Below are 57671 nucleotides of genomic sequence, written 5' to 3' on the forward strand. Positions count from 1 at the left end.
GCTACAAGTTCTCCACGTACGCGACCTGGTGGATCCGGCAGGCCATGTCACGGGCGCTGGCCGACCAGGCCCGCACGATCCGCGTGCCCGTCCACGTGGTCGAGCTGATCAACCGGGTCGTCCGGGTCCAGCGGCGCATGCTCCAGGAGCGCGGCTACGAGCCGACGCCCGAGGAGGTCGCCGCCCACCTGGACCTGCCCCGGGAGCGGGTGAGCGAGGTCCTGCGGCTGGCCCAGGAACCGGTCTCCCTGCACGCCCCGGTGGGCGAGGAGGACGACGTGGCCCTCGGCGACCTGATCGAGGACGGCGACGCGGCGTCCCCGGTGGAGTCCGCCGCGTTCCTGCTGCTGCGCGAGCACCTGGAGGCGGTGCTGTCCACGCTCGGGGAGCGCGAGCGCAAGGTCGTCCAGCTGCGGTACGGACTGGCCGACGGGCGTCCGCGCACGCTGGAGGAGATCGGCCGCATCTTCGGCGTCACGCGCGAGCGCATCCGCCAGATCGAGTCCAAGACCCTCAACAAGCTGCGGGACCACGCCTTCGCGGACCAGCTCCGCGGCTACCTTGACTGACTGACTGACTGACTGACTGACTGACTGACTGACTGACTGACGGCTCCCGCCCCCTCCCGGCGCACGGAGGGGGCGGAGAAGACCGCGTCAGTCGACCTCGGCCACCGCCTGCGCGAACTGCGCCTGGTAGAGCCGCGCGTAGGCGCCGCCCGCCGCCAGCAGCTCCGCGTGCGCGCCCTGCTCCACGATGGCCCCGTTCTCCATCACCAGGATGGTGTCCGCGTCCCGGATCGTGGAGAGCCGGTGCGCGATCACGAACGACGTCCGCCCGTGCGCGAGTTTCGCCATCGCCTTCTGGATGAGCACCTCGGTCCGGGTGTCCACCGAACTCGTCGCCTCGTCCAGGACGAGGATCACCGGGTCGGACAGGAACGCCCGGGCGATCGTGATGAGCTGCTTCTCGCCCGCGCTCACCCCGGACCCCTCGTCGTCGATGACGGTGTCGTACCCCTCGGGCAGCGTCCGGACGAACCGGTCCGCGTGGGCCGCGCGCGCCGCCTCCTCGATCTCGCCCCGGGTGACCTCGCGCGAGGCGCCGTACGCGATGTTCTCCGCGATCGTCCCGCCGAACAGCCAGGTGTCCTGGAGCACCATGCCGATGGCGGCCCGCAGTTCGTCCCGGGTCATCTTCGCGATGTCGACCCCGTCGAGAGTGATCCGCCCGCCGGTGACCTCGTAGAACCGCATGAGGAGGTTCACCAGCGTCGTCTTGCCCGCTCCCGTCGGTCCGACGATCGCGACCGTGTGACCGGGCTCCGCCTTCAGGGACAGGTCCTCGATGAGCGGCTTGTCGGGCTCGTACCGGAACGACACGTGCTCCAGGGCGACGCGTCCGCGCACCTCGGCGGGCTTCTCGGCCGCGACCGGGTCGGCGCCCTGCTCCTCCGCGTCGAGGAGCTCGAAGACCCGCTCGGCGGACGCCACGCCGGACTGCACCAGGTTCGCCATCGACGCGACCTGCGTCAGCGGCATCGAGAACTGGCGCGAGTACTGGATGAAGGCCTGCACGTCACCGATCGACAGGGACCCCGACGCGACCCGCAGACCACCGACGACCGCCACCAGCACGTAGTTCAGGTTCGACACGAACATCATCAGCGGCTGCATGATCCCGCTGTTGAACTGCGCCTTGAACCCGGCCTCGTACAGCTTCTCGTTCTGCTCGGCGAACTGCGCCGCCGACTCCTCCTGCCGCCCGAACACCTTCACCAGCGTGTGCCCGGTGTACATCTCCTCGATGTGGGCGTTGAGCTTGCCGGTGGTGCGCCACTGCTGCACGAAGTGCGGCTGCGACCGCTTGCCGACGCGGGTGGCGACGACGAACGACAGCGGCACGGTGACCAGCGCGACCAGCGCCAGCAGCGGCGACACCCAGAACATCATCGCCAGCACGCCGACGATGGTCAGCAGGGAGTTGATGAGCTGGCCCATCGACTGCTGGAGGGTCTGCCCGATGTTGTCGATGTCGTTGGTGGCCCGGCTGAGCACCTCACCGCGCTGCCGCTGGTCGAAGTACGCGAGCGGCAGCCGCGACAGCTTGGTCTGCACGTCCTCGCGCAGCCGGTACACGGTCCGGTTGACCGCCCGGTTCACCAGGCGCGTCGCCACCGCCATCAGCAGGCCGGCCAGCACGAACACCACGAGCGCGAGCCCGAGCACCCTGCCGACCGCGTCGAAGTCGATGCCCTGGCCCGGCGTGAAGTCGGTGCCGGAGAGCATGTCGGCCATGCCGCCGTCACCGCGCTCGCGCATGGACGCCAGCACCTCGGCCTTGGAGGAGCCCGCGGGCAGCTCGCGCCCGATGATGCCGGCGAAGACCAGGTCGGTGGCCCGCCCCAGGATCTTCGGCCCGACCACCGACAGGCCCACGCTCAGGACGACGGCGGCCAGCATCGCGTACATCGTGCCGCGCTCGGGCCGGAAGTGGGACAGCAGCCTCCGGCCCGACCCCTTGAAGTCCATCGAGCGCTGATCGGGGCCGCCCCCGGCCATCATCCGTCCCATGGGACCGGCCATCAGGCAGCCTCCGCTTCCGTCAGCTGGGAGAGCACGATCTCCCGGTAGGTCTCGTTGTCCGCCATCAGCTCGTGGTGCCGCCCGGTCCCGACGACCCGGCCCTCGTCGAGGACGACGATCCGATCGGCGTCCCGGATGGTCGACACCCGCTGGGCGACGATCACCACGGTCGCCTCCGCCGTCTCCTGGGCCAGGGCCGCCCGCAGCGCCGCGTCCGTCGCGTAGTCGAGGGCCGAGAAGGAGTCGTCGAACAGGTAGATCTCCGGGCGCTGCACCAGCGTCCGCGCGATCGCGAGCCGCTGCCGCTGCCCGCCGGAGACGTTCGTGCCGCCCTGCGCGACGGGGGAGTCCAGGCCGTTCTCCAGCCGCTCCACGAAGTCCCTGGCCTGCGCCACCTCCAGCGCGTGCCACAGTTCCTCGTCGGTCGCGTCCGGATTGCCGTACCGCAGGTTCGAGGCGACGGTGCCCGCGAACAGATACGGCTTCTGCGGGACGAGTCCCACGGTCCTGGCGAGCAGCTCCGGGTCGAGGGTCCGTACGTCCGCGCCGTCCACCAGGACGTTCCCGTCCGTGGCGTCGAACAGCCGGGGCACGAGCCCGAGCAGCGTGGACTTGCCGCTGCCGGTCGACCCGATCACGGCGGTCACCTCGCCCGGCCGCGCCACCATGTCGACGGACCTCAGCACCGGCTCCTCGGCGCCCGGGTAGCGGAACCCGGCGCCGCGGATCTCCAGGTGCCCGTGCCGCCGCAGCTCCAGGACCGGCGCCTTCGGGGGCACGACACTGCTGTCCGTCTCCAGGACGTCCTGGATGCGCTCGGCGCAGACCTCCGCGCGCGGCACCATCATGAACATGAAGGTGGCCATCATCACGGACATCACGATCTGCATCAGATAGGCGAGGAACGCGGTCAGGTCGCCGATCTGCATCTCGCCGCTGTCGATCCGGTGGGCGCCGAACCAGACCACGGCGATCGAGGACAGGTTCACCACCGTCATCACGATCGGGAACATCAGGGCCAGCAGCCGCCCGGTGCCCAGCGACACCTCGGTCAGCTCGCCGTTGGCCCCGCGGAAGCGGTCCTTCTCGTAGCCGTCCCGGACGAACGCGCGGATCACGCGGTTGCCGGTGATCTGCTCGCGCAGCACCCGGTTCACCGTGTCCAGGCGGACCTGCATGAGCCGGAACAGCGGCCGCAGCCGCCGCACGATCAGCGTGACGCAGATGCCGAGGACGGGCACCACCGCGACGAGCACCGCGGACAGCGGCACGTCGAGTCCGAGCGCGAGGACGATGCCGCCCACGCACATGATCGGCGCCGACGCCATCAGGGTGAACGCCATCAGGGCGAGCATCTGCACCTGCTGGACGTCATTGGTGGTGCGGGTGATCAGCGAGGGCGCGCCGAAGTGGCCCACCTCACGCGCGGAGAACGACTGCACCCGGTCGAAGACGGCCGCCCGGATGTCCCGGCCGAGCGCCGAGGCGGTCCGGGCGCCGAAGTACACGGCGCCGATGTTGCAGACGACCTGGACCAGCGAGATGCCGATCATCAGGGCGCCGAAGGACAGGATGTAGCCCGTGTCGCCCTTCACGACACCGTTGTCGATGATGTCCGCGTTCAGCGTGGGGAGGTAGAGCGTGGCGCTGGTCTGCAGGAACTGCAGCAACAGCAGCAGCGCGATGGGCTTGCGGTACGGACTGAGGTGGGTCCGCAGAAGTCGTATGAGCACGCGGGGTCTCTCGGTGTCGTCGACGGAAGGATCGGGCGGTGCACCCACCCCCTATCGTCGGGCACTCCACCCGTGTTACCTCAACTGATTAACCCAAGAGCGGTCCAAGGACGGACGAGATCCCCCGCCCGCACGGGCGCTTCCGCCGGTCCGGGGAACCGGCGCGGCGCCGCCCCGGCCGGCGCCGCTCACACCCGGAACGCCCCGGGATGCGTCTGTTCCCGTACGGACACGTACTGCTGGCGTACCGCCTGGCCCACGGCCAGCTCCTCGCCGGGCTCCAGAACCTGTGCGGCGGCACCCCGCCAGACGGGGGGCAGCCGGGGGTCGAGGGTGCCCTGCGAGGCGCCGAGCGCCCAGGCCGCCTGCCGGGCCGCGCCGAGCGCCGCGTAGTCGGCGGGCTGCGGCACCACGACCTGCGCGCCGAACAGCGAGGGCGCCGCGGCCTGGACGGCGGGCAGCTCGGCGGCGGCGCCCAGCAGGAACACCCGCTGGACGTCGACACCCCGGCCGCGCAGCACGTCCAGGGCGTCCGCGAGCCCGCAGAGCATGCCCTCGAAGGCGGCCCGCGCCAGGTGCTCGGGCTTCATCGACTCCCGCCTGAGCCCGGCCAGCGTGCCCGCCGTGTACGGCAGGCTCGGCGTCCGCTCGCCCTCCAGGTACGGCAGCAGGACGAGGCCGTGCGCTCCCGGCGTCGACTTCATCGCGAGGTCGGACAGGCTCTCCAGGTCCGGCAGCCCGAGGAGTTCGGCCGCGCCGCGCAGGGCCCGTACGGCGTTGAGGGTGGTGACGACCGGCAGGTGCATCCCGGTGGCGTCCGCCAGCGAGGTGATCATCCCGGAGGAGTCGACCAGCGCCTCGGGATGCACGGCCATCACGGAACCGGAGGCCCCGAGCGACACCACGGCGTCCCCGAGCCCGATCCCCAGGCCGAAGGCCGCCGCCATGGTCTCGCCGGTCCCGGCGGAGATCAGCAGCCCTTCCGGGGTGGTGCCGGCGGCCTCCGACGGGCCGAGCACCTCGGGCAGCACGGCCTGGTGCCCGAGCGCCAGCTCGATCAGGTCCGGCCGGTAGGCGCCGGTGGCCGCCGACCAGTAGCCGGTGCCGGAGGCCCCGCCCCGGTCGGTGGTCCGCCGCGCGGGCCGCCCGAGCAGCTGCCACACGAGCCAGTCGTGCGCCTGGAGCAGCGCCGCGGTGCGCAGCGCCGACTCCGGTTCCGTCCGGCTCAGCCAGCGCAGCTTGGTGACCGGCTGCGCCGCCTGCGGTACGCATCCCACGGCCTGCGCCCACGCCTCGCGCCCGCCGAGCGCGTCGATCAGGTCCGCCGCGGCGACCTGGGCCCGCTTGTCCCCGCCGACCAGCGCGGGCCGCACCGTGTTGCCCTGCGCGTCCAGCGGGACGAGCCCGTTCTGCTGCGCGGAGACACCGATGGCCTGGACGCCTTCGAGGAGCCCGCCGCTCGCGGCCTCGCCCAGGGACAGCAGCCAGGCCTGCGGGTCGACGTCGGAGGGGCGGCCGCCGCCCTCGGCGCTCTCGACCGGATGCGGGGCATAGCCCTGCCGGAGCACGGCACCCGTGTCGGTGTCGCAGACGACGATACGAGTGAAATCGGGCGAACTGTCCAACCCGGCGACTATCCCCATGCCGGAAATTCTGCCGTACGAAGAGGGGTGGGCGCGCCGGGCGTGCGCCGGTCGGGGCACCCGGACACGCGCGACCGCCGGTGGACGGGTGTCCGCCGGCGGCCGTGGTGCGTGTGACCTCAGGTGTTCGTGGTGCCCCAGTCGTCCTCGCCGGGGCCGGCGTTCCGCTCCCGCAGGGACCGCACGCGGTCCGCCACGGAGTCGGGTACGCGGTCGCCCACCTTCTCGCTGACCACGTGGTACGCCTTGCCCGCGATCTGCCGCCCCTGCTGGGCGGCACTCTCGGCGGTGTTGCGCACCGCCGGGTTCTGCGCCACCTGTCGGGCGCTCTTCCTCAACTGCTCGTAGCGCTCACGACCGGCCCTCGTGCCCAGGACGTAACCCAGAGCCAGTCCGGTGATGAACATGAGCCGGTAGCGCATGGCAGCCACCCTTCCCTTGCGTCGGCATCGGTCGCAGCGGAGTACCGATTGGCGGAGCACCCCCCTGCTTGCGCTAATGTATGTGTCGCAGCGAACGCGCGCCCCCTGGCGAATACCCAGGTAGGTGCGTTCGATGCAACGAGACATTCCTCCGTAGCTCAATTGGCAGAGCAGCCGGCTGTTAACCGGCAGGTTACTGGTTCGAGTCCAGTCGGGGGAGCTCGGTCTCCTGTAGCTCAATTGGCAGAGCAGCCGGCTGTTAACCGGCAGGTTACTGGTTCGAGTCCAGTCGGGAGAGCAGTGAAAAAGGACCCCTCAGGGGTCCTTTTTCATGTCCCGGGGAACCACGCGTGGCGTGCCGGGGTCCTCAAGGTCATGCGAAGCCGACCATCCGAAGCAGGAGATCGTATGAGCGGCTATGCTGCGGCAGACGGCGCGCACACATGTGCGCGACGCGCCGTAATGGGGCGGTAGCTCAGCCGGTTAGAGCAGCGGACTCATAATCCGTCGGCCGTGGGTTCGAGTCCCACCCGCCCCACCAAGGCGTCCTCCCGCAGGAACGTTTCAGCCCGGGACGGTTCCGTCAGCCCCTCGTCGGACGAGGGGCTTTCGTCGTCTTCGGGGGCCGTCCTGCCGGGCCCCGGCCCGGTGACCCTAGCGGCCCAGAGCCGCGCCGCCGTTGATGTGCAGCAGCTGCCCCGTCATGTAGGCCGCCTCGGGGGAGCTGACGTAGCGGATGGCCGCGGCGATCTCCGCGGGGCGGCCGGGTTCGCCGGTCAGGGACTCCGAGACGCGGGCCGCGACGAACTCCGGGGTCGCGCGGTCGCCGAAGAACTCCGTGTCGCCGACGAAGCCGGGCGCGACCGCGTTCGCGGTGATGCCCTCGGGGCCGAGGCGCCGGGCGAGGTCGTACGTGTACGTGTTGATCCAGCCCTTGGAGCCGCCGTAGGAGCCCGGGCCGCGCAGGGAGGCGATCGAGGAGACCTGCACGATGCGCCCGCCGGGACGGCGTACGTGGGGGAGGAGCGCCTCGGTGAGCAGGACGGCCGTCAGGACGTTGGCGTCGAAGTTGCGGCGGTAGCTGTCGGCGATGGAGGCGAGGGTGCCGTCGTGGGACGGGGCCACGTTGCCGCCCGCGTTGGCGACCACGACGTCGACGGGGGTCTCGTCCGCGGCGATGAACGCGGTCGCGGCGGCCACCTGAGCGGGATCGGAGAGATCGGCCGCGTACCAGGTCGCCGTGGACGCGCCGTGGCACTCGTTGAGCTTCTCCGCCGCCTCGCGCAGCACGTCCTCGCGGCGCCCGAGGAGCACCACCCGGTCCCCGTCCGCGGCGAACAGCTCCGCCGTCGCCAGGCCGATCCCGGTGCCTCCGCCGGACACCACCACACGTCGCTGGAACATGGCCATCGGTTTCGCCCTCGCCCTCGTGTGTCCCTGGATGTGAATGCCGGTCACATGTGCGTACCGGGCGTGACGCTACGGAGCGGGCGATGCGCCGTCAAGAGGCCGCACCCCGGCGGGTCGTGCCCGCCGGGTTCCCTTCGGGTGACGGTGCCACACGGCCGAAAGGCGTCGGTCCGCCCGCGTGTGCCGGGTCCTCGGAGACGCCCGGAGGAGGCGGCCGGCCCGTGCGGACACCCGGCGGGCAAGGGCCGCGACGCCGCTCGCGCCGCGCCCGGGCGCCGTCGCCGGCGGGCGGGACCGGAGGCCCGCGCACGGCCTCTGAGCACCTCGTTCCCCGTGCCCCGGCACCTGTCGCGGGCCGGCCGCGCGAGCACCGGAGCCGCCCGGCGGGACGGAATGCGAATCGCCAACTCCGTTAACTGGCAAGGGTATTGGGCGTCGGTGAGGGCCGTTCGGAGGGCGTGGGTCTTTCGCCGAGAGAGTACTGGTCCTCACCCGCGTTCGGCGCGACGATGACGGCTCACACCTTTCACACCACCGGGGGGCGGGCGATGGGGGACGGGACTCCCGTACCGAGCACCACCTTGAGCGCGAGTGACCTGCCCCCGCTGTTCCACGAGAGCGACCGGCAGGCGCTGAGCCGGCAGAGTGAATCCTTCCTCGCCGTCCGCGCGCAGCTGATCGTCCTGCTGCTCGCCACCTGCGCCGCCACCCTCGCGGAGCACGTCGACGACCACGCCGTCGCGGCGCTCGCCGCCGCCCTCTACGCGCTGACCATCGTCATCGGCGTCCACGCCTCCCGGCGGCGCGCGCGTGCGCACTGGCAGGCCCACCGGGCGGTCGCCGAGACCGTGAAGTCGCTCGCCTGGCAGTACATGGTGCACGGCGGCCCGTTCCGCTCCGGGCTCGCCGACCCGGACGGCATGTTCACGGAACGGCTGACCGACCGGCTGCGCGAGCTGCGGAAGGTGGGCTGGGAGGACGAGCCCTCAGCCGCCGGGCTCGGCGCCGGCCAGATCACCCCCGCCATGCGGGCGGTGCGGGCCAAGCCCTTCCCGGTGCGCCGGGACTTCTATCTGCGCGACCGGGTGCTGGAACAGCTGGTCTGGTACGGCAACAGGGCCGCCCGGGCCCGGCGGGCCGCCGCCCGCTGGTCGACCGTCACGGCCGTACTGACGCTGCTGGCGCTCTTCGCGGCGGTGCTGCGGGCGATGGGGGCGCTGGGCGACTGGGACCTCACCGGCGTGCTGAGCGCGGCGGCGGCGGTCGGCGTGGCCTGGCAGGAGGTCCGCCGGCACCGTCCCCTGACGTACGCGCACTCGCTGATAGAGCAGGACCTGGAGACCGCGCGGATCGGGATGGCGACGACGGTCACCGAGGACGGCTGGGCCGAGGCGGTCGCCGAGGCGGAACGTCTGGTGAGCCCGCAGCACACGGACTGGCTGGTGCGCTTCGGCAGTTGACGGCACGGCAGGACGCCCCGTGCGAAGGGGCCTGCGGGCTCGTTGAACTCGCCCCGTGCGAAGGGGCTTGAGGGCTCGTTCACCGCACCCCGTCCGCGACGCCTGCTAGCGGCGGACCACCCCGGGGCGCCACAGCACCCGGACGGGGACGCCGTTGCGGCGCGCGTACTCCACCACGTCGGCCGTACCGCCGAGGCCCCGCGCCGGGCGGCCGTCCCAGACGGCGACCAGGCGGTCGGCGTGGTCGACGATCCAGCGCCCGGCCGCGTAGTACGCCTCCTCGTGCGTCTTCTCCAGGGGCAGTTTCACCCGGGAGGCGCTGGCCCTCAGCAGACGCCGGTACGCCGCCCGCACCTCGTCGCCGCCGAGATGGGCCTCGTAGTCCATGCCCGGGATCACCGCGGTGACCGGGATGCCGTGGTCGAGGGCGAGTTCCGCGAACAACTGGTCGGCGCCGGCCGCGAGACTGCTCAGGGCCTCGGTGCCGCCGCTGCCGCGCAGTTCGGCTCTGATGCCGGCGCGGACGGACGGCAGTGCGGCGGCGGGGATTCCTCGGTGCCCGGTGACGCCGATCCTGGTCACGAGAACCACCTTCGCAGTCGAGGCCGTCCCTTCCACACTAGCGTCGGACACCCGGCCGGGCGACGTGCGTTCGAGGCGCACGGGCAGCTCACAGGGGCGACTGCCACGTCTTCGTCGTGCCCGCCGTGCCCGTGTCCGCCGTCCCGTCGTCGTACACCGTCAGCCGTACGCCCGGCCGGCCGTCCGCCAGCACCGCGGTCGCGTCGACCGTCACCTCCACCCGGCGGACCCCGGGGCGCCGGGACGCGGCGGCCAGCGTGCGGCGCAGGGCGGCGAGCAGTTGGCCGGCGACGGGCTCGGTGATACGGCTCTCGACGGCCCCGGTGAAGCGCGCCGACGGCTGGAACCCGAGGAGCGCGGCGGTCGCGGCCGTCTCCCGCAGGACCTTGCCGCGGAAGGTGGTGGGGGCGTCGGCGGGCGGCTGCTGCAACGCGAAGATCGCCGTACGGACCTCCTGGACGGTGGACTGGAGTTCGTCCACGGCCCGGCCCAGCATGTCGTGCACGTCCTCGCCCGCGGTACGGCGCTGGGCGGACTCCAGCATCATGCCCGTCGCGAACAGCCGCTGGACGACCAGGTCGTGCAGGTCGCGGGCGATCCGGTCGCGGTCCTCCAGGACGGCGAGCCGCTCCCGGTGCTGCCGGGCGTCGGCGAGGACGAGCGCCACCGCAGCCTGGGAGGCGAACTGGGTGGCCAGCAGCCGCTCCACCGGCGTGTACGGGCGGGCGCCGCGGTGCCGGGGCAGGGCGAGGGTGCCGATGAGCCGGCCCGCCGTCTGGAGCGGGAGCAGCATGCTCGGCCCGAACCGGTGGCGCACGTGCGTCGTCATCCGGGCGTCCGTGGCCGAGTCCTCCACGAACACCGGCTTGCCGCCCAGGAGTTGTTCGAGGACCGGGCTGCCCGGCTCGATCACCGTGCCGACGACGTCCCCGGGGTCGTCGGGCGTGGAGGCGGTGACGATCTCCATGCCGCCCTCGTCGGTGGGCTGGAGGATGACGCCCGCGGAAGCGTCCGCGAGGATCCGGGCCCGCTCCGCGACCGTCATCAGGGCGTCGGCGGCGGCCTCCCCGGTGAGCAGCGCGTTCGTGACGGCCGCCGCGCCCTCGATCCACCGCTCGCGCTGCCGGGCCGTCTCGTACAGCCGGGCGTTGCCGATCGCGATGCCGGCCTGGGTGGCCAGGACGCGCAGCAGCTGCTCGTCCTCGTCCGTGAAGGGGCCCGCGGGCTTGTCGACCAGGTAGAGGTTGCCGAACACCTCGTCGTCGACGCGGATGGAGACCCCCAGGAAGTCGTCCGTGCGGCCGACCGGGCTGCGGTCGGCCGGGGACAGGCCCGCCGTGCGGATCTCCATCAGTCCGTCGTGCTTCGGGTCGACCGTGGCGAGCGCTGCGCACCGGGCACCGGTCAGCTCCGCTGCTCCGTCGACGATGTGCTGGAGCGTGGCCCGCAGCTCCAGGTCCGTCCCGACGCTTAGCACCGCTCCCAGCAGGGAGGGGAGGCGGGGCAGGGGGTCGGTCATCGCCGTACGTCAGCCCGCCAGCGGATCCAGGACCAGGGGCTCGATCCTGCCCTCCAGCATGTAGCCGAGGCCCTGGACCGCGCACACGTCGGGACGCTCGGCGATGTGCACCGGCATGCCCGTCGCCTGCCGCAGCATCTGGTCGAGTCCGGGGAGCAGGGCGCTGCCGCCGACCATCATGATGCCGCGGTCGGCGAGGTCGGCGACCAGGTCGGGCGGGCAGTCGCGCAGCACCTTGCCGATGCCGTCGAGCACGGCGGTCAGCGGGGTCTGGATGGCGTCGCGCACGGCGGCGGTGTCGACCTGCACCGAGCGGGCGAGGCCGGTGGCGACGTCCCGCCCGTGGATCTCGGTGACCGCCGGTCCGTGCGGGGTGAGCCCGTTCCCGGAGAGGGCCAGTTGCAGCGGGCGCACGGACTGGCTCGGCAGCATCAGTTCGTGCTGGTGGCGCAGGTGCTGCACGATCGCGTGGTCGACGGCCTCGCCGCCCACCGGGATGCGCTCGGCGGTGACGATCGAGCCGAGCGACAGCACGGCGACCTGGGTGGCGGCGGCCCCGCAGACCATGACCATGGTGGCCTCGGGCTGCTCGACGGGCAGACCGCAGCCGACGGCGGCGGCGATGAGCGTGTCGACCAGCTCGACACGCCGGGCGCCCAGCCCGACGAGCGTCTCGATCGCCGCGCGCTGGGCGAGCGGGTCGGCGTCGTGCGGGGTGCAGGCGGCGGCCCGCAGCCGCGGCTTGCGGCGCAGCGCGCGGCGGACCTTGTCGCCGAGCAGCTGGCGCAGCATGCGCTGGGCCATCTCGATGTCGACGACGGTCCCGCCGGACACCGGCCGCACCACGCGGATGTAGTCGGGGGTGCGGCCCGTCATCCGCTCGGCGAACTCGCCCACCGCGATGAGGGCGCCGGTCTTCGTGTTGATGGCGGCGGCGCTCGGCTGGTCGACGACGAGCCCGGCCCCCTTCACGTACACACGGGTCCGTGCCGCCCCCAGGTCGACGGCGAAATGACAGCGGCGCAACTGATCCAGACTGCCGGTCATGGCGGTTCCTCCCGAGAGCACAGACCGTGAGACTCCGCCGGACGGCGGTCCTCCCTCGCATCGTGCGGGACCTGACGGGGCGTCGCCTGCTGGGGTGGGCCGGGCGGGGTGCGGCCGGACGGGTGGTTCGAAGGGTGCGCGGCGACGGCCTCGGCGCGGTCGCCGCGGTGGCCCTGGCGGGAAGCCGCCAGGGCAGCTTCCCGCCAGCTCCCGTCGGGGGCCCCGTGACACGGGGCCCCCGACACTCTTCGCAGCGCGTGGGCGCCACCCCGTCCCGCGACGCGTGCCGCCGGCACCGTTGGCGCGAAGAGGCAGAGAGGCTTCCATGACCAGAGGAAGAGCCGGACGCGGGGCGACGCTGCTGTCGGCCGGACTCGTGTGCGCGCTGCTGCCCCCGGGACCCGCGAGCGCCGGCACCGGGGCCGCTCCGTCCGCCGGTGCCTCCGCGCCCCGCGCCGCGGACGCCGCCCGCACCGTCACCCTGATCACCGGGGACGAGGTCACCGTCACGGACCTGGCGGGCGGCCGGAAGACCGTCACCGTCGAACGGCCCCGGGGGGCCACGGGCGCCGTGCGGACCGAGGTGGCGGACGGCGCCGTCACCGTCGTACCGGACGAGGCGCTGCCGTACCTGCGGGCGGGCACGCTCGACCGGCGGCTGTTCGACGTCACCGGGCTGATACGGCAGGGGCTGGGCGACGGCAGGACCGAAGAGCTGCCGCTGATCGTGACGTACGACGAGGACGCGCGGGCGGTGACTCCGCGCGGCGCCGAGAGGACCCGCGCGCTGCCCGCCATCCACGCGGTCGCCGTCGACGCGGGCAAGGGGCGGGGCCTGTGGCGGTCGCTGACCCGGCAGGACGGCCTCGGCAAGGTGTGGCTCGACGGACGGGTCACCGCCGACATGGCCGAGAGCAACGCCCAGATCGGCACACCGCGGGCGTGGGAGGCCGGGCTGACGGGCAAGGGCGTCACCGTCGCCGTCCTCGACACGGGCGTCGACACCGGCCACCCCGACCTGGCCGGACGCGTCGCCGCCACCCGCAGCTTCGTCGAGGGGGAGGAGATCGCCGACCGCAACGGGCACGGCACGCACGTCACGTCGACCGTCGGCGGCAGCGGCGCCGCCTCCGACGGCAGGGAGCGGGGCGTGGCACCGGACGCCACCCTCGCCGTCGGCAAGGTGCTGAGCGACCAGGGCTCCGGCAGCGAGTCGCAGATCATCGCCGGCATGGAGTGGGCGGCGCGGGACGTGGGCGCCGACGTCGTGTCGATGAGCCTCGGGTCGGCCGAAGCGAGCGACGGCACCGACCCGATGGCCGCGGCGGTGGACGCCCTCTCCGCGGAGACCGGCGCGCTCTTCGTCGTCGCCGCGGGCAACACCGGCGCCCCGTCCTCGATCGGCTCGCCGGGCTCCGCCGACGCCGCGCTGACCGTCGGCGCGGTCGACTCCGCCGACGAGGCCGCGTACTTCACCAGCGCGGGCCCCCGCTCCGGGGACAACGCGCTCAAGCCGGACCTGTCCGCGCCGGGCGTCGACATCCTCGCCGCCCGCTCCTCCCTCGCCGACGGCAGCGGTTCCTACACCTCCATGAGCGGTACGTCCATGGCGACCCCGCACGTCGCCGGCGTCGCGGCCCTCCTCGCCGAGGCGCACCCCGACTGGAGCGGCGCCCGGCTCAAGGACGCGCTGATGTCGACGTCCGCGCCGCTCGACGCGTCCGCCTACGTGCTCGGGGCGGGACGGGTGGACGTGCCGCGGGCCGTGCACGCCCGGATCACCGCCACCGGCAGCGCCGACCTGGGCTTCCACCGCTGGCCGTACGACGCGGACGAACCCGTGACGAGGACGCTCACCTACGCGAACTCCTCCGACGTGCCGGTCGAGTTGAGCCTCGCCGCGCAGGGCGCCCCCGACGGTGCGGTCACGCCGGCCGACACGGTGCTCACCGTGCCCGCGCACGGCACCGCCGCCACGACCGTCACCGGCGACGGAGCGAGGGCACCGGTCGGGAACACCTCCGGGCGGATCGTGGCCACCGCGGCCGGGAAGCCGGTCGCGCACACCGTGTTCGGGCTGGTGAAGGAGGAGGAGCGGTACACGCTCACCGTCCACGTCAAGGACCGCGACGGAGCGGCCGCGGCCGCCGACCTGACCGTGCAGCGGCTCGCCCGGGACGCGGAACCGTTCCCGGCCGCCGTCGGCGACTCCGGGACGCTGCGACTGCGGCTGGCACCCGGCACCTACGGCGTGACCTCCTTCCTCGACGTGCGCGGCGCACACGGAAGCGACTCCCTGGGGCTCGGCTTCCTCGCCGCACCCGAGATCGTCCTCGACCGCGACCGCGAGGTCACGCTGGACGGACGGACGCTGCGGGAGATCGACGCGGAGGTCGGCCGGCGCACCGAGACGCGGCAGCTCCTCATGGAGTACGACCGCGCCGCCGGTGGCTCCGACCTGTTCGGCGCCGTGCAGGTGCCCCTCGCGTACGACAGCGTCTTCGCCGCGCCCACCGAGAAGGTCACCGAGGGCACCTTCGAGTACCGGACCGTGTGGCGCCTCGGGAAGCCGCTGCTGCGGGTGAAGGGGATCGGCGAGGCCGTCGTCCAGTCCGGCGGCACCCTGACCGAGGGCCGCAGCACGCTGCCGCTCGTCGACGCCGGGACCTTCACGGGCGGTGCCCTCACCGGCGTGCGCGGCGGGGCCGTCCTCGCGCGGCTGCCCGCCGGCACCGAGCCCACCGCGCTCGCCCGGGCGGCCCAGGACGCCGGAGCCCGGGCGCTGTTCGTGACGGACGACGCGCCGGGACGGCTCACCGCCTGGTTCGGCACGGACGACAACGCGGACCGGCCGCTCCAGATCGCCGGCGTGAACAGGGCGGACGCGGCACGGCTGCGCGCGGTCCGGCGCGTCGACATGACCGGCACCCGCAACACGCCGTACGTGTACGACCTCTCCGAGGGGCACCGCGGCGCCGTCCCGCGCGGGGACCTGACGTACGCGCCGGATCGGCGTGAACTCGCCGTCCTGGACACCCGGTTCCACGCGGCGGAGCCGGTCGGCGGCGACGAGTTCCGGTACTCGCTCACCGACGCCTTCCCCGTCGGCATCGGCTTCCGGGAGCGGATCGATCATCCGGCCGAGCGGACGGACTACGTCTCCACCGGCCCCGGCCAGCGGTGGCACGAGTCGGTGACGATGGCGGACGGCGCGCTGGAGGAGCGCAGCGGCGTGCTCCGGTACCGGGGCGGGACGCGCACCCCGCTCGACTGGTTCAGGCCCGTCTGGCACCCGTGGCTCGGTACCGGGCTCGGCTGGGGCCAGCAGCGCTCCGGGAACCAGATCCGGTTCAACACCCCGGGCTGGGGCGACTCGGGCCCCGACCACACGGGCTTCGGCGACGTGTGGAGCGAGAGCAGCGGCATGACCCAGACCACCGAGGTCCACCAGGACGGCGTCCTCGTCGACCGGCGGACCGGCTCCGGCGCGTACGTTTGGGACGCGCCCGCCGACGAGCACACCTACCGGGTCGTCACCGACACCGCCCTCGACGCGGACCGCTGGCGGCTGTCGGTGAGGAGCCGCTCCGAGTGGACCGTCAGGTCGGCCGCCACCCCCGAGGACCGCTGGACCCTGCTGCCCCTGATCAACCTCGGCTACGACATCGGCACCGACCTCGCGGGCGACGTCCGCGGCGGCGGCCCGGTGCCGGTCGCCCTGTCCGCCGAGTACGTCGCCGGGGCCGCCGGCACCGGGACCGTCGGCGGCGGGAGACTCGACGTGTCCTACGACGACGGCAGGACCTGGCGGACGGTCCGCCTCTCCGGGGAGGGCACGTCCTGGCGGGGGACGCTGACCGTGCCCCGCGCCGCCCGGTACGTCTCGCTGCGCGCGTCGGCGGACGACGACCGGGGCGGCTCGGTGCGGCAGGAGATCATCCGGGCGGTGGGGGTGCGGTAGGCGGTGTCCGCGGGGTTCCGTCGTCCGTCCGGAGGGCGGGCCTCGCGGCGTCCGGTGCGTGCCGGGCGCCGCGGTACGGGCGGGACTTCGCGGACCCGGCCTAGCTCCCCGGCCCCGACCCCGTCACACCGCGGACGACCCCCAGGGCGACCAGGTCCTGGGGGCGTACCCGCAGCTGGTCGGCCGTCGCGCGCACGCTCTCCGCGGGACGCTTGAGGATCGCGGCGGCGAGCTCGGGCGCGATGACCGAGAAGTAACTGTCCGGCGCCGCCCAGGTGTTGCCGGGGGCGGCGAGGGCGAGGGCACCCCCGGAACCCCCCTCGCCGACGACGACCGTGGTGACGGGGGTGCGGGCCCCGGCGACCGCGGCGAACACGTCGGCGATCGCGGCGCCCGCGCCCTGCCGCTCGGCGTCCGCGTCGTTGGCGGCGCCGGGCGTGTCCACGAGCGTCAGGACGGGGATGCCGAGCCGGTCCGCGAGGCGGATCAGCCGGGCGGCGGTGCGGTACCCGGCGGGCCGGGTGGCCGTCCCGCACTGGGCGGCGTACGCGACGGTCCGCCCGCCGTGCTCGCCGAAGCCGCACAGCATCCCGTCGTCCGTGCCGCCGCACCGGTCGCCGCGGATCGCCGCCCGCCGGGTGAAGCAGGCGTCCAGATACGCCTCGGCGCGCGGCCGTTCGGGGGAGCGGGCACGCAGGACCGCGTCCCAGCCGGTGGCGGGGAGACCGGCGGGCGGGCCCGGGGGCGGCGGTGGCGGCGCGGGCTCATTGGACGGCGCGGTCAGCAGCGACAGGTACAGCGCCAGCGTCCCGCTCAGGTCCCCGGGCCGTACGACCGCGTCGACCGCGCCCGCCGCCAGCTGCGCCTCGGCCGTGTACGCCGCCGGGTCCGCGTCGGGCGGACGCACCCGGGAACCCGCGAACCCGACCTGGGCGCCGGGCAGCGCGAGCGTCACGTCGGCGCCCGCGCCGAGGGTCGCCCAGCCGCCGCCCGTCGTCGGATCGCGCACCACCGCGATCTGCGCGAGCCCGGCCTCCCGGGTGAGCGCCGACTGCCGTGCCACCCGCTGGAGCTGGGTGAGGGCGAGCATGCCCTCCTGCATCCGGCTGCCGCCCGTCGCGACGAGCGAGACGACGGGCAGGCGGTGCTCGCGGGCGTACGTGTACGCGGCCTCCAGCCGGTCGCCGGTCCGTTCGCCGAGCGAGCCGCCCAGGTACCCGAACTCGAAGGCGACGAGCACGGCGGCGGTGCCGCCGACGGACGCCCGCCCGCAGACCACGGACTCCTTCTCGCCGGTGCGCAGCTCGGCCCGGGCGCGCGCGGCGCCGTAGCCCTGCCAGTCCAGGGGGCCGTCGGACTCCGACTCCCCGTCGGCGACGCGCAGTTCGGTGAACGCGGCGCCTCCGGTGGCCAGCGCGAGGGCCTCGCGGGCCGAGTGACGGTCAGTCATGCGGCAGCGCCCGCTTCATGATCTTGCCCATGTCGTTGCGGGGCAGGGACTCCAGGAAGCGCACCGTGCGCGGACGCTTGTGCGGGGCGAGCCGTGCCGCCACGTGGTCGGCGAGTTCCGTGCCGAGAGCGGGCTCCGCGGGTCCCTGCGGCACCACCCAGGCCACGATCCGCTCGCCGAGGTCGGCGTCCGGCTCACCGGTGACGGCCGCCTCCCGCACCGCCGGATGTTCCAGCAGCGCGTTCTCGATCTCGCCCGCCCCGATCTTGTAACCGCCGCTCTTGATCAGGTCGGTGGCCTTGCGGCCGACGATGCGGACGTACCCGTCGCCGTCGCGCACCGCCACGTCGCCGGTGCGGAACCAGCCGTCCGCGGTGAACGCGGCGGCGTCCGCGTCGGGCCTGTCGAGGTACCCGGTGAACAGGTTCGGCCCCCGCACCTGGATCTCGCCGACCCGCTCCCCGTCCGTGCAGCCCACCGGCGTCCCGTCGGTGTCGTACCCGCCGATGACGGTGCCGTCCTCCTCGACGAGCCGCACGTCGACGCCCGGCAGCGGCACCCCGACCGTTCCCGCGCGCGCCTCGCCGTCCGCCCGCACACTCGTGATCATCAGCGTCTCCGTCATGCCGTACCGCTCGACCACCCGCCGTCCCGTGGCCGCCGCGATCCGCTCGTGGTCGTGCACGGGCAGCGCCGCCGAGCCGGACACCAGCAGCCGCGCCCCGCCGAGCGCCGCGGCGAGGCCGGGATCACCCGGGAGGGCCTCCGCGATCCGGTGGTACATCGTCGGCACCCCGAACAGCATCGTCGCCCCGTCGGCCAGTTCGCGTGCCACGCCCTCCGTGCTGAACCGGCCCAGGTGCCGCACGGCACCGCCGCGCCGCAGCGGTCCGAGGACGCCCAGGATCAGGCCGTGCACATGGAACAGCGGCAGCGCGTGCACCAGCACGTCGTCGCCGGTCCACTGCCAGGCGTCGGCCAGCGCGTCCAGCGTCGAGGCGACCGCGCGGCGCGGGATCACGGCGCCCTTGGGCGGCCCGGTGGTGCCGGAGGTGTAGACGACGAGGGCGGGCGCGGCGGGGTCCGCGTCGGCGGGCTCCCCGGCCGGTCCCGTCGCGTGCGCGTCGACGTCGGTGCGCGCGAGGGCGTCCAGCGCGGGCGGCAGCCGGTCGCCCGGGGCGGCCAGCACCACCGACGGCGAACTGTCGGCCAGGATGTGCCCCAGCTCGCCCTCGCCCGACCTCGGGTTGAGCGGTACGACGGGCACGCCGGCCTGGAGCGCGGCCACCACGGCGACGGCGGTCTCCAGAGCGGGCGTCGCCCACACGGCGACCCGGCCGGCGGCACGGATCCGCGGGGCCAGGGCACCGGCCGCCGCGGCGAGTTCCGCGTACGTCAGGGAGCGGTCGCCGAAGCGCAGCGCGGGCCGCGCGGCGGCCGAGCCGCCCGTCAGGGCCGGAAAGAGGGAGGACACGCGGCGTACTCCTAGGTCGCAGGGCTCGTCTGGGCTGGTCTGGGCTGGTCTGGGCTCGTCTGGGCTCGTCTTGGTCTCGTTCCTACTACACCAGTGCCAGGGAGATCCGCCGCAGTACGAGGTTGATGCCGACGATCTCGACGGTCAGCTCGTCGCCCCGCCGGGGCGGGGCGGGCAGGGTGGCCAGCGCGTCCTTGTGCACCAGCCCCTGAAGCCCCTCGGCGACCCGCACGAACACCCCGAACGGGGCGACCTGGGTGACCGTCCCGCGCACCACCCGCCCGAGCCCGTCCCGGCCGAGCGCGGCCATCGGGTCCGGCTGGAGCGCCTTGAGGGAGAGCTGCACCTGCTGCCGCTCCGCGTCGATGTCCAGCACCTGCGCGGTGACCTCCTGGCCGACCCGGACCACGTCGTTCACCGAATCGACGTGCCGCCAGGTGAGTTCGGGGACGCGGACGAACCCCTCGATGCCGTCGAGGTCGACGAACACGCCGAAGCGGGGCGTGTGGGTGACCACGCCCCGGCAGATCTGGCCGCGTTCCAGCGCGTGCAGCCGGTCGGCGGCCGGGGGTCTGCGGGTGCCGACCACCGTGCACAGGTCCGGGGCCAGCCGGACCTCGGTCGCGTGCAGCAGCGGATGGTTCAGCCAGTGCAGCCGGGCCCGGTCCAGGACGCCCTGGTGCAGCGGCGGCCAGCTGGTGGCCGGCGTGAAGTCGTCCACCACGATCGTGCCGCCGGGGGAGAGGAGGGGGAAGAGCCCGGCCGTGCCGTCGTCGTGCCGCTTGCCGTGGCCGCCGCCGTCCAGGACCAGCAGGTCGTACGGGCCGTGGTCGCCGATCCGCTGCCACCCGCCGTGCACGATCCGGACGTCGGGCCGGTCGGCGAAGACCCCGGCGGCGACCCGCGCCCGCCCGGCGTCCCGCTCCACGCTGATCAGCTCGACGCCCTCCCGCGCACCCGACGCCAGCCACGCCATCCCCACGCCGCACCCGGTGCCCGTCTCGCCTATCCGGTACCGGGCGCCGCCCGCCAGCAGTTGGAGCAGCCGCCCCTGTTCGGGCCGGCACGAGTGCGTGAAGCCGTGGCGCCGCGCGGCGGCGACGGCCCGCTCGACGAGCGGGGGCAGGGGCTCCGTGAAGCGGTCGTACGCGTCCGTTCCTGAGATCGCCATGACGCGATCGTGCCCCGATCGCGGCCGTCCCGACCCGACCGGGGCAGCGATCGCGCCACCCGGGCACGGGCGGGCCGGCCGGGCGTCCCGCGGCGGTTCGCCGGGGGTACGTCGACCATCGGCCGCCGCCCCGTGCGGTTCCGGCCGTGTCCGGCACGGAGTCGCCCGGGAGGCATGGCGCGGGCCGGACGGGGCCCGTAGTCTCGGCCTTCAGCGACACTTGACGGGTCAACTGCCGGGAGTCCATGAGTGAGTGAGTGCCTGCCCTCTCCCGCCGGGGCGCCGGAGCCGGCCGGCCCGGGCGGCCGGACGGCCCTGCCCGTGCCCGACGGGCGGCCGGACGGTGAGGAGAGGCGACGGTGAGAAACCCCCGCGGAAGAGGGACGTTCGCCTCCCGCGTCCGGCGGGCGGCGGACGCGGTCGCGGCGCTGCTCCCGCCGAGGGCCGACTCCGAGATGCGCGCGCTCGCCGCCGAGCTCGTCCGCGCGCTGCGCGGCCGGCTCGATCCGCCGGTCGACGTGCGCGAGCTGGCCCGCGCCCTGTGCGCGGAGGTGAGCAGGCGGCGCGACGGCCGCCCCGTCGAACTGCGCTTCGAGCGCTTCCCCGACGAGATCGAGGTGACCGGACTCTGGCTCCAGTTCCAGGACTTCGACCTCGTCATCGTCGAGGAGCGTGCCGAGACGGTGCAGCAACTGGTCATCCTCGGACACGAGTTGTGGCACCTGAAGGAGGGGCACCGCGACCACCACGTGATCGGCGCCGCCGCGGCGGCGCGCGCCCTGTCGGGCGGGACCGGCCCCGAACCGTCCGGTGACGCCGACGTGCGGGCCCTGCCCGGAACACCCGGCTGGCCCGGGGCCGCGCTGACCGTCGCCGCCCGCAACGGCTCCCACGAGGCCGAGGAGGCGGAGGCCGAGGAGTTCGGCCTGCACCTCGCCAGCGCCTTCCGGTCCTGGGTGACCCCCGGCGCCGAGGGCCCCGCCGACCCGGTCGGCCGGGCCATCCAGGCGTCGCTGGGCTACCGCGACCCGAGGAGCGGACCGCGATGAACCCCGCCGGCCTCCTCGACGGGATGTCCATCTCGTTCTGGATACCGCTGGCGGTCCTCGGCGTCGCCCTCGCGATCAGGCTGCCCGGCATCATCAAGCTCTGGCAGGACCCCTGGCTGCGCGCCGTCGGCGGTCTGCTCCTGCTGGCCTGCGCGATCTTCGTCTTCGCCGCACCCGCCACCATCACCTGGACCAACCGCGTCACCGGCGTGCCCAACGTCTCGGCGCCGGTGGTCTACACGCTGCTCACCGCGTTCTGCGGCTCCTGCCTGCTGCTGGTCCTCGCCTGGCGCAACGGGCTGTCCGAGCACTCCCCTGGGACCCGGCGCGCCACCCGGTGGGTCGTCGCCCTCTACACGGGCGTGATCGTCGCGCTGTGGACGCTGTTCGCGCTCGCCGACGTCCCCGACGAGCGGGTCCGCGACCTCGACACGTACTACGCCACCACGGCCTTCATGCGCGAGGAGATCCTGCTCTACCTCCTCGCGCACACCGCCGCCGGCCTCGTCACGTTCCGGGTGATCCGGAACTGGATCCGCACCGGCGGGCTCGGCCCGTGGCTGCGCGGCGGCCTGAGGTTCCTGGGCGTCGGATACGCCATGAACCTCCTCTACGACGCCGCGAAGCTGTCCGCGGTCCTCGCCCGCTGGACCGGCCACGACCTGGACTGGCTGAGCACCGACCTGGCACCGCCCGTCGCCTGCGTCTCCGCCGTCCTGATCGCGGTCGGCTTCGTCCTGCCGCACACCGGCCAGTACCTCCAGCGCCGTATGGGCGTCCGGCTCAGCCACTGGCGGCTGCGCCCGCTCTACCGGCTGATGCGCACCGTCACGGACGGGCGGGTGGCGTTCAAGCTGCGCGCCGCGCCCGAACTGCGCCTGACGCGCCGCGAGACGTTCATCCGGGACGGACTCCTCCACCTCGCCCGCCACCTCGACGAGGGCCTGCGCCGCCGTGCCCACGACGCGGCGCTCGCCCAGGGCTTCGGCGAGAGGGACGCGCGGCTCCTCGCCCACGTGGTGGCGGTGCAGGACGCCGTCGAGACCCGGAGGCGCCGCCGCGTCCGCGACGCCGCCCGCTCGCCCGGCAGCCCGGACGTCGAGGACCTCCTCGCGGAGATCGAGGCGGTCTCCCGGACCCTGCGCAGAACCGGCGACATCCGCGCGGTCCGGGACGGCGCGAGCACCGTGCCGGACCGCGTCCCGGCCTCCTGACCGGCCGCGGACGCCGGGAGACCGCCGCTGTTTCCGCTGCCAGGACGCTTGTTAGCCTGCGGCTGGACCGCCGGAACACTTGAGGATGGAGCCACCGTGGCCCGCACCACAGTCCGTGCCCGAGTCGCACTCGTCACCTACCGGCCCGGCGAGGGCGGCAACGCCGACCGGGACCTGCCCGCCCTGAAGGAGGCCCTGGAGGACGCGGGCGCGCACGCCGTCGTCGCGTACTGGGACGACCCGGAGGTCGACTGGGCGGCGTTCGACCTCGTCCTGATCCGGTCCACCTGGGACTACAGCTGGCGGGTGGCCGAGTTCGTGGCGTGGGCGGAGCTGTGCGGGAAGCTGACCCGGCTCGCCAACCCGGCGGACGTCGTGCGCTGGAACACCGACAAGCGCTACCTCGGGGACCTCGCGGCGGCCGGGGTGCCGGTGGTCCCGACCCGCTACGTCGCCCCGGGCGAGACCTTCGAACTCCCCGAGGACCACGAGTTCGTGGTGAAGCCCACCGCCGGCGCGGGCGCCCGTCTCGCCGCCCGCTACACCCCCGCGGAACGGGAGACGGCCGCCCGGCAGCTCGCCCGGATGCACGCCGAGGGCCTGACGGCGATGGTGCAGCCCTACCTGCCGAACATCGACGTCACCGGGGAGCGGGCGCTCCAGTTCTTCGGCGGGCGCTTCCTGCACGCCAGCCGCAAGGCCGCCGTCCTGGAGCCCGGGACGCCCTACGACGGGGTCAAGGTGCCGCACCCGCAGCTCCAGGACTGGGAGGTGACGCCCGCCGAACTCCTGGTCGCCGAACGGGCGCTGGCCGCCGTCCCGGACGCCGTCGTGGCCGCCGCGGGCGGGGAGGGCGCCGCCCCCGAACTGCTCTACGCCCGGGTCGACCTGGCCGACGGCGACGACGGCGAGCCGCGGGTCATGGAACTCGAACTGGTCGAGCCGAACCTGTTCCTCTGGCTGCACCCGGAGTCGCTGCACGTCGTCGCGGAGGCCGTCATCCGGGCCGCTCGCTGACCGCCACCCGTTGCAGCAGCCCCCAGGTGAACTCGGCGGCGCACGACCGCGGCACGCCCGATCCGTCCCGCGCCGTGAACGCGAGCCCCCAGCGGGTCGGCGCGCTGCCCTGGAGCGGGCGCGCAGGGGCGAAGGCGCGGGCCGCCTCGTCGACCGTGCAGGACCAGGGGCGCAGGTCGTCCAGCGTGCGCAGCGCGGGGCCCGCGGCGCCCGGGGCCCGGACCAGCCACTCGTTCCAGGCCACGCCGTTCGGGGCGAGCAGCACCTCGAAGCGCAGGTCCGGCCAGAGCGGGACCGGCCAGAGAAGGGCCTCGCAGTCCAGGTCGCCGATCCTGCGCTCCTCGGCGGACTCCGGGGCGCCGAGGACGGAACGGTAGCGGCCGGCGGCGCCCCTTGAGCGCGGGGAGCGCAGCATCGCCTGCCAGCGGCGGTTGGCCTCGCGCATGTCCGCGAGGGAGGCGCCCAGCTCGTGCCGGGCGTCCTCGACCAGGTCAGGGTTGTGGTCGGCCATGCGGCGCAGCAGGACCAGCTGGAAGTCGAGGGGGGTGAACGGGGTGGCGGGTCGTCTGTCCGGCATGGGACCCATCGTCGCGTACCCGGTCCCCGCCCGGACGGCGGCCGTCCGGCAGGAACAGCACCGAGTTCACGTACCGGGGCCCGCGCCACGGCAGCACCCGGCGCAGCAGGCCGCGGGAGACCACGTGCGCGGTGCGGGCCTGGTGCTCCTCCAGGGGGAAGCCGGCGAGCGGGCGCCAGGTGTCGCCGGGCAGCACCCAGCCCGCGTACCCCCGCTCGGCGAGGTGGGAGACGACCGGGGCGACCGGCTGGATGCGGGACTCCAGCTCGACGAAGAGGGCCGGGCGGTCGCGGGCCAGCAGGGCGTCCGCGCCGCGCAGGACCGCCAGTTCGTTGCCGTCCACGTCGATCTTGACGAAGCCGACGCCGCTCAGCTCCAGGCTGTCCAGGGTGACGCAGGGGACCTCGACGGCACGGGCGTGGATGTCCCGGCGGACCAGCGAGGACACGCCCCGGTCGCCGGGGTCGCCCGCGGGCAGCCACAGCCGGGCCGTGCCGGTGCGGTCGGAGGCGGCGGCGGTGATCACGCCGACGCCGGGGAAGCCCGCCGAGGACACCAGCCGGGCGAGGTGCGGGACCGGCTCCACGGTCACCACGCGCCGGGCCCGCCGGGACAGCAGCCGCGTCCAGGGCCCGTACCAGCCGCCGACGTCGACCGCGGTGTCGCAGTCCGCCGGGCACAGCTCGGCCAGCCGCGCCAGTTCGGGCTCGAAGCGCGGGTAGACCAGCCGGGCGCCCGCGGCGACCAGGCGCACCGGCAGGAACGGGGCGAGGCGGGCGGCCAGCGTGGTCATGGCGCCATCCGCCCGAGCAGGTCCTCGTGCTCGTCCTCGGTGACCTGCTCCCCGGAGGACGGGAGCAGCTGCGGGATGCCGTCGACGATCGGGTAGCGGCGGCGCAGACGCGGGTTGTAGAGCGCCTCCTCCGCCGCCGCGGCCTTCGACGGGTCGGCGGCGAGCAGGTGCAGCGGCCCCTTGTCGAGCGGGCAGGCCAGGATCCTCAGCAGCGGGTCGTCCGGGTTCACGGGGTCAACTCCTTGGCGCCGGCGATGGGTCGGGGAGCGGTGTCGTGCTTGGGCATGACCAGCAGGACGGAGACCGCGAGCGCGGTTCCCGCGAGGCGCAGGGCGAGCCGCACCGGCTCGTGCGGCAGCGCCTCGCCGAACGCCAGGGTCCCGAGCACCGCGGTGAACAGACACGTCACGGTCGTGCAGACCGGCACGATCAGTGAGGCCCGGCAGCGCTGGAGCGCCGCCTGCGACATGACCAGGCCGAACACGCCGGTGAACAGCAGGAGATACGGGTACGGCGAGCGCAGCAGCCCCAGGGCCGCCGAGCCCGGCCCGCGCGTCGTCAGGTAGCCCGACACGCCCTTGATCGCCAGGGAACTCACGCCGTACAGCAGGCCCACCGCGACGCCGTACTCCACTCCGGTGGTCGGCATGCGGTGCCGGTGGCGGGCCCGGCGCTCGGCGGAGCCGTACAGCCACAGGCCCGCCGCCAGCGAGGGCACGCAGACCAGCAGGATCAGCGGGGCCGGTGCGCCGCGGCCGACGGAGTCGGAGTCCTCGCTCAGCGACAGCACCACCATCAGCAGCGCGGCGAGGATCGCGCCGAGCGCGTACCGCTCCCGGCCGGTCGTCTCCTCGCCGAGCAGCCGGGCCGAGAGCAGCACCAGCAGCACCAGGCCGGAGACGAAGATGCCCTGCGCGGCGGCGATCGGCAGCGTGCGGTAGACGGCGAGCTGCGCCCCGAACCCGGCGGCCAGGGACAGCGAGCCGCCGATCCACAGGGGTGAGCCGACGACCAGGCGCAGCAGGCGGGCGGGGCGGCGGATGTCCACCTCCGGCAGCGCGGCGAGCGCCCGCTTCTCCAGGACGAATCCGGTGCTGTACAGGACGTTCGCCAGCAGGGCCGCGGCCACTCCCCACCACATCGGCTACGTCCTTCGCGCGTGCAGCAGCAGGATCGAGGACGCCGAGGGGACGGCGCAGGCGAGCCGGTCCAGGGGCCGCAGCGGACGCGGTACGCCGTGGAACGGCGCGCCGCGCAGCGCCACGACCTCGAAGCCCGACGCGGCGGCGAACTCCCGCAGCGCGCGCGCCGTGTACAGGCGCAGATGGCCGACGACCTCCCGGCCCGGACGGCCGTGGACCGCCCGCAGGCTCACCTCCGAGAACACCGGCTGCACGCCCGCGAGCAGCAGGGCCCGGTTGTACCAGGCGGCGAGGTTCGGTGTGGAGAGCATCAGGTGGCCGCCGGGGCGCAGCACCCGGTGGATCTCGTCCAGCGCGGCGTCGGGGTCGACGAGGTGCTCGATCACCTCGCTGAACAGGACCGCGTCGGCCGCCCCGGTCGCGAACGGCAGCCCGCCGTCGCCGAGTTCACCGCGCACGGCGTACGGCAGCCGGGCGTGGGCACGCCTGAGGGCGTCCTGGGACCAGTCGACGCCGACGAGCCGGTGCCCGGCGAGGTAGGGGGCCGCGGTGGCGGCGGCGGTGCCGTCGCCGCAGCCGATGTCGAGGACGGTGCGCGCGCCCTCGGTGGCCGGGCCGAGCGCGGCGGCCAGCATGCGGGCCTGGCGCAGGCTGCGGGGGGTGCCGGAGGCGACGGGGACGGCCGGGTCCTCGTAGAAGTCCCGCAGGTCCCGCCGGGCCGGGGCGGTCGTGGTCACGTGCCCTCCTGCGTCGCGTGCAGACACTGCTCGAAGAGGTCGCGCAGGTGGGCGCCGTCGCCGTGCCCGAGCAGCGAGCGCGACCAGCGCAGGGCAACGTGGAGGCGGCCGGCGGTGGACGCGGTCGTGACGGTCAGGCCGCGGGGCATGCGGGCCGGCGCGGAGAACCAGACCGCGTGCGCGCGGCCTGCGTCCTCCCCGAAGTCGAGGGAGTACGGGATGCGGCCGATGTTGCTCAGCAGCGTGGTGGACGTCCACGGTGCCACGGCCCGCCGGAGCCCCCGGGTGGCGGCGGCCCGCCAGGCGACCGGCACCACCGGGGCGGTCAGCAGCGCCGCCCCGTGGCCGAGTTGGGGGCGCGGCAGGGACTTGAGGGCGCGCGTGCGGTCCGCCGTGCGGCGGAGCAGTTCGCGCATGTGGGCCGGGTCGGGTTCCTCCGGCCCGAACGGCACCTCGACGAGCCGGGTGCCGTTGCCGATCGGCATGTCCGTGCCCCGGGGGCGGTCGTCGACCGGCATCGTGATGCGCAGCGGGCGGGGACGGGCGCCGTGCTCCCGGTTCCAGTGGGTGATCATCAGGGCGGTGGCCGCCATCAGCTGGTCGTTCACCGTGTAGGGGGAGCCCTTGGGGCGGCGCGGGACCGGCAGTTCGGTGACGAGCAGGCCGTTGCCGGGCGAGGGCTCGGGCGTGCCGCGGGCGACCCTGGCGGGCGGCGCCCAGCCGGTGGCGGCCTGCGGCGCGGCGGCGGGCGAGGGGTCGGGGACGCGCACCGGCGGCGCGGCGGGGGCGTTGTCCCGGCCGCCGTACAGCTCGGCCGCGGTGGCGAGGACGCGCAGGCAGGCGGGGCCGTCCAGCGCGGTGTGGTTGACGGTGAGGACCAGGACGGTGCCGCGGGAGCCGCCGTCGCCGTCGTCCTCCTCGACGACCTCCAGCCGGATCGGGGGCGACGCGGACAGCGGCGGGGAGTTGTCCAGGGCCCGCTGTCGCGCGTGCTTCAGGGCGTCGCGGCCCGGCGGCGGGAAGGCCACCACCTCGACGTCCGGGTCCCCGGTCAGCTCCCACTCGTAGCGCCGCCGGTACCAGGGGCCGGCGGCCTCGCGCATCAGGATGCGGGGGTGCCGGCGCAGGGCCGCCGTGAAGGCCGCGGTGAGACGGGACCGGTCGAGCCGGCCGGGCAGATGGACCTCGATGTGGACGGTCTCCGGCTCCTCGCCCTGCTGGCAGTGCCGGGCGATCTCGTCCACGACGGGGAACGGCACGCGCGCGGGGGACCGTCCGGGAGGACCGTTCGTGCCGTCCCGCGCCGGATGCTGCACAGCGGTCATGTGGCCTCGCCCTTCCCCGTGTCGTCCTGGCGGTCCGTGTCCTCGGAGGGTGCCGCCGCCGGCCGCGGCTTGCGGAAGCCGATCCGGGCGGTCGGCGGATCGGCGTCGGGCCGCGGCGGCGCCTCCGGTACGGAGGAGGCGTCGGCGGGCGCCCAGGGCGCGGGCGGAGGCGGCGGCGCCCCGCCGCCCTCCCCGGGTCCGCTCTCGGCGTGGGTCGCGGGCGGGTCCCCGCCGGTGCGGCGGGCGTCCGTCCCCGGGCCGTCGTCCTCGCCCCTGCGGCGGCGCGGCAGGGGAGCGGTGGGGGCCTCCGACGCCGGTGGCGCCTCCCACCGCGGCGTCGGGCCCGCCGTCCCCGGCGCGGTCTCCCGGACGCTCACCAGCGCCGCGAACAGCGCGGTCAGTGCCAGCAGTTGGGCCACCGGGTGGAAGGCGCCCGCGTCCGCCCCGGGCGGTGACCCGGCGACGGTGGCCGCGGTGATCCCCGCCCCGGTGAGCGCGAGGAAGGCGACCGGCACGAGCAGGGCGTGCCGCTTCACGGCGAGCAGCGCCAGCAGCGGCACCAGCAGCGCGAGGAACCCGGCGATCACGACGCCCACGAGCGTGAGCGCGACCACGCCCAGCCACGGGCCCGGACCCGGCGGCACGGGCCCCGGCTCGTCGGGATCGGGCGAGCGGCGGCGCCACAGGACGAGCCCGGCGAGCAGCGCCACGGCGACCGCGCCGCCGATCAGCCCGGCCTCGTAGACGGTCGAGGGGCCGTACGACAGCTTGACGGTGCCGCCCGCGCCGGCCGGGATGCGCCAGCCCTGCTGCCAGCCGTCGAGCCGCACCGGCGTGAGTTTCCGGCCGTTCAGCGTCGCCTCCCAGCCGTCGTTGGCGTTCTCGTACGTCGTCAGGTAGGAGGCCGCGCCGGCGCCGACGGTGAGCTCGCGCCGGTCGCCGAGCCAGTCGCGTACGCGCAGCTCACGCCCTGCGGTGGACGCCTCCGCGACCGTCCCGTGGGTCAGCGTCACGTCGGTCACGGCGAGCGGCCCCGCGTCCCCGGCCTCGACGCGGTGGGAACCGGTACCGAGTTGCAGTGCCGGGTCCGCCGAACCTTCCTGGCAGAGCGTCAGCTCGACGGGCCGGCGCTCGGTCAGGTCCCGTACCGTGCCCTTCGCGGCCGTCTCGTACAGCTCGCCGTCGACCGCGAGGACCGGTCCCTTCCCGCACGGGAGCGAGAAGGTCCGGGACGGCGAGGGCTGCCGGGTGCGGTACTGGTCGAGGGCCGGGATGTACGCCTCGGTGAGGCCGACCGGCAGTTGCAGGTCGTCGTCCGCCACCGGGTTGTGGACGGTGAGCGGCGCGCTCTCCGTCACCGTGATGTCGAGCCGGTCGGTCGTGATGGGGTCGAAGCGGGCCCAGCCGTTCTCGTCGACCGCGGCGATCACGGCGCCGTCCGGGGAGCTGACGCTGATCTTCGTGGGCCGGGTGGACAGGCCGCCCGCGGGGGCCAGCACGATCGAGCCGACCGCCTGCTTGTCCGGCCAGCGCAGGTGGATGACGGGACTGCCGCCCGCGATCCACGCCGTCGTCAGGTCGCCGTCGGTGAGGTTGCGGGCCGACAGTCCGCTGCCGAGCCGGGCCGTGGAGTCCGCCGTGGCGACGATCCGGCTCCGCTGCCCGGGCGCGACCTCGTAGAGCAGCCGGTCGAGTTCCTCGCCGGGGACGGGTACCGCGCTCGCCCGCACCTCGTAGCTGCCCGCGGCGGAGGCCGTGAACCGGCGGTGCAGGCCCGTCTCGGTGCCCGTCGGGGACAGCCCGGTCGGGTCGGACGTGCGGTGCAGCGAGACGATCCCGGCGGCTGCGTCCGAGCCGGCGGCGTCCGTCGGGAGCCGCAGCAGCCGGGTCACTTGGACGTCGGGCAGGTCGATCTCCGAGAAGCCGGCGCCGGTGAGGCCGGGGTGCCGCGCGGTCGAGTCGACGATGGTGACCTTCAGCCAACTCGTGGCACCTGCGCGGGCCTTGACGCGCTGGGTCATGCCGTTCGGCTGGAGGAAGCTGGTCGCGGAGCCCTTCTCCGTCTCGATCCGGACCCGGGTGGGCGCCGACCGCACCCCGTCCTGCGGCAGCGGCGTCACCCGGAACGACGACGGCACGTCCACGGAACCCGTGAACCCGATGCGCAGCCACTGCCCGTCGGCCGAGTCCGCCGCGCCCTCGGCCCAGGCGGTGCCGGGGTCGCCGTCGAAGGCGTTCACGGGGTCGTACTGGGGGAGGTGGAACAGCCAGTTGCCGCTCGACGAGGCCGTCACCGAGCGGGCGCCGCGCAGCTCGGCCACCGTCTGGTGCTCCACGCCCGTCACCGGCAGGATCTGGTGCGGCTTCCGACCCGCGTCCTGCGCGCTGTCCTCGTCGTTGCGCTGGTCACGCGTGTACGTGTACGAGGTGTTGGAGTTGACCAGGCCGAAGCGGGTGTCGGCGCGGCGCAGCCCGTCGCCGAGCACCTGCACCGGCGGGGTGCCGAGACCGGGGTGGTTGTCACCGGTCAGCACCGCGGCCCTGTTCCGCATCCCGGGGTCGGCGGCCAGCGGGAGCAGCGCCTCCGGTCCGCCGGAGACGACGGCGGTGTCGGCGACCGCCTTGAGTCCGGCCTGCCCGGGCCGCGGCACGTCCGCGTCCGCCGGCTCGTAGATCTCGACGGCGCGCTGGCGCGGGTACAGGCCCTCGACCTGCAACGGGGTGTCGTCCGCGATCCGGCCGCCGGTCGTCACGGGCCCGAGGCCGGTGACCCGCCGGTACCCGGACTGTTCCAGCGTCCGCTTCACGGTCGCGGTGGGGACGTGGCCGAGCTGGTCGGGGTCGAGGTCGTTGCGGACGACGACGTAGTACAGGCCGGCCCGGCTCAGGTAGTCGGCCAGTCCCGGCACCTCGGCGCCCGTCATCAGGGACTGCTCCACCGCGTCCATGGCCCGGCGGTTGCCCGGGGTGCCGAAGGGGACGTAGTCCCGCTGTGCCCAGCGGGTGTCGGCGAGGACGTCGAGCGGCTGGTCGATGGGGGAGCCCCACGTGTAGATGCCGTGCGCGGTGGCCGGCACGACGAGGGCCCGGGAGTCCGGTGAGTGCTTCTCCAGCCAGTCGGCCGTGCTCTGCCAGTACCGGGGCAGCTCCCGGAACGAACCCGGGTTGAGGATCGACCCGTTGAGATACGGCCAGGCGAGCCCCGGCAGGATCAGGACCGCCACGGCCAGCGGGGCGAGACGGCGCCCGCGCACCCGGCGGGCCCCGCGCTCCGAAGAGGCGACGCCGACCAGATGGGCCAGCCCCAGCACGAGCGCGAGAGCGAGCCCCGTCTGGAACTTGTAGATGTTGCGGAAGGGGACGAGCCAGCCGTTCAGCCAGTCCTGGACGGTGCCGTGGAAGGGCGCGCCGAACGAACCGCCGTACCCGGCAAGGGTGATGAGGGCGACCGTCAGCACCGTCAGCACCAGCCACCGGCGCTCGGGCAGGTCCCGTCTCGCGAGACCGGCCAGGCCGAGGGCCGCCGCGAGCGCCGAGCAGAGGACCACGGCCACCGAGGAGACGACGGTCCAGCCGGCCGGCAGCCAGGCCTCGCCGAAGTGCAGATAGGCGACCCAGTTCCCGGCGCCGCGCAGGGTCTCGGTGGCGGACATGGTGGCGGTCGTGGTCTGCGAGGTCTCCACGTACGGGAGGAAGTTCTCCCCGTAGACGCCGAGCAGCAGCAGGGGGACCACCCACCAGGCCGTCGCCAGCAGCACGCCCGGCACCCACCAGGCGATGAGCTTGCGCTGCCGGGGCCCGCGCGGGCGGGAGAGCAGGTACAGGCCGACGGGCAGCAGGGAGGCCAGGGTCGCGGCCGCGTTCACCCCGCCCATGAAGGGGACGATCAGCGCCGAGCGCAGGGCGGCGATCCGGGCGGCGTACTGCTCGTCCGCCAGCGGCAGCAGCACCCACGGCAGGAAGGCGCCCGGCAGGGCGGCGGCCGAGGTGGAGCCGACGACGATCGTGAACACCGGCCACAGCGCGTACGCCGTCGCGGCGAGCAGCCGGGACGCGGGCGTGCCGACGCGCAGCCGCTCCGCCAGCCGCAGCGCGCCCCAGAAGGCGACGGACACGACGACCGACAGCCACAGCCGCTCCGCCAGCCACACCGGCAGGTGGACGAGCTTGCACAGCCCGTAGAACGGCAGCATCGGCCAGGCGTAGCCGACGTACTGGTCCTGGATGCCGCCGAAACCGCCCCGGTCGTGCCACAGCTGCCCGAGGTCGGAGAGGAACTGCCAGGGGTCCAGCGCGACGCCGAGCTTGGTGTCGAAGGTCGTCCGGCCGGGGTGCACGGCCAGGAACAGCACGAACACCACGGCCCAGAACCCCAGCAGCCACCGCCGCGACCGCGGACCCTCGGGCGGACCGGAGGCGGTGGCGGCGGGGCGGACGGCTGCCGGGGGTGGGGCCTGGACCGTGCTCGTCATGGTGGACACCGCCGGAGGATGAGGAGGAGGTTCCAGGTGGCGAACTCGCGCAGTCCCGGCGCCTTCGCGACGGCGGACGCGAGGAACGGCCAGTAGCGGGAGCGCGCCGAGACGACCGTGACGTCGTCGCGGGCGCGGACCTGCCGCAGGGTGGAGCCGATGTGGACGGCGAAGAGGTTCTCGCCGAGGGTGTGCTTGGCGGGCCTCCCGGTACGGCGGCGGTAGCGGGCCCGTGCGCGCTCGGCGCCCAGGTAGTGCCAGGGCGCCCACTCGTGACCGCCCCACGGGGAGAGCCAGTTGGTGAAGGAGACGTAGATCAGCCCGCCGGGCCGGGTCACCCGCACCATCTCGCTGAGGAAGGTCTGCGGGTCGGCCACGTGCTCCAGGACGTTGGACGAGAAGCAGACGTCGGCGACCCCGTCGGCCAGCGGCAGCAGGTACCCGTCGGCGACGACCGCCCCGTCCGGCGGTTTGCGGCCCAGCTCCGCGACGTCGGGTTCGAAGAGGTACGCCTGTGCGCCGCGGCGGCGGAACTCCGCGGTGAACCAGCCGCCCCCGCCGCCGACGTCCACGACGGTACGGCCGCGGACGGGGCCGTACGCCTCGACCTGGTCGGCGGCGTCGCGGGCGAGCAGCGAGTAGCAGGCGGCGGGGTCGTCCTGCTCGTGCAGAAAGGCCCGGAAGAGAGCGAGGGACCTCCGCAGGGAGGGGTCCTTGAACCCCGTACGGTGACGGGCCTCTGCGGGGGCGACGGTGGCGGCGGTGGCGGCGCCTGTATCGGCGCCGACGTCGGTACCGGGGCCGGTACCCGGACCGGTACTGGTACTGGCACCCGTACGCGCGCTGGTACTTGGACCGGCGTCGGTACTGGTACCGGCACCCGTACCGGCGGTACCGATGTGGGTGCCCGCACTGGCACCGGTACCCGTATTGGCGTTGGTACCGGTATCCGGATCGGCACCGGTGTCGGTACCCGGACCGGCACCGGCGTCGGCACTCGGACCGGCACCGGCATCAGTACCCGGACCGGCACCCGGACCCGTGCGGGCATCGGTACCCGTATCGGCACCGGCGTCGGTACCCGTACCCGTACCCGGGTCGGCACCCGCACCAGCGCCCGTAGCGGCACCGGCACCCCTCTTGGCGTCGGTGTCGGTACCGGTACCCGGACCGGCGGTACCGGTGTGGGTACCCGCACTGAAACCGGTACCCGTATCGGCGTCGGTACCAGGACCAGTACCCGTGTCGGCACCCGGACCGGCACCGGCATCGGTACCCGGACCCGTACCGGCGTCGGTACCCGTACCGGCACCCGTGTCGGCACCCGTACCCGTACCCGTGTGGGTACCCGTACCGGCACCGCCGTCGGTCCCCGTACCGCCGTCGGTCCCCGTACCGCCTCGTCCGTCCGTCCGGTTCGCGCCGGGCGGGCTGCTCATGGCGTCCAGCTCCTCACCGCCTCCGCGGCCACCGCTCCGAACCGGCGGACCGTGTGGTCCCAGCGGTACCGGGCGGCGTGGTCGCGGGCGGCCGCGCCCATCCGGGCGCGCCGGTGGCCGCTGAGCGCGAGGGCGCACCATGCGGCCGCGAAGGAGGACTCGCCGCGCGCCAGCACCCCCGTCTCGCCGTCCACCACGGAGTCGCGCAGCCCGGGGACGTCGAAGGCGATGGCCGGGGTCTCCCGGGTGGCGGCCTCGGTGACGACCAGCCCCCACCCCTCGACCGCCGAGGGGTGCAGCAGCAGCCACGCCGCGCACAGCAGTCGGTGCTTCTCGGCCTCCGACACCCGGCCGGCGAACTCGACGCCCGGACCCGCGAGCCGTTCCAGCCGTTCCCGCTCCGGGCCTTCGCCGACGATCACCAGCCGGCCGCCGGTGACCGGCCGCACCCGCTCCCACAGCCGCAGCAGCAGGTCGATCCGCTTGTACTCGACGAGCCGGCCCATCGCCAGGAACAGCGGCTCCGGCGAGCGGGGGGACCTCGGTCCGGGCTCCTCGACCCCGTTGTGCACGACCCGGATCCGGTCCCGCTCGACCCCGAGCGCGCGCAGCGCGTGCGCGGTCGAGGGGGAGACGGCGACCACCAGGTTGCGCCGCTGCGCTCCGGTCAGCGCCCAGTGTTCGAGTCTTCGGCCGAGCCGCGCGGCAGGCGCCAGCGCTCCGCCGAAGCGCATCCGCCACAGATCGGTGTGGACGTGGTTGACCAGGCACAGCGTGGGTCCGTGGTGCCACAGCGGGGCCAGGTACGGCATGCCGTTGCACACCTCGACCAGCAGGTCGCAGTCACCGACCTGGCGCCGGAAGGCGGAGCGGGCGCGCAGGAAGTGGCCGAGGTCGCCGCCCGCCGAGACGACCCGGTAGTCGCGGTAGGACGCGGGTCCTCCGCACAGCAGCGTGACCTGGTGGCCGAGGCGGGTGAGTCCGTCGGCGAGCCGGTCGACCAGGAGTTCGGACCCGCCGGCGGAGGGGTTCCCGAGGTCGCGGTGCGCGAGGAAGACGATGCGGCGCGGGTGTGGGGGGAGCGCCGGGGGGTACTGCGCGGAGCGCGGGAACGCGTCGCGCAGCGAGGAAGGCACGTGCTGGGGCATGGGTGCTCCAACTCGTCTCAGGGTGCGGAACTCAGCGTGGGGGGAGGGGCGTGGAGCGGGTGCGGATCTTCGGTCCGCCGGTCGGGATCTCGGTTCTCGGTTCTCGGTCGGTGCCGTTCCGTGGGGGGACACGGGAGCCGGCTGTGGTCGGGGTGTGAGCGGGCTGTGTGCGGGTGGAGTGGACAGTTTTCGCCCAGCCGTTCGTTGCTGCTACTCACGGGCGTGACAATTTCGGGGCTTTGTGGAGCTGACGGCACATCACTTCGTGAGGGTTGAACGGGAGGAGTCGGGCGTATCGGGACGCGGGCGCCCGCGCGCCACCAAAACGGCCCCCGCCGCGGCGAGCAGGAAGCCCAGCACCGCGGCCCCCACGGGCAACGTCCGCCCCACCATGCGCAGTTGGCCGCTCTCGGACCTCGCCTGCTTCACCTGGTCCTTCTGGGTGGCGGTGGTGAACGCGAGCTTCCTGCTGTCCAGGAGCACCGCCGCGTCCTTGCGGGCGCCCGGGGCGCGCAGCGTCTTGCGGGGGCCCACCTGCGCGTACAGCACCCGGCCGGTGCGCTGGTCGACGACCAGCTCGACGCGGTGGTTGGCGTACCACTCCTCGGCGAGCACCTGGCTGCGCTTCGGCTGCCCGACGATCGCGCCCGGTACGAGCCTGGTCCCGGTCCTGGTGGCCGGCACGCTGCCGGTGAACCGGTAACCCTCGTACCCCTGGACCTTCCTGGTGTCCCGGTAGTGCAGCGTGACCGCCGCGCCCAGGGAGTTGTCCCACCACCGGTAGGCGCGTTTCTGCACGTCGAAGGGGAACTTGAGGTAGGCCTCGCCCTGGATGTACGGCTTCTCCCGGCAGCAGTGCACCGGGGCGTTGGTCCTGCGGTCGGTGACCCACCGGTGCGGCACGAACTCCAGGGCGTCGTGCGGGTCGGCCGCGGGCAGCGACTTGTCGGTGTCGACCGTCGTCGTCACGTCCCAGACGGCCCGGCCGCTGCGCTCGCTGTCGGCGACGTCGCCGCGCACCCGCTGGGTGACGGTGATCCGCTGGTCCGGGACGGTCTCGACCTTCTCGACGTCGAAGACGCTGCCGGTGCCGGTGTAGACCGCGGTGGTGTCGATGTCGACGGGGTTCACGGCGGCGCGCGGCTGCACGTACCAGGCGAGCATCGGGGCCAGGACCAGCAGAAAGGTGCCGACGCCGAGCAGGAGGAGGGAGACGGAGACCGGCGGGCGCGGCCCGGAGGACGTCCGTGGGCGGTGGTGGTCGGGGGACAGGCGGGCAGTCCGGCGCATCCGGGCACTCCAGTGGCTTGAGTCGGCTCGGCACACGGGTGATACGTGGTGGTACGAGCGGATACGCGTGCGTCGACACCGGGAGGGAAAGTGCACGTGCGGTATGGGCCGGGAACCGTAGGCGCACCCTTGACGAAGTGTCAATGCATTGCCGAGACTGGGCACTTGCCGGACGGGGCCGGTGTGGGGCAGGCAGGACGCTCGGTCTCCCGGCCGGGCGGCCGGGGTGGGGACGACCTCCGACAGAGAGGCTGACCCTGCGATGTCCAGACTGCTCGCCGCCGCGTTGACCGTCGTGGCCGCCGCCGCCCTCGCCGTGGGCGCCGCGTTCGGCATCGTGGCGCTGCTCGACGCCACTCCGGACCAGCCCGACACCCCGCTGATCACCTACGAGCATGCCGCCCGGGAGCGCTGACCGTGACCTCCCGCCCGGGGACGGTCACCGCACGCTCGGCCTGGCGTGACGTTCCGCCCCTCCAGGTACGGCAGTTCGCCGCGCTGGCGATGGCGGAGGCGCCCGTGCTCGCCGAGGAGATCCTGCGGGAGATCCGCCGGGAGTACCCGCATCTGCCCGTCGTGCTCGACGACTCCGGCGAACCGATGGCACTGATCGGCATCCGCCGGGCGATCGAGGTCTTCGTCCAGCACCTGGAGACCGCCGAGGGCCGCCCGCGCGTCCACCCCGAGGTCTTCCAGGAGTTCGGCCGCGGCGAGGGGCTGAACGGCCGCAGCCTCGATTCGCTCCAGGCGATCTACCGGCTCGGGGTGCGGCTCGCCTGGCGCCGGTTCGCCGAGATCGGGCAGCGCGTCGAGATCCCGCCGCCGGCGATGTACGAACTCGTCGACGCGGGCTACGAGTACCTCGACGGGCTGGTCGACCAGTCCGTCCGCGGCTACGCGGAGGCGGCGGCCCGCCAGGCCGGCGAGCGGCTGCGCCTCCAGCGCCGCCTGATGGAGCTGCTCCTCGCCGAGCACAGCCGGGGCGACCCGACCGACGCCCTCGCCGAGCGCGCCGCCCGGATCGGCTGGCCGCTGCCCGACAGGGTCGCGGTCGGGGTGCTGCTGCGCCCCGCCCGCGAGGCCGTCGCCCCCGCCGTGGGCCAGGGCGTCCTCCTCGACATGGACTACGAGCAGCCCCGCATGGTCGTGCCGGAACCGGACGCCGCGGGCCGCCCCGAACTGCTGCACCGCGCGCTCACCGGCTGGGCGGGGGCGATCGGGCCACCGGTACCGCTGGTCGACGCGGCGAAGTCGCTGCGCTGGGCGGAGGCGGCGGTACGGCTGATGGAGCGGCGGCTGCTGCCGGGCGGCGAGGTGCTGCACTGCACGGAACACACGGAGGCACTGGTCCTGCTCCAGCCCGAGGAGCTGATCGACGACCTCGCGCTGCGCTGCCTGGCCCCGCTCGCGCACTGCGGTCCCACCCACGGCCGCCGCCTCGCGGAGACCATGCTGGCCTGGCTGGAGACGCGCGGCGGCGCCCCCGAGGTCGCCGCCCGCCTCGGGGTCCACCCGCAGACCGTCCGCTACCGGCTGCGGCAGATCAGGGAACTGTGGGGCGACGAGGTCGACGACCCGGACCGGCGGTTCGAGCTGGAACTCGTCCTGCGCGCCCAACGGCTGAGGGGGGAGCTGGGGGTGCCCCGCGGCAGGCGTTGACCCGGGGGCCGGCGGGGAGTGGCCCCGCGGCAGGCGCTGACGCGGGCCGGGCTCGACGGGGCCGGTGACAAGGACGGCGGCCCCGGTGGGACGCCGATCCGCCGGGTTGCCGATCCGCCCGGTGCGCGAGTCGCCGGTCCGCCTTCCGGCATTTCTCCGACCCCGTGCCCGGTACAGCCCTCAGCCCGCGCCCGGTCCCGCCCAGGCCCGGTCCGGCACCAGTTCGCAGCCGGTCCGGCCTCGGCCCGCGCCGGGTCCCGCCCCCGCCCGCGCCCGGTCCGGCACCGGTCCGCGGCCGAACCGGGCCCCCGCCGAGCGCTGTCCGGAACGCCCGCCCCCGCTCGGCCATTGCCCGGTCCGGCCTGGATGACTAGCCTGTGTTCGTCATCCCGATCGTCTGTTGAAATTTCGAACACAAGGGAGGGGCCGCTCGTGGGACGCCTCGTACCTGCCGTGACCCGCGCTCTCGACATACTCGAGCTCTTCCTGGACGGAGACGGCACGCTCTCCGCGCCCGACATCGTGCGCAGGCTCCAGTTGCCGCGCACCACCGTGCACGAGCTGGTCACCACACTCGCCGCCCGGTCGTACATCGTCCAGGTGCCGGGCCAGCCCGGACGCTACCGGCTCGGGGTGCGGCCGTACCAGCTCGGCAGCCGCTACGCCGAGCAGCTGGACCTCGCCGCCGAGGGCCAGCAGGTCGCCCGCTCGGTCGCCGAGACCTGCGACGAGACCGTGCACGTGGCGATCCTCGAAGGCACCGACGTCATCTACATCGCGAAGGTGGACTCCACGCACGCGGTGCGCATGGTGTCGGCCGCCGGGCGCCGGCTGCCCGCGCACTGCACCTCCGTCGGCAAGATGCTGCTGGCCTCGCTCCCCGACTCCGAGCTGAGCTCGCGCATCCCCGACGACTCGGCGCTGGCCGCGATGACGCCGAACAGCATCACCGAGCCCGCCGCCCTGCGCGAGGCCCTCGCCGAGATCCGCCGGCGCGGTGTCGCGGTGGAGAGCCGGGAGTCCAACCCGGACGTCAGCTGCGTCGCGGCCCCCGTGCGGGACCGTACCGGGCAGGTCGTCGCCGCGCTGTCGATCTCCGTCCCGATGATCCGCTGGAGCGACGACCGGCTCGGTGAGCTGGAGGAGCTGGCCGCGAAGGGCGCCGCCGACCTGTCCGAGCGGCTCGGCCACCGGAACGTGGCATGAAGGCCGACGTCGCGATACGCGCGTACGCGGCGCTCGGGGAGGGCCCCACGTGGGACACCGCCGGGCAGCGGCTGGTCTGGGTCGACATCCTCGGCTCCCGGGTGCACACCTACGACCCGGTGACCGGCCGCGCGACGGTCATGGCCACCGAGCAGCACGTGGGCGCCGCCAAACCGCGGGTGGGCGGCGGTCTGGTGGTCAACCTCCGGGACGGCGTGGCGCTCTACGGGCCGCCGGGCTCCGGTGAGGGCTTCCGCTGGCTGCACCGCGAGCCCGTGCCGGGCCGCCGGGGAAACGACGCCGCCGTCGCCCCCGACGGCTCCCTGTGGACCGGCACCATGCGGTACGACGAGGCGCCGGGCGGCGGCACGCTGTCCCGGATCGGTCCCGACGGCACCGTGCGCACCGTGCTCGACGACGTCGCCGTCAGCAACGGCACAGGGTGGAGCCTCGACGGGCGGCTGATGTACTACATCGACACGCCGACCCGCCGGATCGACGTCTTCGACGTGGACGAGGACCGACTGCCGGTGAACCGGCGCCCGTTCGCGGAGATCGAGGACGGCTCCGGGTCCCCCGACGGCCTCACCGTGGACGCCGGGGGCGCGGTGTGGGTGGCCCTGTGGGACGGCGGGGCGGTCCGCCGCTACGCCCCGTCCGGGAAGCTGGACCAGGTCGTGGAACTGCCCGTCCCGCGCCCCACCGCCTGCGCGTTCGGCGGCGCGGACCTGACCGACCTCTACATCACCACCGCCCGTACGGGACTTCGGGCACCGCACCCGCTCAGCGGTTCGGTGCTGGTGGTCCCGGGCGCCGGGAAGGGCCTCGCCCAGCCCGCCTTCGCCGGCTAGTCCGGCCGCCCCGAGCCCCTGTCCGGCACCGTCCGGACGGGGGCCTCGCGGTGTCCGGCGCCACGCCCTGTACGCGGCGCGAGCGTCGGCCCCGCCGGATGCGCGGTCAGGGCATGTCCCTTACTCCGTCCGGCAGTTGCACGCGAGGCATTGACGCGCAAGCGCTTCGATTCTACGGTCCGTTCGATGCCACGGCCGCACGCCGAAATCTCGAACGAACCCGGGACGCAGGGCACTTGAGACGACAGGGCCCACGTTCGCGGGTGGCTCACCTGGCGGCCTCGTGGCGTCCTCGGCCACCCGGGGTCCTCGGCGCGGCGCCCTCACCCCCCGGGGCCCGGCGGGGCCGGTGACCACGCCGACAAGGGCCCCGCAACTCCCCTAGAAGGGCGACCATGCGCGACACGGCACGCTTCACCCTCGACCCCGCCTTCACCGTCGGCGAGGTGGACCCCCGCGTCTTCGGCTCGTTCGTGGAACACCTCGGCCTCTGCGTCTACACCGGCATCCACGAGCCCGGCCACCCCACCGCCGACGAGACGGGCCTGCGCGGGGACGTCCTCGACCTGGTCCGCGAACTCGGCGTCACCACCATCCGCTACCCCGGCGGCAACTTCGTCTCCGGCCACAGGTGGGAGGACTCGGTGGGGCCCGTGGAGGAGCGGCCCCGACGGCTCGACCTCGCCTGGCGTTCCACCGAGACGAACCGCTTCGGCCTCTCCGAGTACATCGCCTTCCTCAGGAGGATCGGCCCGCGGGTCGAACCGATGATGGCCGTCAATTTCGGCACGCGCGGGGTCGCCGAGGCGCTCGAACTCCTGGAGTACGCCAACCACCCGGCCGGCACCGCCCTGTCGGACCTGCGGATCGCGCACGGCGACAAGGAGCCCTTCGGCATCCGGACGTGGTGCCTCGGCAACGAGATGGACGGGCCCTGGCAGACCGGCCACAAGACCGCCGAGGAGTACGGCCGCCTCGCCGCCGAGACCGCCCGCGCGATGCGGCAGCTCGACAAGGACCTGGAGCTGGTCGCCTGCGGCTCCTCCGCCCAGGGCATGGAGACCTTCGCCGCCTGGGAGGCGACCGTGCTCCAGGAGACGTACGACCTGGTCGACCTCGTCTCCCTGCACGCCTACTACGAGGAACTCGACGGCGACCGCGACTCGTTCCTCGCCTCGGCCGTCGACATGGAGTCCCACATCGAGAACGTCGTGGCGACCTGCGACCACGTCGGCGCCCGCCTCAAGTCGAAGAAGCGGATCGGCCTCTCCTTCGACGAGTGGAACGTCTGGTACATGTCCCGGGCGGACTCCGAGGTCGGGCGGGCCGACTGGGCCGAGGCGCCGCGGCTGCTGGAGGACCGGTACAGCGTCACCGACGCGGTGGTGTTCGGCTCCCTGCTCATCGCGCTGCTGCGGCACGCCGACCGGGTGGCCGTCGCCTGCCTCGCCCAGCTCGTCAACGTCATCGCGCCGATCATGACGGAGCCGGGCGGGCCGGCCTGGCGGCAGACCACGTTCTTCCCCTTCGCCCAGGCGTCGAGGTACGGGCGCGGCCAGGTCCTCGACGTCCGGGTGGACTCCCCGACGTACGAGACGCGGAAGTACGGCCGGGCGGACCTGCTGCACGCCACCGCGGTGCGCGCCGGGGACGGCTCGGTCACGGTCTTCGCGGTCAACCGCGACCAGCGCGAGCCGCTGCCCCTCGAAGTCGCTCTGCACGGCATGGAGTTGGCCTCGGTGGTCGAGCACAGCGCGCTCGCCGACGCCGACCCGGAGGCCGGGAACACCCTGGACGCCCCGGAGCGGGTTGCCCCCCACGCGGTGGAGGGCACCGTCCTCCGCGACGGCACGCTGCACGCCGTCCTGGAGCCGCTCTCCTGGAACGTGATCCGGCTGGCCCCGCCCGAGGGCTAGCCGAGCCGGGCCCGCGACACGAACGCGCCCCAGGCGTCCGGGGAGAGCGCGAGCCGCGGGCCCGACGGCGCCTTGGAGTCCCGGACGTGCACGACGACGGGAGTGAGAGCGACCTCTACGCAGTCGTCGCCGGATGCGCTGCTGTAGCTCGACTTGAACCAGGCCAGTTCGCTCGTGCTCATAATGCTCCTCGCATCCGCTGCAACAGGCTCGTGGAGTCCCGAAACCCGAGTGCCTGCGAACGCATCCTGGCATACCGGCCCTGGAGGACGCTGACCACTTCTAGGTCGGAGATCAATTGGCCGCTCTCCTGACCCTCGTTGTAGCCGAACCACCGGTTCTCGGGGGTTTCCAGTACCCGGATGGGCCCCTGGAGTCCGGCGTGGGACTCCTGGACCAGAGGCATGATCTGGATCTCCACGTTCCGCAGCCGTGCCGCCTCCAACATGTGATCGACAAGTCCGCGCATGACTTCGGCGCCACCGGTGCGCCGAAGAAGCACGCTCTCCTCGACAATGAAGCTGAAGGCAGTGTTCGGTCGCTCCCGCAACAGCCGCTGCCGTTCCGCTCGCGCGGCCCACCGCTCCTCGATCTGGGCGTCATCGAGCGGGGGCAGCTGATCGGCGGCCAACGCCCGCGCATACGCCTCGGTTTGCAGAAGTCCCGGAGCCATCCGGCACTCGTACGTGCACAACGTGACGGCCACGGACTCCATCCGCGCCCACTGACGGAACCACGCCGCCAGTCCCGGCTGGCGTGCCAGGTGGCCCGCCGCCTTCCGGAGGGCGCCCGTGTTGCCCAGTACCTCCTCCGCCCGGTCCACCAGGGCGGGATCCGGCATCCGCCTGCCCAACTCCACCGACGCCACGGTGTGTTTGGAGAACCGCACCAGGGCCGCGAACTCCTCCCGGCTCAGCCCGGCGTGCTCCCGCAGCGCCTGGACCACCGCGCCGAAGGTCCGCAGACTGTCGGACGACTCCGGCTCGCTCGCGCCCGCGCCCACTACTCCATCGACCACCCCGGTCACCTCCCGTGCACATGGTCACGGCCCGTCACCGGTACTGTCCAGCCCGTGACCGCGTACGCTCCTGCGGCGTACGCGCCGCCGACCTGGTGAAGTGGACGCGGGAGCCGTCAGATTGAGCGCATGACAGCACCTTCGACCCCGCGAGGCCCGGTCACCGTACGTGTGTTCACGCAGCGGATCAGCTCCACTCCCCGGGGCGCCCGCCTCGCCCGGTACCTCGCCCTGGCGCAGCTGCACGCCTGGGGCGTCCCGCTCGACACCGCCGCCGCGGAGGCCGTCACCGTGATCGTGGCGGAACTGGCGGCCAACGCGGTGACGCACGGGCGGGTGCCGGGCCGGGACTTCGAACTGCGCCTGGCGCTCGTGCCCGGCAGCGTCCGCGTCGAGGTCGCCGACACCCACGCGGACACCCGGCCGCCGGGCCCGGGAGACGTGCGCGCGCCAGGGCCGCTGGACGAGACCGGCCGCGGCCTCGTCCTGGTCGGCGCGCTCGCCGACCGGTGGGAGGTGGTCGACCGGCAGCCCCCGCCCGGCAAGACCGTGCGGGCCGAGGTCGACCTGCCGGGGTGGCTCTCCCTGGTCAGGCCGTAGCCCGGGGCGACACCTTCGGCGGCCTGCGCGTGCGCCTGCCCCGCCCGGCTCGGCCGAGGTGGCTAACCGACCTGGTTGTACATGCCCCCGGCCGCGGGCCAGCCGGTCTGCTGGGGTTGCGCCTGGGGCTGCTGCGGTGGCTGCGGCTGCGTGTAGCCCCGCACCTGCGCGGCGGTCAGCCCGCCGGCGGCCCCCAGCCCCGTCGGTCCGCCGCCGCCGTACGCCACGCCCGTCCCGCCGGTCAGCGGGTCCGGGGCGGCCGGGGGCCCGGCGGCCTGGGCGACGGCCGTCAGTCCCGCGGCGGGCGCCGGTGCCCAGTCAGGCATGGCGGCGGCCGGGGCGGGCAGCACGGCGGCCGGTGCCGGGGCGGGTGCGAGATGGGGCATGGCCCCGGGCGGCTGTCCGGGCCAGGCACCGGCCTGGGCGGCGAGCCCCGGCATGCCCGCCCCGTTCGTGGCGCCGACCAGCCGGTCCACCGCCGCCGTGCCCGAGCTGTAGCCGGTCCCATGGCCGGGCTCGGGCACGGCGGCTCCCCTCCTGGTCCCGTAGAGCACCTGTTCCAGGCCGGACACCAGGCGACGCACGTCCACCTGGGGGCGCACCACGAGCCGCAGGAAGCGACTGGACGATCCGATCTTGTTGCCGCACTCGCGGACCAGGATGCGGTGCTCGGTGAGCAGCCGGTCCCGGACCACGGTGCCCTCCGCGCCGACGGGCAGGCGCACGAAGAGGAAGTTGCCCTGCGACGGGTAGACCGTCAGTCCGGGCAGCGCGGAGAGCTGGTGGGCCATGTCGAGCCGGTCCCGGCGGACCATGTGCAGGCTCTCCTGGTACTCGGCGCCGTGCTCCCGGAGCATGAACACCACCGTCTCCGCGAAGGAGTTGAGGTTCCACTTGGGCAGCATCGAGCGGACCTTCCCGGCGAGTGCCGGGTTGGCGGCGAGATAGCCGAAGCGGATGCCGTGCAGGCCGAAGTTCTTGCCGAGGCTGCGCAGCACGATGACGTTCGGCCGCATCACCGCGTCCTCCACCACGCTCGGCTCGGACTCCGCGTCGGCGAACTCCAGGAACGACTCGTCGACGATGACGAGGTCCAGGTCCGCCATCGCGTCCATGAACTGCACCACCGCGTGCCGGGGCAGGAACCCCCCGTCGGGGTTGTTCGGGTTGCAGATGACGGCGACGCGCGAGCCCCGGGCGCGGATGAACTCCGCGTACTGCGCGAGGTCGAGCGCGAAGCCGCTGGACTCCTGGAGGGGGAACATGTCGACGCGCTTGCCGGTCTCCATCGGCTGGTCCGTCCACCGGCCGAAGGTGGGGACGGGGATCGCGAGGGACTCGCGCACCAGCAAGTGGTCGATCCAGGTGATGAGTTCGGTCGAGCCGTTGCCCATCGCCACGCACTGCGGCGGCAGCCGGAGCAGGCTGCACAGCTCGGCCGTGATCGTGTCGGCGCTGCTGGGGTAGTACGTGATGATCTCGCGCAGCCGGCCCGCCAGGTCGTCGAACATGGCGGGCGTCGGGAAGTACGGGTTGCAGGGGATGCAGAAGTCCACCGGACCGGCCCCGTCGCCCTCGCGCGTCAGCGCGGCCATCGAGGGGCTGTGCGCCGCCGTGCTGCGGAACAGCGAGGTGACGTTGTCGGCCATGGAACCTCCGTCGGTGGCGGGCCCGGTCGGGGAGGACGGGCCCTCCGTCCCGGGTGGCCCGTGCCGGGGGAGCACGGGCCGCCCTCTCATACGGATACGGAGGTGGCGCTGTTCAACTCGTGTGCGTTCGGTGAGGATTCGGCGGTCGGGGCGACCAAAGCCCCACAGGAAACGTCAGACCCCCCGGAGCGGGACGCTCAGGCCCCGAAGGAGTGCACGGTCGTCGTCCGGTACGTCTGGCCGGGCCGCAGCACCGTGGACGGGAACGACGGCTGGTTCGGCGCGTCCGGGAAGTGCTGGGTCTCCAGGCACAGCGCGTCGCCCTGCCGGTAGACGCGTCCGCCGGTGCCGACCAGCGTGCCGTCCAGGAAGTTGCCGGAGTAGAACTGGAGCCCCGGCTCCGTCGTCGCGATCCTCAGGGTGCGGCCGGAGGACGGGTCGCGCAGGACGGCGACCTGCTCGGGCCTGGCCGTACTGCCCTTGTCCAGCACCCAGTTGTGGTCGAAGCCCTGGCCGTACAGGAGCTGCTGGTGCCCCTCCCGGATGTCCTCGCCGACGGTCTTGGCGCGGCGGAAGTCGAAGGGGGTGCCCGCGGTCCGGGCCAGTTCGCCGGTGGGGATCAGGCCCGAGTCGACGGGGGTGTAGCGGGAGCCGGCGATGCTCAGCTCGTGGTCGTAGATCGACCCGCTGCCCTCACCCGCCAGGTTCCAGTAGACGTGACTGGTGAGGTTGACGACCGTGGCCTTGTCGGTGGTGGCCGCGTAGTCGACGCGCCAGTCGCCGTGCCGGGTCAGCGTGTAGGTGACCTTGACGCGGAGCGTGCCCGGGTAGCCCATCTCGCCGTCGACGCTCGTGTAGTGCAGGACGAGGCCCACGTCGGAACCGGAGGTGAACCCCTCGACGTCCCAGACGCGTTTGTCGAAGCCCTTGTCCCCGCCGTGCAGGCTGTTCTCCCCGTCGTTGACGGCGAGCTGGTACGCCTTCCCGTCGAGGGTGAACCGGCCCTTGGCTATGCGGTTGCCGTAACGGCCGATCAGCGCCCCGAAGTAGGGGCTGGAGGCGACGTACTCCTCGATGGTGTCGAAGCCGAGGGAGACGTTGCGGTGCCGGCCGTGGCGGTCGGGGATCTCCAGGGACTGGACGATGCCGCCGTACGAGAGGACTCTCAGCCGGGTGCCGCCGTTCTGCAGCGACCAGCGGTGGACCTTCGTGCCGTCGGCGAGCGTGCCGAACAGCTCCCTCACCGGCTTGCGGACGGCCGCGCCGTGCGCCGTCCCGACCGTGGCGGCGGTGAGTCCCGCGGCCGCCGCGGCGGCGATGACCGTGCGTCTGGTGGTTTCCATGTGCGGCTCCTGAGATAGGTGCGGGGGCCCGTCAGGACCCCCGCACGACCGGACCTACGAACCGACCTTGCGCTTGTTCCACACGTCGAAGCCGACGGCCGCCAGCAGCACCAGGCCCTTGATGACCTGCTGCCAGTCGCTGCCGACCCCGACGAGGTTCATTCCGTTGTTGAGCACGCCCAGGACGACGCCACCGATGATCGCGCCGAGGACCGTGCCCACGCCGCCGCTCATCGACGCACCGCCGATGAACGACGCGGCGATCGCCTCGAGTTCGAAGTTCACGCCTGCCTTGGGTGAGGCCGCGTTGAAGCGGGCCGCGAAGACCAGGCCCGCCAGGGCCGCGAGCATGCCCATGTTGAGGAAGACCAGGAAGGTGACCTTCTTGTCCCGCACGCCGGACAGCTTGGCCGCGGGGAGGTTGCCGCCGATGGCGTACACGTGGCGGCCGATGACGGCGTTGCGCATCACGTAGCCGAAGCCGACGACGAGGACACCGAGGATGATCAGCACCACCGGGGCGCCCTTGTAGCTGGCCAGCATCATCGTGACGGTGAGGACCGCCGCGACCAGCGCCACCAGCTTCAGCAGGAAGAGCTTGGCGGGCGGCACGTCGAGCGCGAACTCCTGCTGCCGCCGGCGGTCCCGGACCTCCTGGATGACCACGAAGGCGATCACCGCGAAGCCGAGCAGCAGCGTGAGGTTGTGGTAGTTGGTGTCCGGGCCGACCTCGGGCAGGAAGCCGTTGGCGACCTTCTGGAGACCGCTGGGGAACGGGCCGAGCGTCTGGCCCTCCAGGAAGATCTCCGTCAGGCCGCGGAAGAGCAGCATCCCGGCGAGGGTGACGATGAACGACGGTATGCCGAGATACGCGATGAAGAACCCCTGCAAGGCCCCGGCGGCCGCGCCGAGCGCCAGGCACAGCAGCACCGCGACCGGCCAGGCCACGTCGTGCTCGACCATCAGCACCGCCGCCACCGCGCCCACGAAGGCCGTGAGCGAGCCGACCGACAGGTCGATGTGCCCGGCGATGATGACGAGCATCATGCCGATCGCGAGGATCAGGATGTAGCTGTTCTGCAGGACCAGGTTGGAGACGTTGCGCGGCAGCAGCAGGTCCCCGTCGGTCCACACGGCGAACAGGACGACGATCAGGCCGAGGGCGATCAGCATCCCGTACTGCCGCATGTTGCGGCGCATGCCGTCCACCACCAGCTGCCACAGGCCGTCGGCCTCCGCCGGGCCGCCCTTGCCGGCGGGAGCCGGCGCGGGGCTCTTGGCGGTCACATCTGTGCTCATCGCTCTTACCTCTTGTCCTTCGTCATCTGGCGCATCAGCACTTCCTGCGTGGCCTCGGCCCGCGGCACCTCGCCGGTCAGCCGGCCGGCGGCCATCGTGTAGATGCGGTCGCACATGCCGAGCAGCTCCGGCAGCTCGGAGGAGATGAAGACGACCGCCTTGCCCTCGGCGGCCAGCTTGTCGATGACCGTGTAGATCTCGTACTTGGCGCCCACGTCGATGCCGCGGGTCGGCTCGTCCAGGATCAGCACGTCGGGACCCGCGAAGATCCACTTGCTGAGGACGACCTTCTGCTGGTTGCCGCCCGACAGCTTGCCCACCGGTTCGAAGACGGTCGGCGCCTTGATGTTCATCGAGGTGCGGAAGCCCTCGGCGACCTGCCGCTCCCCGTGCTCGTCGACGACACCGCGCCGGGCGACCTTGCCGAGGGCGCTGAGCGAGATGTTGCGGTTGATCGTGTCGATGAGGTTGAGGCCGTAGTGCTTGCGGTCCTCGGTGACGTACGCGATCCCGTGCTTGACCGCCTCCGGCACCGACTTCGTACGGATCTCGACCCCGTCCTTGAGGACCGTGCCGCCCGCGTACCGGCCGTAGGTGCGCCCGAAGACGCTCATCGCCAGCTCGGTGCGCCCGGCGCCCATGAGGCCGGCGATCCCGACGATCTCCCCGCGGCGCACGGAGATCGACACGTCGTCGACCACCTTGCGCTGCTGGTCGATCGGGTGGTGCACGGTCCAGTTGCGGATCTCCAGGGCCGGCGCCGCGCCCACCTCGGGCTGGTGCGGGGTCCGTTCGGGGAAGCGGTGGTCGAGGTCGCGTCCGACCATGCCGCTGATGATCCGGTCCTCGGTGGTCTCCGGCGCCTTCACGTCGAGGGTCTCGATGGACCGACCGTCGCGCAGGATGGTCACCGAGTCGGCGACGCGCTCGATCTCGTTGAGCTTGTGCGAGATGATGATCGAGGTGATGCCCTCGTCCTTGAGCCCCAGGATGAGGTCGAGCAGTTTGCCGCTGTCCTCGTCGTTCAGCGCCGCCGTCGGCTCGTCGAGGATCAGCAGCTTGACCCTCTTGGAGAGCGCCTTGGCGATCTCGACGAGCTGCTGCTTGCCCACGCCGATGTCCGCGACGCGCGTGTCGGGGTGCTCGGCCAGCCCGACCCGGCGCAGCAGTTCGCTCGCGTGCTTGAGCGTCTCGCTCCAGCTGATGAACCCGCGGGTGGCGTGTTCGTTGCCGAGGAAGATGTTCTCCGCGATGGAGAGATACGGCACCAGGGCAAGCTCCTGGTGGATGATCACGATGCCCTGCTGCTCGCTCGCCCGGATGTCCTTGAAGTGGCAGGGCTCCCCTTCGAAGAGGACCTCCCCTTCGTAACTCCCGTGCGGGTGGACGCCGGAGAGGACCTTCATCAAGGTCGACTTCCCGGCGCCGTTCTCCCCGCAGATGGCGTGGACCTCGCCCGGACGGACACTCAGAGAGACGTCCGACAGCGCCTTGACGCCGGGAAAGGTCTTGACGATCGAGCGCATTTCCAGGACGGGTCCCGCCATGGTCGTGCCTACCAATCCTTGAAGACGCGGCGGTTAGTTGAGGTCGCTTTCCTTGATGTAGCCGGAGTCGACGACGGTCTCCTTGTAGTTGGACTTGTCGACGTTGACCGGCTCCAGCAGGAAGGCGGGCACGACCTTCGCCCCGTTGTCGTACGTCTTGGTGTCGTTGACCTCGGGCTTCTTGTCGTTGAGGACCGCGTCCACCATGTTCGAGGCGACCTCCGCGAGCTTGCGGGTGTCCTTGTAGACGGTCTGCGTCTGCTCACCGGCGATGATCGACTTCACCGAGGCGACCTCGGCGTCCTGGCCCGTGACGATCGGCAGCGGCTTGCTCTTGCTGCCGTAGTCGTCGGACTTCAGCGCCGAGAGGATGCCGATCGAGATGCCGTCGTACGGCGAGAGCACCGCGTCGACGCGACCGCTCTTGTACGCCGAGGTCAGCAGGTCGTCCATGCGCTTCTGCGCGGTGCCGCCGTCCCAGCGCAGCGTGGTGACCTGGTTCAGCTGCGTCTGGCCGGACTTGACGACGAGCTGCTTCTTGTCGATGTACGGCTGGAGGACGTTCATCGCGCCCTGGAAGAAGTACTTGGTGTTGTTGTCGTCGTTGGAGCCGGCGAACAGCTCGACGTTGAACGGGCCCTTCTTGCTGCCGTCCTTCAGCCCGAGCTTGTCGACGATGTAGCCGCCCTGGAGCTCGCCGACCTTCTCGTTGTCGAACGAGGCGTAGTAGTCGACGTTCTTGCTGCCGAGGATCAGGCGGTCGTAGGAGATCACCGGGATGTCCGCGTCGGCGGCCTGCTGGAGCACGTTGTCCAGCGACTTGTTGTCGATGGCCGCGATGATCAGGGCGGAGACGCCCTGCGTGATCATGTTCTCGATCTGCGAGACCTGGGTGTCGGGGTCGTCCTCGCCGAACACCAGCTTGGTCTTGTAGCCGGCCGACTTCAGGTTCTTCTCGACGTTGGCGCCGTCGGCTATCCACCGCTCGGACGACTTGGTGGGCATCGCGATGCCGACCGTGGAGCCCTTCGCGTCGCCCTTCTTGTCCTCGCTGCCGCCCTCGCTGTCCTGCCCGCAGGCGGAGAGGGTGAGCGCCAGGGAGGCGGCGGTGGCTACGGCGGCGAGCGCTGCTCTGCGATTGCGCATGATCATCTTCCTTGATGTTCGGCGGGCTCGGTCGGGAAGTGCGGCTGTGCGGGAGGACCGAGAGGAGGTGTGTGGGATTGTGTGCGGCTGCGTCGTCTTTTGTGAAGGGCTGAGTTCAGAACGTTACGACGGAGTTGCGAACCGCCGGAGCGGGCCCGGCAGCCGGGAACCGAGGGCTGCCATGTCGCCGTCCGCGCCGTGCCGGGCGAGCAGGTCCAGGGCCAGGCGTCCGCGCCGCACCCGCTCCCGCGCGGTGTCCAGGGTGACGTCGCGCAGGTGGGTGCCGTACGGGTAGATCGCGGGCGCCTTGGACAGTCCGAACTTGAGGTAGATCGGGGCGCCGCGGCGGATCAGCTCGGCGACCTCGTACATGCGCACGTAGCCGCCGAGATCGTCGGGGGCCTCGATGTACATGTCCATGGGGGCGGCGGACACCCGCCGGATCTCGGTGAGGTGATCGAGCGTCAGATCGCTGGGCACGTTGACGGAGTCGGCGCCCAGTTGTTCGTACACGGCGTAGGCGGCCGGGTTCACCGGGCCGATCAGCGCCGAGACCTTGAGGGTCGTGTCCGCCGGGAGGATGCCCGCCTCGCGGGCCCGGTGCAGCGTCCACAGCACGCCCTCGTCGGCGACGAGCAGGCACGTGACGCCCAGCTCCGTGGCCCGAACGGCGTCCTCGACGCAGCCGGCCACCGCGTCGTGCCCCCGGGCGCGCAGCCCGCCGCCCCGGGAGTCGGTGCGCACGGAGCCCCCGATGTCCCAGGTGCCGCGCGGGCCGGTGAACAGGCACAGCTCGATGTCGCGTTCGCCGGTGGACTCCACCATCTCGGTGATCTCGGCGTCGGTCAGCATCCAGACGCCGCTGCCCTGGCTGATCCGGTGGATCGGCACGTCGAGCCGCGAGGACTCCTTGAGGACCACCGCGAGGGCCTCGGGCCCCTCCACGGAGGGGACCTCGGTGCGCCAGCGGCCGCCTCCCGGGAACGTGTGCGGCGAGGCGTCGGCGGGGGAGAGGGCGGGAGCGCCCAGGCCGAGCGCGGCGAGTGCCCGCTCGCCGGGTCGACGGGCTGCCGTGGTGGGAGCGTCGCTCACAAGCTGTCCTTCATGTTCGGTATTTCGGACGACATTCGTGTCGGTGGGTGTACGCCGGTACGGGGTGTCAGGACCCCCGTACCGGCGTACGGCTCAGGGGCGCAGCAGGACCTTGCCGACCTTCGGGTCGCCGGATCCCACCAGCTCGATGGCCTGCGGGAACTCGGCGAGCGGCAGCTCGTGCGTGATCAGCGGGAGCGGGTCCAGCAGTCCGGCGCCGAAGACCCGCACCGCGTGCGCCCAGGCGTCCGGCGGCGCACCGAACACGGTGTGCACCTCCAGCTGCCGTACGACGAGGTCGGTGGGGTCGAGTCCCTCGGCGCCCGGAGCCGGGATGCCCGTCAGGACCAGGCGCCCGCCGCGCCGCAGCAGGGAGGCGGCGGTGCGCGCGGCGGACGCGGACCCGGCGGTCTCGATCACCACGTCGAAGTCGTCGGGAAGTTCCTGGTCCCGGGTGAGGAAGCCGGTGGCGCCGAACTGCTCGGACAGCGCCGCGCGGTCCCGGCGGGTGCCGACCACGAGCAGCTCGGCGGGCGACCCCGCCCGCAGGAACTGCACGGCGAACATCCCGAGCGTGCCGGTGCCGACCACGGCGACCCGCTCGCCGGGCCGCGCGTCCGCCTTGAGCGCGGCGGCCGCGATGCACGCGGCGGGCTCCAGCAGGGCGGCGGCCGTCAGGTCGGCGTCGTCGGGCAGGACATGGAGCAGCCGGGCCGGCAGCGTCAGCGTCGGGGCCATCGCCCCCGGCTGGGTGAAGCCGGTCTCCTCGTACCCCGCGCTGCACAGGGTGGTCTCGCCCGCGTGGCAGCGGTCGCACACCTGGCAGTTGCGGAAGCCCTCGCCGACGACCTTGCGGCCGACCAGCGCCGGCGGCACCCCGGCCCCCACCGCCTCGACGGTCCCGGACCACTCGTGGCCCGGCGTCAGCGGATAACGGACGTACCCCTCGGGCCGGTTGCCCTGGTAGAGCTCGCGGTCGCTGCCGCAGATGCCGACGGCGTGGACGCGGACCAGCGCCTCACCGGCCGCCGGCGGCACCGGCTCGTGCGGGGCCAGCCGGTGCTCGCCCGGCGCCTCGACGACGACCGCGCCGCTCACTGCGTCCCCTTCGGCCTGCGCTGCTCCCAGCCGTCCGCCCACAGGTCGAACCGGGCCTGCTGCTGCGGGAACTCGGCCGCCGCGTCGACGTCCAGCTCCACGCCGAGACCGGGCTCGTGGGACAGCTCGAAGTAGCCGTCGACGACCTGCGGGGCGCCCTTGACGACCTTCTTGATCTCCGCGTCCGCGAAGTCGTTGAAGTGCTCCAGGATCTTGAAGTTCGGCGAGGTGAAGCCGACCTGGAGGCTCGCGGCGGTCAGCACCGGGCCGCCCACGTTGTGCGGGGCCACCAGCATGTAGTGGGTCTCGGCGGTCGCCGCCAGCTTCCTGGTCTCCCAGATGCCGCCGATGTGGCCGACGTCGGGCTGGATGATGTCCACGGTCTGCTGGTCGAACAGCTCGCGGAACTCGATGCGGTCGTGGATGCGCTCACCGGTCGCGAGCGGGATGTCGACCTTGGCGGCGACCTTCTCCAGCGCCTTCAGGTTCTCCGGCGGGACCGGCTCCTCCAGCCAGGCCGGCTTGAACGGCGCCAGCTCGTGGGCGAGCCGCACGGCGGTGGCGGGGGAGAAGCGGCCGTGCATCTCCAGCATCAGCTCGGCGTCCGGGCCGATCGCGTCGCGCACGGCCTCGATGAGGGAGACCGCGTACAGGCTCTGCTCGTGGTCGAGCTCGAAGTGGCCGGTCCCGAACGGGTCGATCTTCAGCGCCTTGTACCCGCGCTCCATCACGCCCTGGGCGGCCTTGTGGTACGCCTCGGGAGTGCGCTCGGTCGTGTACCACCCGTTGGCGTACGCCTTCACCTTGTCGGTGACCTTGCCGCCCAGCAGCTGCCACACCGGTACGCCCAGCGCCTTGCCCTTGATGTCCCAGCAGGCCATCTCGATCACCGCGATACCGGACATCACGATCTCGCCGGCCCGCCCGTAGTCGCCGTACTTCATACGGCGCACGAGGTCCTCGACGGCGAACGGGTCGGAGCCGAGAACGTGGTTGACCTCGGCCTCCCGCAGATAGCCGAGCAGCGCGTCGGTGTGGCCCAGCATCCGGGTCTCGCCGACTCCCGTGAGTCCTTCGTCGGTGTGCACCTGGACGTACGTCAGGTTCCGCCACGGCGTCCCGACCACGTGCGTGCTGATTCCCGTGATGCGCACGGCAGTTGCCCCCTGTGCTCTTCGTTCTGTTCGAAATTTCGTCATGCGTTCGAAATGCTGGCGTGACAGTAAGGACGCAGCCCCGAGAGTGTCAATGGGTCGAACACAACCACCCGCGACGGATTCCGGTGGTATGCCGCGCTCGTCGCGCACGCGAACCGGAGGGAGGGCTGGTCGACGGGCCGGAACGCATCGTTCCCCACACAACTTTCACAGCTGTGACTAGGAACGTTACCTGTGAGGAACCTAGTCTTCCGGCGTCATGGACTACTGCCAGCCGTGCCGAAGGCACCTCAACGGCGCCCTCGCCTGCCCGGGGTGCGGCACCCCCGCCGAAGCGTGCCGCACGCACGCCGACGCACCGGACGAGCCCGTCGCGCACGCCGGGACGGACGACGCCGCCGAGCCCTACGAGGACGGCGCCGAGCGTCCCGGCCGGGCCGCGGCACGCGGCCGCGGCCGTGGCGGTGACCGGACCCGCGGCCGGGACGGCGGACGGGCCGGCCGGCGCGACCGCAGGGCCGCCGCTCACCGGCGCCGGCGGCGCGGGGCCCTGCTGGTCGGCGCCGGGCTGCTGCTCGCGGCCGGCGCCCTGAGCCTCGCCGAACTCGGCATCGAGGTGCCGGGGTCCGCGCCGAGCGCGGCGACGGCCGACGAACGGGCCGACGGCGGCGCGAGATCGGCGGCCGGCGAGACGTCCGCGCCGGGCGGCTCCGCGGCGGGCGGCGGCGGCGCGAAGCCCTCGGGCTCGCCGAGCGACTCCGCGTCCCCGTCGGCGTCCGAGTCGGCGGAGGACGAGAAGAAGGACGGGGACGAGGAGAAGGACGCGCAGCAGGCCTCGGCGTCCACGGGCCCGCTCACCGGTGCCTCGCCCTCGGCCCCGGCCGCGACGTCGGCCCCCGGCGCCCCCGAGACCCCGTCCGCGGAGCCCACCTCGGCCCCGCCCACCCCGGCCCCGTCCCCCACGAAGACGTGCAGCCGCTTCCTGTGGTGGTGCACCTGACACGGCCGCACCAGGCCGTGCGCGTACGGACGTTGCGTCCCGTCACCCCGGCCCGCGCCCCCCGCCCCCGACCACGGCCCGGCGGGACGCGCCCCGAGGGACGGCGCCCCTGAAGCGGCCTCCGCGCCCCGCCGCCGCACCCCCCGGGCGTCCCGGTGGCGAGGATCCCCACCGGGCGCCCCGGCCCCGGTACCGGCGCGAGAGAGGCACCCGGCGCCCGCGCCGGGCACCCCGGCACCGCGAACGTCAGGCGTCAGGCGTCAGGCGTCAGGCGTCAGGCGTCGAGCATGCGCCGGAGCAGCTCCCGCAGGGACAGCCGCTCCTCGTGGGAGAGCCCGGCGAGCGGCTCGCGGGCGAAGTCGAGGGAGTCCCGCAGGCTGCGGGCGATCCGGCGGCCCTCCTCCGTGGGTGCCGCCAGCTTGACGCGCCGGTCCGCGGGGTCCGGGCGCCGCTCGACCAGCCCGCGCGCCTCCAGCCGGTCCACGATCCCCGTCACGTTCGACGGCTCGCACCGCAGCTTCTGGGCCAGCCGCCGCATCGGCAGCGGCTCCAGTGTGAGCAGGCTGAGCAGCCGCGCCTGGGCGCCGGTGAGCGCGTGCTCGGCGGCCGCCTCCTCGTACTCCTCGTGGTAGCGGGCCACCACACCGCCGATGAGGTCGACGACCTCGACCGTCAGGGCGTCGGGGCGGGTCTTCTGCGGGGACATGCGCTCCAGGCTACCCGGTTACTTGACATCCTGAAATATTCAGGAGCATGGTTGTTTCAGGTAATGAAACAAACTGCGCGAGAGCCGCTCCGCAGGCGCTCAGGAAAGGCACCCATGACCGACACGCCCCAGCTCCCCGCCGTCAGCCGCGAATGGCACCTGCTCAGCCGCCCGGTCGGCTGGCCGGAGACCGGGGACTTCGACCTGGTCGAGGCCGAGGTCCCGCAGCCCCGGGACGGGCAGGTCCTCGTACGCAACAAGTACCTCTCGGTGGACCCGTACATGCGGGGCCGCATGAGTGCCGCCAAGTCGTACGTCGCGCCCTTCGAGCTGGGCAAGGTCATGCAGGGCGGCGCGGTCGGCGAGGTCGTCGCCTCCAAGGCCGAGGGGATCGCCGTCGGCGACCACGTGCTGCACTTCCTCGGCTGGCGCGAGTACGCCGCCGTGAGCGCCGAGCAGGCCGTCAAGGTCGACCCGGACGCCGCCCCGCTGAGCACGTACCTCGGCGTCCTCGGCATGACCGGCCTGACCGCGTACGCGGGCCTGCTGCGCACCGCGTCCTTCAAGGAGGGCGACTCCGTCTTCGTCTCCGGCGCCGCGGGTGCCGTCGGCAGCCAGGTCGGCCAGATCGCGAAGCTGAAGGGCGCCTCGCGGGTCATCGGCTCGGCCGGTTCGGACGAGAAGGTCAAGCTGCTCGTCGACGAGTACGGCTTCGACGCCGCCTTCAACTACAAGAAGGGCCCGGTGGCCCAGCAGCTGCGCGAGGCCGCCCCGGACGGCGTCGACGTGTACTTCGACAACGTCGGCGGTGACCACCTGGAGGCCGCCATCGGCCGGCTCAACCAGGGCGGCCGGATCGCGGTCTGCGGCATGATCTCGGTCTACAACGACACCGAGCCGGCCCCCGGCCCGCGCAACCTCGCCCGTCTCATCCAGACCCGCGGCCGCATCGAGGGCTTCCTCGTCGGCGACCACTACGACCTTCAGCCGCAGTTCGTCGAGGAGGTCGGCGGCTGGGTCCGCGCCGGCGAGCTCAAGTACCGCGAGACGGTCGTCGAGGGCATCGAGAACAACCTGGAGGCCTTCCTCGGCGTCCTGCGCGGCGACAACACCGGGAAGATGATCGTCAAGCTCTGAGTCAGGGAGCGGGCGGGTCAGGGAGCGGGCGGGCTCCGGGCCCCCGGAGCCTGTCGCTGGACTTCCGGCATACGGTAACTTCTTTCCGAAGTCGTCGCGATCGTGGGCGCGAGTCGCGGCGGACCAAGGAGGAAGCACCGTATGTCCATCCAGCAGTCCGAGGTCCTCTACACCGCCGTCGCCACCGCCGAGGGCGGGCGCGACGGCCGGGTCGCCACCGACGACGGCAGGCTCGACGTCGTCGTCAATCCGCCGAAGGAGATGGGCGGCAGCGGCGCCGGCACCAACCCGGAGCAGCTCTTCGCCGCCGGGTACAGCGCCTGCTTCCAGGGCGCGCTCGGTGTCGTCGCCCGGCAGGAGAAGGCCGACCTCACCGGCTCGACCGTCACCGCGAAGGTCGGCATAGGCAAGAACGAGGACGGCTTCGGCCTGATCGTCGAGATCTCCGCCGCCATCCCGAACGTGGACGCGGACACGGCCAGGTCCCTCCTGGAGCGGGCCCACCAGGTGTGCCCGTACTCCAAGGCCACCCGGGGCGACATCACCGTGACGCTCGTCTGACCGCGCGCGTCGCGCACGACGAAGGG

Annotated in this window: 47 protein-coding genes and 3 tRNA genes (1 of these 50 only partly in view); 18 read left to right on the forward strand and 32 right to left on the reverse strand. The window is 73.4% G+C overall.

Annotation, left to right across the window (positions count from 1 at the left end; translation table 11 throughout):
• Nucleotides 1-569, forward strand: the end of a protein-coding gene (locus ACWGIS_RS09755; RefSeq protein WP_453361854.1) for an RNA polymerase sigma factor. 742 nt of this gene lie to the left of the window's left edge; the window shows 569 of its 1311 coding nt (coding positions 743-1311); its start codon lies beyond the left edge, outside the window; its stop codon occupies nt 567-569.
• Between the two features lie 87 nt (nt 570-656).
• Here the strand turns inward: ACWGIS_RS09755 and ACWGIS_RS09760 are convergent, their stop codons facing one another.
• From ACWGIS_RS09760 to ACWGIS_RS09775, 4 genes are all read right to left on the reverse strand, one after another.
• Complete coding sequence (locus ACWGIS_RS09760) at nt 657-2585, reverse strand: ABC transporter ATP-binding protein (protein WP_453361855.1); 1929 nt, start codon at nt 2583-2585, stop codon at nt 657-659.
• Complete coding sequence (locus ACWGIS_RS09765; RefSeq protein ID WP_453361856.1) at nt 2585-4318, reverse strand: ABC transporter ATP-binding protein; 1734 nt, start codon at nt 4316-4318, stop codon at nt 2585-2587. The genes ACWGIS_RS09760 and ACWGIS_RS09765 overlap by 1 nt, the downstream gene beginning before the upstream one ends.
• Before the next feature lie 188 nt (nt 4319-4506).
• A complete protein-coding gene (locus ACWGIS_RS09770) occupies nt 4507-5961 on the reverse strand; it encodes an FGGY family carbohydrate kinase (RefSeq protein WP_453361857.1) in 1455 nt (484 codons plus the stop codon).
• 119 nt (nt 5962-6080) lie between these two features.
• Nucleotides 6081-6383, reverse strand: a complete 303-nt coding sequence (locus ACWGIS_RS09775; protein ID WP_355785439.1) for a YtxH domain-containing protein — start codon at nt 6381-6383, stop codon at nt 6081-6083.
• 147 nt (nt 6384-6530) lie between these two features.
• On the opposite strand from ACWGIS_RS09775, the gene ACWGIS_RS09780 reads away from it, so the two are divergent.
• From ACWGIS_RS09780 to ACWGIS_RS09790, 3 genes are all read left to right on the forward strand, one after another.
• Nucleotides 6531-6603: transfer RNA gene (locus ACWGIS_RS09780), tRNA-Asn, on the forward strand.
• Nucleotides 6604-6608: 5 nt separating this feature from the next.
• Nucleotides 6609-6681, forward strand: a tRNA-Asn gene (locus ACWGIS_RS09785).
• Between the two features lie 166 nt (nt 6682-6847).
• A tRNA-Ile gene (locus ACWGIS_RS09790) sits at nt 6848-6924 on the forward strand.
• A 113-nt stretch (nt 6925-7037) separates the two neighbouring features.
• On the opposite strand, the gene ACWGIS_RS09795 is transcribed toward ACWGIS_RS09790, so the two are convergent.
• On the reverse strand, nt 7038-7787 hold the full coding sequence (locus ACWGIS_RS09795) for an SDR family NAD(P)-dependent oxidoreductase (RefSeq protein WP_453361858.1): 750 nt from the start codon (nt 7785-7787) through the stop codon (nt 7038-7040).
• A gap of 554 nt (nt 7788-8341) precedes the next feature.
• Between ACWGIS_RS09795 and ACWGIS_RS09800 the strand changes: the two genes are divergently transcribed.
• Entirely contained in the window at nt 8342-9253 is a 912-nt protein-coding gene (locus ACWGIS_RS09800) for a DUF4231 domain-containing protein (protein ID WP_453361859.1), read from the forward strand.
• Between the two features lie 105 nt (nt 9254-9358).
• Here the strand turns inward: ACWGIS_RS09800 and ACWGIS_RS09805 are convergent, their stop codons facing one another.
• From ACWGIS_RS09805 to ACWGIS_RS09815, 3 genes are all read right to left on the reverse strand, one after another.
• Nucleotides 9359-9835, reverse strand: a complete 477-nt coding sequence (locus ACWGIS_RS09805) for a hypothetical protein (protein ID WP_453361860.1) — start codon at nt 9833-9835, stop codon at nt 9359-9361.
• A gap of 88 nt (nt 9836-9923) precedes the next feature.
• Complete coding sequence (locus ACWGIS_RS09810; protein WP_453361861.1) at nt 9924-11354, reverse strand: GAF domain-containing protein; 1431 nt, start codon at nt 11352-11354, stop codon at nt 9924-9926.
• A gap of 9 nt (nt 11355-11363) precedes the next feature.
• Nucleotides 11364-12401 (reverse strand): rod shape-determining protein, encoded by a 1038-nt coding sequence (locus ACWGIS_RS09815; protein WP_356168392.1) that lies wholly within the window; start codon nt 12399-12401, stop codon nt 11364-11366.
• Between the two features lie 325 nt (nt 12402-12726).
• Here ACWGIS_RS09815 and ACWGIS_RS09820 point away from each other — a divergent pair, with 325 nt between their 5' ends.
• Nucleotides 12727-16362, forward strand: a complete 3636-nt coding sequence (locus ACWGIS_RS09820; protein WP_453361862.1) for a S8 family serine peptidase — start codon at nt 12727-12729, stop codon at nt 16360-16362.
• Between the two features lie 100 nt (nt 16363-16462).
• Here the strand turns inward: ACWGIS_RS09820 and ACWGIS_RS09825 are convergent, their stop codons facing one another.
• The 3 genes from ACWGIS_RS09825 to ACWGIS_RS09835 all read right to left on the reverse strand — a co-directional run bounded on the left by ACWGIS_RS09825 (nt 16463) and on the right by ACWGIS_RS09835 (nt 20457).
• On the reverse strand, nt 16463-17812 hold the full coding sequence (locus ACWGIS_RS09825; RefSeq protein WP_453361863.1) for a carboxyl transferase domain-containing protein: 1350 nt from the start codon (nt 17810-17812) through the stop codon (nt 16463-16465).
• Nucleotides 17805-19286 (reverse strand): acyl-CoA synthetase, encoded by a 1482-nt coding sequence (locus ACWGIS_RS09830; RefSeq protein WP_453361864.1) that lies wholly within the window; start codon nt 19284-19286, stop codon nt 17805-17807. Before ACWGIS_RS09830 ends, ACWGIS_RS09825 begins: the two co-directional genes overlap by 8 nt.
• Nucleotides 19287-19371: 85 nt before the next feature.
• On the reverse strand, nt 19372-20457 hold the full coding sequence (locus tag ACWGIS_RS09835) for a S1 RNA-binding domain-containing protein (RefSeq protein WP_453361865.1): 1086 nt from the start codon (nt 20455-20457) through the stop codon (nt 19372-19374).
• Nucleotides 20458-20912: 455 nt separating this feature from the next.
• Here ACWGIS_RS09835 and ACWGIS_RS09840 point away from each other — a divergent pair, with 455 nt between their 5' ends.
• The 3 genes from ACWGIS_RS09840 (at nt 20913) to ACWGIS_RS09850 (ending at nt 23737) form a co-directional block, all read left to right on the forward strand.
• On the forward strand, nt 20913-21506 hold the full coding sequence (locus tag ACWGIS_RS09840; RefSeq protein WP_453361914.1) for a toxin-antitoxin system, toxin component family protein: 594 nt from the start codon (nt 20913-20915) through the stop codon (nt 21504-21506).
• Nucleotides 21503-22720: an MAB_1171c family putative transporter gene (locus ACWGIS_RS09845; RefSeq protein ID WP_453361866.1), complete on the forward strand. Its 1218-nt coding sequence runs from the start codon at nt 21503-21505 to the stop codon at nt 22718-22720. The genes ACWGIS_RS09840 and ACWGIS_RS09845 overlap by 4 nt, the downstream gene beginning before the upstream one ends.
• 96 nt (nt 22721-22816) lie before the next feature.
• Nucleotides 22817-23737 carry an ATP-grasp domain-containing protein gene (locus ACWGIS_RS09850; protein WP_453361867.1) on the forward strand — a complete coding sequence of 307 codons (921 nt, stop codon included), beginning with the start codon at nt 22817-22819 and terminating at the stop codon, nt 23735-23737.
• Here ACWGIS_RS09850 and ACWGIS_RS09855 read toward each other — a convergent pair.
• From ACWGIS_RS09855 to ACWGIS_RS09900, 10 genes are all read right to left on the reverse strand, one after another.
• Nucleotides 23718-24323 (reverse strand): hypothetical protein, encoded by a 606-nt coding sequence (locus ACWGIS_RS09855; RefSeq protein WP_453361868.1) that lies wholly within the window; start codon nt 24321-24323, stop codon nt 23718-23720. The genes ACWGIS_RS09850 and ACWGIS_RS09855 overlap by 20 nt on opposite strands.
• Complete coding sequence (locus ACWGIS_RS09860) at nt 24229-25107, reverse strand: FkbM family methyltransferase (RefSeq protein ID WP_453361869.1); 879 nt, start codon at nt 25105-25107, stop codon at nt 24229-24231. The genes ACWGIS_RS09855 and ACWGIS_RS09860 overlap by 95 nt, the downstream gene beginning before the upstream one ends.
• Nucleotides 25104-25337, reverse strand: a complete 234-nt coding sequence (locus ACWGIS_RS09865; protein WP_453361870.1) for a Trm112 family protein — start codon at nt 25335-25337, stop codon at nt 25104-25106. The genes ACWGIS_RS09860 and ACWGIS_RS09865 overlap by 4 nt, the downstream gene beginning before the upstream one ends.
• On the reverse strand, nt 25334-26236 hold the full coding sequence (locus tag ACWGIS_RS09870) for a hypothetical protein (protein ID WP_453361915.1): 903 nt from the start codon (nt 26234-26236) through the stop codon (nt 25334-25336). The genes ACWGIS_RS09865 and ACWGIS_RS09870 overlap by 4 nt, the downstream gene beginning before the upstream one ends.
• A gap of 15 nt (nt 26237-26251) precedes the next feature.
• On the reverse strand, nt 26252-26986 hold the full coding sequence (locus ACWGIS_RS09875) for a methyltransferase domain-containing protein (protein ID WP_453361871.1): 735 nt from the start codon (nt 26984-26986) through the stop codon (nt 26252-26254).
• Nucleotides 26983-28311, reverse strand: a complete 1329-nt coding sequence (locus tag ACWGIS_RS09880) for a condensation protein (protein ID WP_453361872.1) — start codon at nt 28309-28311, stop codon at nt 26983-26985. Before ACWGIS_RS09880 ends, ACWGIS_RS09875 begins: the two co-directional genes overlap by 4 nt.
• Entirely contained in the window at nt 28308-32783 is a 4476-nt protein-coding gene (locus ACWGIS_RS09885) for an alpha-(1->3)-arabinofuranosyltransferase domain-containing protein (RefSeq protein ID WP_453361916.1), read from the reverse strand. Before ACWGIS_RS09885 ends, ACWGIS_RS09880 begins: the two co-directional genes overlap by 4 nt.
• On the reverse strand, nt 32780-33487 hold the full coding sequence (locus ACWGIS_RS09890; protein ID WP_453361917.1) for a class I SAM-dependent methyltransferase: 708 nt from the start codon (nt 33485-33487) through the stop codon (nt 32780-32782). Before ACWGIS_RS09890 ends, ACWGIS_RS09885 begins: the two co-directional genes overlap by 4 nt.
• 731 nt (nt 33488-34218) lie before the next feature.
• Nucleotides 34219-35370 carry a glycosyltransferase family 4 protein gene (locus tag ACWGIS_RS09895; protein ID WP_453361873.1) on the reverse strand — a complete coding sequence of 384 codons (1152 nt, stop codon included), beginning with the start codon at nt 35368-35370 and terminating at the stop codon, nt 34219-34221.
• Nucleotides 35371-35628: 258 nt separating this feature from the next.
• The gene (locus ACWGIS_RS09900; RefSeq protein WP_453361874.1) at nt 35629-36660 is read right to left on the reverse strand and encodes a DUF3068 domain-containing protein; all 1032 of its coding nucleotides are present in this window, start codon (nt 36658-36660) and stop codon (nt 35629-35631) included.
• Between the two features lie 262 nt (nt 36661-36922).
• Between ACWGIS_RS09900 and ACWGIS_RS09905 the strand changes: the two genes are divergently transcribed.
• The 5 genes from ACWGIS_RS09905 to arfA all read left to right on the forward strand — a co-directional run bounded on the left by ACWGIS_RS09905 (nt 36923) and on the right by arfA (nt 42292).
• Nucleotides 36923-37075, forward strand: a complete 153-nt coding sequence (locus ACWGIS_RS09905) for a hypothetical protein (protein ID WP_355790522.1) — start codon at nt 36923-36925, stop codon at nt 37073-37075.
• A gap of 2 nt (nt 37076-37077) precedes the next feature.
• A complete protein-coding gene (locus tag ACWGIS_RS09910) occupies nt 37078-38319 on the forward strand; it encodes a PucR family transcriptional regulator (protein ID WP_453361875.1) in 1242 nt (413 codons plus the stop codon).
• Nucleotides 38320-38751: 432 nt separating this feature from the next.
• Nucleotides 38752-39525, forward strand: a complete 774-nt coding sequence (locus ACWGIS_RS09915) for an IclR family transcriptional regulator (RefSeq protein WP_453361876.1) — start codon at nt 38752-38754, stop codon at nt 39523-39525.
• On the forward strand, nt 39522-40376 hold the full coding sequence (locus tag ACWGIS_RS09920) for an SMP-30/gluconolactonase/LRE family protein (protein ID WP_453361877.1): 855 nt from the start codon (nt 39522-39524) through the stop codon (nt 40374-40376). Before ACWGIS_RS09915 ends, ACWGIS_RS09920 begins: the two co-directional genes overlap by 4 nt.
• A 395-nt stretch (nt 40377-40771) precedes the next feature.
• Entirely contained in the window at nt 40772-42292 is a 1521-nt protein-coding gene (gene arfA, locus ACWGIS_RS09925) for an arabinosylfuranosidase ArfA (RefSeq protein ID WP_453361878.1), read from the forward strand.
• Here arfA and ACWGIS_RS09930 read toward each other — a convergent pair.
• Together ACWGIS_RS09930 and ACWGIS_RS09935 are read right to left on the reverse strand one after the other, a co-directional pair.
• Nucleotides 42289-42474 carry a DUF397 domain-containing protein gene (locus tag ACWGIS_RS09930; RefSeq protein WP_453361879.1) on the reverse strand — a complete coding sequence of 62 codons (186 nt, stop codon included), beginning with the start codon at nt 42472-42474 and terminating at the stop codon, nt 42289-42291. The genes arfA and ACWGIS_RS09930 overlap by 4 nt on opposite strands.
• Nucleotides 42471-43310: a helix-turn-helix domain-containing protein gene (locus tag ACWGIS_RS09935; protein WP_453361880.1), complete on the reverse strand. Its 840-nt coding sequence runs from the start codon at nt 43308-43310 to the stop codon at nt 42471-42473. Before ACWGIS_RS09935 ends, ACWGIS_RS09930 begins: the two co-directional genes overlap by 4 nt.
• 129 nt (nt 43311-43439) lie before the next feature.
• On the opposite strand from ACWGIS_RS09935, the gene ACWGIS_RS09940 reads away from it, so the two are divergent.
• Entirely contained in the window at nt 43440-43910 is a 471-nt protein-coding gene (locus ACWGIS_RS09940; protein WP_453361881.1) for an ATP-binding protein, read from the forward strand.
• Between the two features lie 62 nt (nt 43911-43972).
• Here the strand turns inward: ACWGIS_RS09940 and ACWGIS_RS09945 are convergent, their stop codons facing one another.
• From ACWGIS_RS09945 to ACWGIS_RS09980, 8 genes are all read right to left on the reverse strand, one after another.
• Nucleotides 43973-45559 (reverse strand): pyridoxal phosphate-dependent aminotransferase, encoded by a 1587-nt coding sequence (locus ACWGIS_RS09945; RefSeq protein WP_453361882.1) that lies wholly within the window; start codon nt 45557-45559, stop codon nt 43973-43975.
• 197 nt (nt 45560-45756) lie between these two features.
• A complete protein-coding gene (locus ACWGIS_RS09950; protein ID WP_453361883.1) occupies nt 45757-46902 on the reverse strand; it encodes an aldose epimerase family protein in 1146 nt (381 codons plus the stop codon).
• Between the two features lie 54 nt (nt 46903-46956).
• Nucleotides 46957-48201 carry a multiple monosaccharide ABC transporter permease gene (gene mmsB, locus ACWGIS_RS09955; RefSeq protein WP_453361884.1) on the reverse strand — a complete coding sequence of 415 codons (1245 nt, stop codon included), beginning with the start codon at nt 48199-48201 and terminating at the stop codon, nt 46957-46959.
• A gap of 5 nt (nt 48202-48206) precedes the next feature.
• The gene (gene mmsA / locus ACWGIS_RS09960) at nt 48207-49748 is read right to left on the reverse strand and encodes a multiple monosaccharide ABC transporter ATP-binding protein (protein ID WP_453361885.1); all 1542 of its coding nucleotides are present in this window, start codon (nt 49746-49748) and stop codon (nt 48207-48209) included.
• Nucleotides 49749-49781: 33 nt separating this feature from the next.
• Nucleotides 49782-50894: a multiple monosaccharide ABC transporter substrate-binding protein gene (gene chvE, locus ACWGIS_RS09965; protein WP_453361886.1), complete on the reverse strand. Its 1113-nt coding sequence runs from the start codon at nt 50892-50894 to the stop codon at nt 49782-49784.
• 123 nt (nt 50895-51017) lie between these two features.
• On the reverse strand, nt 51018-51986 hold the full coding sequence (locus tag ACWGIS_RS09970) for a hypothetical protein (protein ID WP_453361887.1): 969 nt from the start codon (nt 51984-51986) through the stop codon (nt 51018-51020).
• 93 nt (nt 51987-52079) lie between these two features.
• The gene (locus ACWGIS_RS09975) at nt 52080-53084 is read right to left on the reverse strand and encodes a zinc-dependent alcohol dehydrogenase (protein ID WP_453361888.1); all 1005 of its coding nucleotides are present in this window, start codon (nt 53082-53084) and stop codon (nt 52080-52082) included.
• Nucleotides 53081-54238: a mandelate racemase/muconate lactonizing enzyme family protein gene (locus tag ACWGIS_RS09980; protein ID WP_453361889.1), complete on the reverse strand. Its 1158-nt coding sequence runs from the start codon at nt 54236-54238 to the stop codon at nt 53081-53083. The genes ACWGIS_RS09975 and ACWGIS_RS09980 overlap by 4 nt, the downstream gene beginning before the upstream one ends.
• A gap of 262 nt (nt 54239-54500) precedes the next feature.
• On the opposite strand from ACWGIS_RS09980, the gene ACWGIS_RS09985 reads away from it, so the two are divergent.
• A complete protein-coding gene (locus ACWGIS_RS09985; protein WP_453361890.1) occupies nt 54501-55241 on the forward strand; it encodes an SCO2400 family protein in 741 nt (246 codons plus the stop codon).
• Nucleotides 55242-55515: 274 nt separating this feature from the next.
• Here the strand turns inward: ACWGIS_RS09985 and ACWGIS_RS09990 are convergent, their stop codons facing one another.
• A complete protein-coding gene (locus ACWGIS_RS09990; RefSeq protein ID WP_453361891.1) occupies nt 55516-55947 on the reverse strand; it encodes a MarR family winged helix-turn-helix transcriptional regulator in 432 nt (143 codons plus the stop codon).
• Nucleotides 55948-56061: 114 nt separating this feature from the next.
• On the opposite strand from ACWGIS_RS09990, the gene ACWGIS_RS09995 reads away from it, so the two are divergent.
• Nucleotides 56062-57084, forward strand: a complete 1023-nt coding sequence (locus tag ACWGIS_RS09995; protein WP_453361892.1) for an NADP-dependent oxidoreductase — start codon at nt 56062-56064, stop codon at nt 57082-57084.
• A gap of 141 nt (nt 57085-57225) precedes the next feature.
• A complete protein-coding gene (locus tag ACWGIS_RS10000) occupies nt 57226-57645 on the forward strand; it encodes an organic hydroperoxide resistance protein (protein WP_453361893.1) in 420 nt (139 codons plus the stop codon).
• Nucleotides 57646-57671: the final 26 nt, after the last annotated feature.

The organism is Streptomyces sp. NPDC054842, from assembly GCF_053611025.1.

Coding starts and splice junctions, on each gene's coding strand:
- ACWGIS_RS09760 (WP_453361855.1), bottom strand. CDS start 2,585: ATGGCCGGTCCCATGGGACGGATGATGGCCGGGGGCGGCCCCGATCAG.
- ACWGIS_RS09770 (WP_453361857.1), bottom strand. CDS start 5,961: ATGGGGATAGTCGCCGGGTTGGACAGTTCGCCCGATTTCACTCGTATC.
- ACWGIS_RS09775 (WP_355785439.1), bottom strand. CDS start 6,383: ATGCGCTACCGGCTCATGTTCATCACCGGACTGGCTCTGGGTTACGTC.
- ACWGIS_RS09795 (WP_453361858.1), bottom strand. CDS start 7,787: ATGTTCCAGCGACGTGTGGTGGTGTCCGGCGGAGGCACCGGGATCGGC.
- ACWGIS_RS09800 (WP_453361859.1), top strand. CDS start 8,342: ATGGGGGACGGGACTCCCGTACCGAGCACCACCTTGAGCGCGAGTGAC.
- ACWGIS_RS09810 (WP_453361861.1), bottom strand. CDS start 11,354: ATGACCGACCCCCTGCCCCGCCTCCCCTCCCTGCTGGGAGCGGTGCTA.
- ACWGIS_RS09815 (WP_356168392.1), bottom strand. CDS start 12,401: ATGACCGGCAGTCTGGATCAGTTGCGCCGCTGTCATTTCGCCGTCGAC.
- ACWGIS_RS09820 (WP_453361862.1), top strand. CDS start 12,727: ATGACCAGAGGAAGAGCCGGACGCGGGGCGACGCTGCTGTCGGCCGGA.
- ACWGIS_RS09825 (WP_453361863.1), bottom strand. CDS start 17,812: ATGACTGACCGTCACTCGGCCCGCGAGGCCCTCGCGCTGGCCACCGGA.
- ACWGIS_RS09835 (WP_453361865.1), bottom strand. CDS start 20,457: ATGGCGATCTCAGGAACGGACGCGTACGACCGCTTCACGGAGCCCCTG.
- ACWGIS_RS09840 (WP_453361914.1), top strand. CDS start 20,913: ATGCGCGCGCTCGCCGCCGAGCTCGTCCGCGCGCTGCGCGGCCGGCTC.
- ACWGIS_RS09845 (WP_453361866.1), top strand. CDS start 21,503: ATGAACCCCGCCGGCCTCCTCGACGGGATGTCCATCTCGTTCTGGATA.
- ACWGIS_RS09855 (WP_453361868.1), bottom strand. CDS start 24,323: ATGGGTCCCATGCCGGACAGACGACCCGCCACCCCGTTCACCCCCCTC.
- ACWGIS_RS09860 (WP_453361869.1), bottom strand. CDS start 25,107: ATGACCACGCTGGCCGCCCGCCTCGCCCCGTTCCTGCCGGTGCGCCTG.
- ACWGIS_RS09880 (WP_453361872.1), bottom strand. CDS start 28,311: ATGACCGCTGTGCAGCATCCGGCGCGGGACGGCACGAACGGTCCTCCC.
- ACWGIS_RS09885 (WP_453361916.1), bottom strand. CDS start 32,783: ATGACGAGCACGGTCCAGGCCCCACCCCCGGCAGCCGTCCGCCCCGCC.
- ACWGIS_RS09895 (WP_453361873.1), bottom strand. CDS start 35,370: ATGCCCCAGCACGTGCCTTCCTCGCTGCGCGACGCGTTCCCGCGCTCC.
- ACWGIS_RS09900 (WP_453361874.1), bottom strand. CDS start 36,660: ATGCGCCGGACTGCCCGCCTGTCCCCCGACCACCACCGCCCACGGACG.
- ACWGIS_RS09905 (WP_355790522.1), top strand. CDS start 36,923: ATGTCCAGACTGCTCGCCGCCGCGTTGACCGTCGTGGCCGCCGCCGCC.
- ACWGIS_RS09920 (WP_453361877.1), top strand. CDS start 39,522: ATGAAGGCCGACGTCGCGATACGCGCGTACGCGGCGCTCGGGGAGGGC.
- arfA (WP_453361878.1), top strand. CDS start 40,772: ATGCGCGACACGGCACGCTTCACCCTCGACCCCGCCTTCACCGTCGGC.
- ACWGIS_RS09930 (WP_453361879.1), bottom strand. CDS start 42,474: ATGAGCACGAGCGAACTGGCCTGGTTCAAGTCGAGCTACAGCAGCGCA.
- ACWGIS_RS09940 (WP_453361881.1), top strand. CDS start 43,440: ATGACAGCACCTTCGACCCCGCGAGGCCCGGTCACCGTACGTGTGTTC.
- ACWGIS_RS09945 (WP_453361882.1), bottom strand. CDS start 45,559: ATGGCCGACAACGTCACCTCGCTGTTCCGCAGCACGGCGGCGCACAGC.
- ACWGIS_RS09950 (WP_453361883.1), bottom strand. CDS start 46,902: ATGGAAACCACCAGACGCACGGTCATCGCCGCCGCGGCGGCCGCGGGA.
- mmsB (WP_453361884.1), bottom strand. CDS start 48,201: ATGAGCACAGATGTGACCGCCAAGAGCCCCGCGCCGGCTCCCGCCGGC.
- mmsA (WP_453361885.1), bottom strand. CDS start 49,748: ATGGCGGGACCCGTCCTGGAAATGCGCTCGATCGTCAAGACCTTTCCC.
- chvE (WP_453361886.1), bottom strand. CDS start 50,894: ATGCGCAATCGCAGAGCAGCGCTCGCCGCCGTAGCCACCGCCGCCTCC.
- ACWGIS_RS09985 (WP_453361890.1), top strand. CDS start 54,501: ATGGACTACTGCCAGCCGTGCCGAAGGCACCTCAACGGCGCCCTCGCC.
- ACWGIS_RS09990 (WP_453361891.1), bottom strand. CDS start 55,947: ATGTCCCCGCAGAAGACCCGCCCCGACGCCCTGACGGTCGAGGTCGTC.
- ACWGIS_RS09995 (WP_453361892.1), top strand. CDS start 56,062: ATGACCGACACGCCCCAGCTCCCCGCCGTCAGCCGCGAATGGCACCTG.
- ACWGIS_RS10000 (WP_453361893.1), top strand. CDS start 57,226: ATGTCCATCCAGCAGTCCGAGGTCCTCTACACCGCCGTCGCCACCGCC.